The sequence below is a fragment of the Selenomonas sp. oral taxon 892 str. F0426 genome (assembly GCF_000468035.1).
Lineage (GTDB): Bacteria > Bacillota > Negativicutes > Selenomonadales > Selenomonadaceae > Centipeda.
This window is the reverse complement of record NZ_KI260535.1, coordinates 1-57,671: the sequence shown is the minus strand read 5'-3', so window position 1 is coordinate 57,671 and position 57,671 is coordinate 1. Positions and strand designations below refer to the sequence as shown.

Genomic DNA, 57,671 nt, shown 5'->3' with positions numbered 1-57,671 from the left:
TTGAATCATGTAGATGCAGGAAACGGTGATTTTTCAGACAAAAATTCATTGAGTTAAAACTTACTTGCCCTTTTTTTCACAAATCACAGAAAATGCCGTCAATGTAATCTTGACGACATTTTTTTTTCGTGATATCCTATGGGAAGATATAATTGACGTAGGCATATACGATAACTTGCGGTTATCAAGAACATTCCTGCCGTGAATAATCGGTGTATAAAAAAATGACGTTCGAACGAATCGCGATCGTTTATGCAGATGTCAGAAGAGTATCAGTGGACGACGGCGGCGTTTGCTGTCCGGCGTAGCAGAGGGAGGTTTTTCTATGATCGATATTTCCGATCGCGTACCCAAGTCCCTAGCGGACAAGATTGTGAGCGCGGAAGTGGCGGCAGAGTATTTCTCTGACGGCATGGTCATCGGTGCCAGCGGCTTCACGCCGTCCGGCTATCCGAAGGCAGTGCCTCAGGCCATTGCCGAGCGCATGAAGAAGAACCCGTTCAAAGTAAGCCTTTGGACTGGCGCTTCGACGGGGCCTGAGCTGGATGGCGCGTTGGTTGAAGCGGACGGCCTCAAGCAGCGTCTCCCCTATCAGACAAACACGCCGCTGCGCAATGCGATCAACTCCGGAAAGGTCAGCTACCTCGATATGCACCTTTCGCAGGTCGCACAGCAGTCGCGCGAGGGATTCCTCGGCAAGATTGATGTCGCACTCGTTGAGGCCGTCGCGATCACGGATGAGGGCATCATTCCCTCGACGTCGGTCGGCAACACACCGTCCTTCATCCAGAGTGCAGATGTGGTCATCGTCGAGGTAAACACGAGCCAGCCGATGGAACTCGTCGGTATGCACGACATCTACATCCCTCTCGATCCGCCGAATCGTTTGCCGATCCCCATCACGAAGGCTGGTGACCGTATCGGTACGCACTTCATCCCGTGCCCGCTGGAGAAGATCAAGTATGTCGTCCCCTGCGACATCACGGACAAGACGCGTCCGCTCGCACCGCTCGATGATGCATCGAAGAAGATGGGTGAGTTAACGGTTGAGTTCCTCAAGAAGGAGATCGCAGAAGGCCGTATGCCGAAGGGCCTTCTCCCACTGCAGTCTGGTGTTGGCAACGTCGCAAACGCGGTCATCGCTGGCTTCGTCAACTCCGACTTCACGGATCTCGAGGTCTACACCGAGGTCATCCAGGATGGCATGTTCGACCTTGCTGATGCAGGCAAGCTCAAGGCTGCGTCCGGTACGGCGTTCTCGCCCTCTCCGGAAGGACTCCAGCGCTTCTACAAGGACATCGATAAGTACAAGAAGATCATGATGCTCCGTCCGCAGGAGATCTCGAACAACCCTGAGGTTGTCCGCCGTCTTGGCGTCATCGCGATGAACACGGCAATCGAGGTTGACATCTACGGCAACGTCAACTCCACCCATGTCATGGGAACGAAGATGATGAACGGTATCGGCGGCAGCGGCGACTTCGCACGCAATGCCTACATCACCATCTTCTTCACGACTTCCGAGGCAAAGGGCGGCAAGATCTCCTCGGTCGTTCCGTTCTGCTCGCACATTGACCATGGCTGCCATGACGTCGATGTCATCATCACGGAGCAGGGCGTCGCGGATCTGCGCGGCAAGTGCCCGCGTGAGCGTGCGCTCGAGATCATCAACAACTGCGCACATCCGGACTATCGTCCGCTTCTGCTCGATTACTACAACCGTGCACTCGAGGCAACGAAGGGCGCACAGACACCGCACCTTTTGGACGAGGCGCTTTCCTTCCATCAGCGCTTTGTGGCGACGGGGTCGATGCAGAAATAACACAGATAAAAAGGGCATAAAAGCCCTTTAGGGTCAAAGAACCCAAGAAGAACTGTTAAGGTAAAGGAGAATACTTTCATGAGCAATGAAAAGATCCAGGCGGGGCTTGATAAGTACAACGCCACCGTAGAGAAGGCAGCAGCAAAGTTCCCTATGCGTAAGAGCATTCCTGAGCAGGGCCTCTACACCCCGCTCGACATCAAGGAAACGGACTACGCAGAGGACATCGGCTTCCCCGGTGTCTACCCCTACACCCGAGGCGTTCAGCCGACGATGTACCGCGGGCGTTTCTGGACGATGCGTATGTACGCAGGTTTCTCCACAGCGGAGGAGTCCAACAAGCGCTATCGCTACCTCATCGAGAGCGGCGCAACGGGCCTTTCGTGCGCATTTGACCTCCCGACGCAGATCGGCTACGATTCGACGGACGCCATCTCTGAGGGCGAAGTCGGTAAGGTTGGCGTTGCGATTGACTCCCTCGCCGATATGGAAATCCTCTTCGATCAGATCGACCTCGGCAAGGTTTCGACGTCCATGACGATCAACGCTCCGGCTTCTGTCCTGCTTGCGATGTACATCGCTGTAGCAGAGAAGCAGGGCGTTTCGGCAGACAAGCTGAAGGGCACGATCCAGAACGACATTCTGAAGGAGTATGCAGCACGCGGCACGTACATCTTCCCGCCGCGTCCGTCCATGCGCCTTATCACGAACATTTTTGAATATTGCTCCAAGAACGTCCCGAATTGGAACACGATTTCCATCTCGGGCTACCACATCCGCGAGGCTGGTTCCACGGCATCGCAGGAAATCGCATTCACCATTGCAGACGGTATCGCCTACGTCGAGGCTGCGATCAAGGCTGGCCTCAACGTCGACGATTTCGCAGGACGTCTCTCCTTCTTCTGGAACGCACACAACAACGTTCTCGAGGAGGTTGCGAAGTTCCGCGCATCCCGCCGCATCTGGGCAAAGGTCATGAAGGAACGCTTCAAGGCAGAGAAGTCCAAGTCCCAGATGCTCCGCGTTCACACGCAGACAGCCGGCTCTATGCTCACAGCACAGCAGCCGAACAACAACATCGTCCGCGTTGCGCTTCAGACTGCAGCAGCAGTCATGGGCGGCACGCAGTCGCTGCACACGAACTCCCGCGACGAGGCGCTTGCGCTTCCGACGGAGGATTCGGTTATGGTCGCACTCCGTACGCAGCAGATCGTTGCGCATGAGAGCGGTCTTGCCGATGTGATTGACCCGCTCGCAGGCTCCTACTATGTCGAGGCGATGACGAACCGCATCGAGGCAGAGGCTTGGGAGTACATCAAGAAGATTGATGATCTCGGCGGCGCTGTTGCGGCGATCGAGAAGGGCTACATCCAGAAGGAGATCCAGGACAGCGCTTACAAGTGGCAGATGGATGTTGAGTCCGGTGCACGCGTCATCGTCGGTGTCAACAAGTTCCAGGTGGAGGAAGAGGCTCCGAAGAACCTCCTCCGCGTGGATGCTTCCGTCGGCGAGAAGCAGAAGGCAAAGGTCGAGGCGATGAAGGCGAAGCGCGACAACGCAGCTGTTCAGGCGGCTCTGGCTGACCTCAAGAATGCTTGCTCGGATGAGAACGAAAACCTCATGCCGCACATTCTTGCAGCAGTCAAGACCTATGCGACGCTCGGCGAAATCTGCGGCGTTATGCGTGAAGTCTTCGGTGAGTACGAGGCACACGTCAACCTGTAAGAAGCGGTTGTTTGGTAGATAATGTGGGACAGCGCCGCAGGGCGGCGCTCCGTCCCCCTCAGGAGGAATATAAAAATGGCAGATAAAATCAGAGTGCTTGTTGCAAAACCGGGTCTGGATGGTCATGATCGCGGCGCCAAGGTCGTTGCGCGCGCACTGCGTGATGCAGGCTTTGAGGTAGTTTACACGGGACTTCGTCAGACCCCGGAGGAGATTGCTGAGGCGGCTCTCCAGGAGGACGTTAATGTTGTTGCAATGAGCATCCTCTCTGGTGCACATCCGCATCTCTTCCCGACGGTTGTGAATCTCGTCCGCGAGAAGGGCATGAACGACGTGCTCATCATCGGCGGCGGAGTTATTCCCGAGGGCGACATCCCCGCTCTCAAGCAGGCAGGCGTTGCCGAGGTCTTTACACCTGGCACACCGACCAGCGCGATTGTTGATTTCATCAAGGCAAACGCCAAGGCATAACAGCGTCTTGTAAACGGGCAGATGGATGGCAGGCGTATGTTCTGCCTCCATCTCTCACTGTTTTCCGTGAAATCACTGCGTGAAGGAGGTGGGCCTATGGATATTGCAGCCGAAGTGCTGAACGGAAACCGCCTCGCACTCTCGCGCGCCATCACGGCGATCGAGAACGAACGCGAAACGGCGACGGGCATTATGAAAGCGCTCTATCCGCATACGGGACATGCCTATGTTCTCGGTATTACCGGCCCTCCAGGTGCGGGCAAAAGCACCATGACGGATAAGATTGCCAAGGAATACCGCAAGCGCGGGAAAACTGTTGGTATCATCGCCGTCGACCCTACGAGCCCCTTTTCCGGCGGCGCCATTTTGGGTGACCGCATCCGAATGAACGACCTGACGCTCGATGAGGGCGTCTTTATCCGCAGCATGGGTACGCGCGGCAGCCTTGGCGGCCTCTCGCACAAGACGGCTGACGCGGTAAAGGTCATGGATGCATTCGGCAAGGATATCATCTTTGTCGAGACCGTCGGTGTCGGGCAGTCCGAGGTGGATATCGTGCGGGCGGCGGACACTACGATGGTTGTGCTCATACCAGGCATGGGCGACGATATCCAGGCCATCAAGGCAGGAATTCTTGAGATCGGCGATGTGTTCGCCATCAATAAGTCCGACCTTGAGGGCGCGGATAAACTCGTCCGTGAAATCAATATGATGCTGGATCTGGATGACCATAAGTCTGACTGGCGCGCACCAATCCGTAAGGTCGTTGCAAATCGCAGCGAAGGGATTGAGGAGCTGGTCGACACACTGGAAGAACACCGTGCACACATTGAAGGCAACGGCGTTCTTGCAGAGCGGCGTACGCGCCGCACCCGCGATGAGATGCTGGATATCCTGCATGCAGGAGTTCGGCGCCGCATCGAAAGCCGCATTGTCGATACGGGGCGACTCGATGACTATGTGGCGAAAATCAAGGCACATGAGAACGATCCATACACGATTGTGGGCGAGCTCATGGCCGAAATGTTGGCGTGAGGAAGTGCTGACGGCGGTGGACTCTTCAGTGGAGACTGCTCGCACCAGGCACACCTCGATTCACTAGGAGGATGTACCAATGTTCAAGGTTCTGGGAGTAGATCACATCGGCGTTGCCGTAAAGGATCTCGAAGACGGAAAGAATTTCTGGTCGGACGTTATCGGCATTGCCTGCACGAACCAGGAGACGGTTGCTGAGCAGAAGGTTACGACGACATTCCATCCGACGCCGAACGGCAGCGAGATCGAGCTGCTCATCGGCACGGCGCCGGACAGCCCCATCACGAAGTACATTGAGAAGAACGGCGAGGGCATCCAGCACGTCGCTCTGCGCGTTGACAACATTGAGAACGCGATTGCCGACCTCATGGCAAAGGGCGTTCGCATGATCGACGAGAAGCCGCGTATCGGTGCAGGCGGCGCGAAGATCGCGTTCCTTCATCCGAAAGCGACGAAGGGCGTTCTCCTCGAGATCTGCGAGCACGAGGATCGCTGAAAAGCGACCGCTGAAGAAGATACCTTTCCTGGGAGCACTGCGTGAAGCAGTGCTTTCGGGATTTGGCAGATATACAGGAGGGATACGATGTCCACAGTTCAGGAAAAAATTGAGCTGATGCTCAAGAAGAAAGAGCATCTCATGCTCGGCGGCGGCGAGAAGGCCATCGAGAAGCAGCACGCAAAGGGCAAGCTTACGTCTCGTGAGCGTCTGAATCTGCTTTTCGATGAGGACAGCTTTGTCGAGCTTGATATGTTCGTTCGCCATCGCTGCACCAACTTCGGCCAGGAGAAGAAAGAGCTCCCGGGCGAGGGTGTTGTAACGGGCTACGGCACGGTTAACGGTCGTCTTGTCTATGCGTTCGCACAGGACTTTACGGTTGAGGGCGGCTCGCTCGGTGAGAAGCATGCACACAAGATCTGGAAGGTCATGGATCTTGCGATGAAGATGGGCGCGCCCTGCATCGGCATCAACGATTCGGGCGGTGCGCGTATCCAGGAGGCGGTCGATGCTCTCTCGGGCTACGGCGGCATCTTCTACCGCAACACGAAGTCCTCGGGCGTTATCCCGCAGATCTCTGTTATCATGGGACCCTGCGCGGGCGGTGCTGTTTACAGCCCAGCTCTCACAGACTTCATCTACATGGTAAAGAACACAAGCCAGATGTTCATTACTGGCCCTGCAGTTATCAAGTCCGTTACGGCTGAGGAAGTCACGGCTGAGGAGCTCGGCGGCGCAATGACGCACAACAGCCGTTCCGGTGTTGCACATTTCGCAGCGGAGAACGATGAGGACTGCATTGAGCAGATTCGCTACCTCCTTTCCTTCCTCCCGAGCAACAACATGGAGGAAACCCCGCTCGTCGATACGGGTGATGATCCGGATCGTCAGGACGAGAGCCTCAACACGCTCATCCCCGACAACCCGAACGCACCATATGACATGAAGGATGTTATCCGCGCTCTCGTTGACAACGGTGAGTTCTATGAGGTGCACGAGCACTTTGCGACGAACATCATCTGCTGCTTCGCACGCTTTGATGGTCGTTCCGTTGGTATCATTGCAAATGAACCGAACGTCATGGCAGGCTGCCTCGATGTCGATGCGTCCAACAAGTCGGCACGTTTCATCCGCTTCTGCGATGCGTTCAACATTCCGCTCGTCAACCTTGTTGACGTCCCGGGCTTCCTGCCGGGTGTCGACCAGGAGTACAACGGCATTATCCGTCACGGCGCAAAGATGCTTTATGCATACAGCGAAGCGACTGTGCCGAAGGTTACTGTCATCACGCGTAAGGCATATGGCGGATCCTACATCGCAATGTGCAACCGCGAGCTCGGTGCAGATCAGGTCATGGCATGGCCGACGTCCGAAATCGCTGTTATGGGACCTGCGGGCGCAGCAAATATCATCTTCCGCAAGGATCCAGACAAGGATGCACGTACGGCAGAGTATATCGAGGAGTTCGCAACCCCCTACAAGGCGGCAGAGCGCGGCTACATCGATATGGTTATCACGCCGAGCGAGACGCGCCCCTACATCATCACGGCTCTCAATGCACTTGCGAGCAAGCGTGAGGAGAATCCCTCGAAGAAGCACGGGAACATTCCTCTCTAAGGAGCTGGGGGTACTACCATGGCTGCACACACTGTGGCGCCGGAGATCGTCGCTGCCATCACCGCTGCTGTTCAGTCGGCGATGGGTACGAAGGTCGTCGCTGTGCGCATAAAGCCGGCTGAGGTTTGGACGATTGCCAACCGCAGCAATATTTGAGGAAACCCTGCACACGCAGGAGTCCTGTCACCAGGAGTCTTGGACGCAGTGTAGTCTGGGATGTTCTCTGGGATTATAAATGTTGGAGGAATAACACATGAAGAAGTTCAACATCACTGTCAATGGTACCGCATACGACGTTGAGGTCGAGGAGGTACGCGCAGGCGGCGCTGCTGCTCCGGCTGCTCCGCGTGCTGCTGCTCCGGCTGCTGCACCGGCACCGGCTGCTGCTCCTAAGGCTGCACCGGCTGCTCCTGCGGCACCTGCTGTTACGGCAGCTGCAGGCGAGACAGCTGTGGATGCTCCGATGCCTGGCAAGATCATCGAGGTCAAGGTCTCGGTCGGTCAGGCTGTTAAGGCCGGCGACACGCTTCTCATCCTCGAGGCTATGAAGATGCAGAATGAGATCGCAGCTCCGGTCGATGGCACGGTCAAGGCGATCAACTGCTCGGCAGGCCAGTCCGTCAAGGTTCGTGAATCGCTCGTCGTTCTCGGCTAATCTCAGCAGAGCAATACAGGGGAGCCCCGTGTGGGGCTCCTTTTTTGTATCCTTGTCAACGTCGTATGAAAATGATAAAATAAAACGGATAATACCCATGACAGATATGATCAGAGGAGTGTTCTATGCGGCTGGAGATCCGAATCCTTGATAAATACATCTTCCGAGAGGTCTTTTTGTCCTTTCTCTTTGCAATTTGTGCGTTCTCAGCCGTATTCATCGGTTCGGGCACGCTCTTTCGTATTGCGCAGTACATTACGGACTACGGTGCATCACTGCCGTCCATCATCAAGATCTTTGTATTTAGTCTGCCCGGTGTCGTCATGTGGACATTTCCCATGTCCATGCTGCTCGCGAGTCTTTTGACGTTTGGTCGTCTCTCCTCCGCCAGTGAAATTACAGCGATGAAGTCGTGCGGTATCGGATTTAGTCGGATTGCGGCGCCTGCGATTCTCCTTGGCTTCGTCGTGAGCATCGGTGCGATCCTCTTCAATGAGTATGTTGTACCGCGTGCAAATACGGCCTACCGTAACGTCATCTACTATGAGATTGAGGGTAACTCCGGCATGAAGTCGCAGGAACATCTCATCATCAAGGAGATTACAGACGGGAAGATCCAGCGCCTCGTCTATGCGCGTTCCTACGATGCGGAGCAGCAGCGGCTGACGGGGGTCAGCCTGCAGGTGTTCGATGCCAACGGCAAGGTAACGCATGTCGAAAATGCGGAGTACGCCGAATGGACCGGATCTGAGTGGATCATGCATAAGGGGGATCTCTATGAGATTGCAGAGGAGCATCTCGAGCGCCGCATGCGTTTTGAGACTCAGGTGCTGCCTGTGCAGAAGGATCCACGCCAGATCATCCGTGAACAAAAGAAGCCTGAGGAAATGACGATGAGCGAGCTGCGTGAGCAAATTGCATTGATGCAGACGCAGTATGTCAATACGAGCAAACTAGAGACGGAACTCTATCAGCGTGTCTCCATCCCCATGGCGAGCTTGATCTTTACTCTGATCGGCGTTCCGCTTGGACTGCAGCCAACGCGTAATTCCTCGTCGGCAGGGTTTGCGATGAGTGTCATCATTATCTTCTTTTATTATGCCCTGATGACGATGGGGAATGCCTTTGCACGCGGCGAAGTGCTGCCCGCAATGTTTGCAGTTTGGCTGCCGAATATTGTCGGCATGATCGCGGGAGCCTACCTCCTGCGGCGCGCCTCACAGTAGCTGCCACATGATATACTTTGGACATAGAAAGGGGTGACGGCGCTTTATGTACGGCATTACACTTATTCTCGTCCTGGCCGTGGTCGGCGGCGTCATCGCCTTTATTGGAGATCGCCTCGGTACACGCATCGGCAAGAAGAAACTTTCCATCTTTGGCCTGCGGCCGCGTCATACAGCAGTGGTCGTTACAATCTTTACCGGCATTTGCATTACAACGGTGACATTTGGCATCATGGCAGCGGTTTCGGAGAATGTTCGTACGGCTCTTTTTGGGATGGAGCGCCTCAATGACATGATCGCAGATACACGTGCTGCGCTGGATTTTACGTCCAGTGAACTCAGCCGTGCACAGACGGCGCAGGAGAAGGCAAGTGCCGATCTCAAAAAGTCGGAGGAGGAAATTTCACGCCTCGAGGGAGAGCAGGAAGATCTGCGTGCCGAGTCTGACCGCCTCTCTGCCGGCAATCGTGCGCTCATGATGGAAAAGGAAGGACTAATTTCACTCAATGGGCGCCTCTCCAGCGAAAATGCGGTACTCCTGGCAGATATTGATGCCCTCGGTATTCGTGCGAATGAATTGCGCGATAACATTCTCAACCTGCGTGAGGGGAACATCATCTATCAGGCAGGAGAGATTATCTCGAGCGGCACCATTCCAAGCGGGCTCAGTCACGATGAGATTGAACGCGGCCTAGCTGGCATTGCACAGCTTGGTACGCGCAACATCTCTGCGCGCCTCGGTGAAAATCATACAGATCAGGATATCTGGATCTACGGCCCCGAGTACGATGCGGCCGTTTATGCGATCGAGAAAAGCTCTGTAGATATGATCGTGCGGATTGTTGCTGCGGGCAATCTCGTTCGTGGAGATGAGATCCGTGCCTCAATCGAACTCTATCCGAATCGCGTGATTTACTATGACGGGGAGCTTATCTTGGCGCGTGTCTACCGTGCTGATGGTGTTAACGATGCGGCAGAGCAGGCCGTGATGACCTTCCTGCGGGAGGTCAATGCAGCGGCATCGGCGAAGGGCATTCTCCCTGATCCGATCCGCGGTACGGTCGGTGTTATTGATGGTGCTGAGTTCTATGGTCTCGTGCAGGAGCTTAGAGCATACACAGGTGCCGTTATTATCTCTGCCTATGCTGATGGAGATACGGATGCAATGGGGCCTCTGCGTCTGAAGTTTAAGGTCGAGAGTGAACATGGGATGTAATGTGGAGAGTGTTCCTGTTCTCGCCGTCGATCCCGGACGCGAGAAATGCGGTGTGGCTCTGCTTGCGCCGGACGGAGCGGTGCTGATACAGCGCGTTGTGCCGACTGGGCAGCTTGCAGATATGATTGGAGCGCTTGCGGCAGAACATGAGCCGACCGTTATCATGGGCAATGGTACGACGAGTGCTGCGGCAAAGGAACGTGTAGAGATGTTGGGATGCTCTGTATTGCTCGTGGATGAGTACCGTACGACGGATGCGGCAAAGGAGGCCTATTGGACGGCCAATCCTCCGCGTGGGTGGCGGCGTCTCGTCCCGCGCGGCATGCTCGTGCCGCCCGTGCCTGTCGATGATTTTGTCGCCGTGATCTTGGCCCAACGTTTTTTAGCGAAGCAAAATGCCTGATTGACAGCGTTCCGCTCCTGCGGTAAGATGGTCAGAAGTGCATTTCGCAGATCAAGCCTCGAAGGAGAACAATATTTCATGCCTGATAATGTATTAGCATTTATGATCGCACTTGGCATGGCGCTCGTACTGACCCCCGGCGTTATTGCCTTTGCACGCCGTACGGGGGCCCTCGACAAGCCGGACGCACGCAAGGTGCACGCACGACCGATCCCGCGCATTGGCGGCATCGGTATATATGCTGCGTTCATGGTGTCAATTCTCGTGCAGCTTTCCTTTATCGAGCTGACGCCGGAATTCATGATGAGCCTCATCGGCCTGGCCATCGGCGGCAGTATCATTGTTGCGCTTGGTATCATCGACGACTACTGCGATTTGCCGGCAAAGATCAAGCTGCTCGGACAGATTTTTGCGGCGGTGGTGCTCGTTGTTGGTTTTGATGTGCGTATTGACTTCATCACCGATCCACTGGGTGACTTCATCTATCTCGAGCTTTTTGCGATTCCCGCCACGATTTTCTGGATCGTTGGGCTGACGAATACCGTCAACCTCATTGACGGGCTTGATGGCCTTGCGGCGGGCGTGTCCTCTATCGCGGCTGTTACGATTTTTTTGGTTGCTATGGAGGAGGGGATTCCCTTCGTCGCCATGGTGACCGCGGCGCTTGCGGGCTCTGCAATCGGTTTTCTCTACTACAACTTCAACCCCGCACGTATTTTTATGGGGGACACGGGGAGTATGTTCCTCGGCTTTATGCTTGCAGGTATATCTGTGGTCGGGGCGGTTAAGAGTGCTGCGACCATTGCACTCATTGTTCCGATCCTTGCGCTCGGCCTCCCGATTCTCGATACGACCTTTGCCATTGTGCGCCGTGCACGCAATCATCGTCCGATCTTCAAACCGGACAAGGGACATCTGCACCATCGCCTGCTTGCGCATGGGTTCACGCAGAAACAGGCGGTACTTCTTATGTACGTCGTCAGTGGCCTTTTTGGACTTTGTGCGCTTGCCCTTACGGCAGTCAGCATGCAGGCGGCACTCCTGATCATTGCGATTGTTGCTGCAGCAGTATTCATCGGTGCGCGCAAGCTGGGCATTCTTCAGATGGATGTGTCGCAGCAGAAATAAACCCCTACCCCAGAGAGGAGTACAGGCAGAATGACTGGCAAAATCAAAGTCATGTCGATCTTTGGCACACGTCCCGAGGCGATCAAGATGGCACCTGTTGTCATGGAACTCATGCGTCATACAGATGCAATCGAAACGAGGACACTCGTCACGGCACAGCACCGCGAAATGCTCGATCAGGTACTGCATCTCTTTCGGATTGTCCCCGACTATGATCTCAACATAATGGCTGAGGGACAGACTCTTTTCGACATTACCTCACGAGCCATGCATGGCATCAACGAGGTCTTTTTGCAGGAACGCCCGGATCTCGTGCTCGTTCACGGCGATACGACGACGACCTTCGCGGGAGCGTTGGCCGCGTACTATCATCAGATTCCTGTCGGACATGTCGAGGCTGGGCTTCGGACACACGATATCTACTCACCATTTCCAGAGGAGATGAATCGACGCCTGACGGGAGGGATAGCGACCCTGCACTTTGCCCCAACATCAAGTTCATATGAGAATCTGCGCGCGGAGGGTGTCCCGGATGGGCGTATCTTTGTCACGGGCAACACCGTTATCGATGCCCTGCACCATACCGTTCGGGAAGACTACGTGCTGCCGGAGGAACTGTCGCAGGTCGATTTTAGGAATCACCGTGTCCTTCTCGTCACGACCCATCGCCGGGAGAATCTCGGCGAACCGATGCGCCATGTCTACCGTGCGATCCGCGACGTGATAGAGCAGATGGAGGCTGTGGAGGTCATCTTCCCGGTGCACCGTAACCCGAAGGTGCGTGAAATTGTACGCGAGGAACTCGGGGGCCTGGAGCGCGTCCACCTCATCGACCCGCTCGACTATGAACCATTTGCGAATCTCATGGCACGTGTCGATATCGTCCTCACGGATTCGGGCGGCATCCAGGAGGAGGCACCCTCCCTCGGCAAACCCGTCCTCGTCCTGCGTGATACGACAGAGCGTCCCGAGGCTGTCGCGGCAGGTACGGTGCGCCTCATTGGAACGGATGAGCAGCGCGTCTATAGTGAGACCATGCGCCTTCTCACTGAGCCGACTGCCTATACACATATGGCAGAGGCGGTGAACCCCTATGGCGATGGCGAGGCGGCTCGCCGCATTATCGAGGCGATTCTGTATCATGCAGGACGCTTTCCTGAGCCTCCCGATGCCTTTCACAGCGCATGACGAAGTGATATGAGGAGTGGATGCGTGATGGAAGAAAAGAAATCTCCGCCGTCCTCCGGCGCCCTTGATGCGCTGAAAGCGGTCGGGCTTCTCTCCGGGGTGGGTGTTTACTTCGTCGTCTTTCTCGGCATCTTTATCTATCTCGGACAGTGGGCGGATGACTTCTTCGGATCGGGGCACGCCTGTACCATCACCGGTGCGGTGCTCGGTTTCCCCGCTGCGATCTATTCGCTCTATCGGCAGCTGAAATACTATAAAATTGTATAATTTTATCTTACAACGCCTCTCAGATTATTTTATCTTAGAGGCGTTTTTGCTTTTTGTGTTATACGGATCAAGTGATGTCATTCAATATGACAGTGGGAGTGTCGTTCGCTCTGACCTGCTCGGCAGTGTGAAAGCATCGCTCGACAGCATGGGCATTGGACATGTGGAACTTGGCGGCGCCGTGATGAATCCAGAACTCACGATGATACTGCTGGGGTATGAGACGCAGGCAGAATATGGCCTCGTTTGAGGAAGGTTTTTCTTTGCACCGAATCGATTCTTTGTTATAATGATAACATTGTATACAGAGGGATAGGGAAGAGAGGTGACGGGATGATACGGCTGATCTTTTCGGATATGGATGGAACACTCCTGGATGAGAATGGAAACTTGCCCGCAGAGTTCGGCGCGATGTACGCGCGGCTGAAGGAGCGCGGGATTCGCTTTGCGCCTGCATCGGGGCGGCAGTATGCATCACTCGTGCATACGTTTGCACCATGGCGTGACGAGATGATCTTCGTGGCAGAGAATGGAACGATGGTGATGGAGGGCGGCAGGGAACTCTTTTCGAGCCCCGTGGAGCGGAGTCTTGCGCTTGAGGTCATGCGGATGGGCGAGCGTCTTTCCGGTGTGCAGTCTGTATTCTGCGGTAAGCGGCAGGGGTATCTGCACAGTGCTGACGATGCGCCGGCATTTCGTGCTGAACTTTCGAAATACGTTTCACAGGCGGCTGTAGTGGGCGATTTTGCTGCCGTGGATGATGTACCGATCAAGATGTCGTTCTGTGACTTCAGCGGACATGCAGAGACAACGATCCTCCCTGCAATGCAGGCGTTCCGTGATCGTCTGCAGGTGTCGCTCTCGAGTACGGAGTGGGTCGATCTCTACAACCTTGGTGTGAACAAGGGCTCCGCCGCACAGCAGATCCAACAGCGGCTCGGGGTGACGCCGGATGAGTGCGCTGCATTCGGCGACTATGGAAATGACCTGGAGCTTATGGGGGCCGTCACACACAGCTTTGCGATGGACAATGCCATCCCGGAGATAAAAGAGCGTGCACGCTACCGCGCACCGGGCAACCGCGAAAATGGCGTGATGGCGGTCTGCGAGCGCATCCTTGCGGGCGAGTTTGACTGAGGTGTGCCATGCGATTTGACTATCATATGCACCTGGAGTATGGCTCCTATGATGAAGCCTATGCGGAGGGGTTTTTTCGCGCGGCTGCAGAGCGCGGCGTCTATGAGATCGGCTTCTCCGAGCACTCCCACACATTTCCTGAGTTCGAGCAGCTTTACTACGATGATCTCATCCTTGACGACACCTTTGTGGGGAGTTTTCAGCGAAAATGGCTGAAGTCAAACAAGTTTAAGTACACACTCGATGAGTATTTTGCGTTCATCGAAAAACTCAGGAGGAGGCACAAGGTACTCGCGGGCATCGAGGTCTGCAACTTTAAGGATCAGGCGGCTGTGGCGAAGATCCTCCGCGACTATCCCTTCGACTACGTGATTGGCTCGGTTCATTTCCTGCGCGGCTGGGCGTATGATACCGGAGCGATCAAGGCAGAGTGGGAGAATCATCCGCTCACGGATATCTATGAGTGGTACACGCAGGAGGTTGAAAAGCTCGCGGCGGCTGGGCTCTACGATGCCCTTGGTCATCCGTTCAACATTCGGCTCTATCGTCACATTCCTGACTTTGACGTGACACCGTATCTGGAACGCGCGGCGAAAGTGATGAAGGCTGCCAATATGATTGTTGACCTCAATACGGGGACATACTACCGCTATCCCATCGAGGAGTTTTCACCATATCCCGATTTTATGCACATGGCAAGGGCGTATGACCTGCCGATCATCACAACTTCGGACGCGCATAAGCCCGAGGACTGTGCGCGCTATAACGAGGAGGCGGTGCAGTACGCGTACTCCTTTGGCTATAGAGAACAGATAAGATTCCTGGGAGCGCGCGGACGAGAGACTGTCGCACTCGACTGAGAGAGGAGAGCCTGAGATGAGCACGAAGATACGATATGGAACGGGACTCTTGCTGTCGTTCCTCCTCCTGCTGATGATGTGCCCTGCAGCTCTTGCAGAGGATGGGCGCACATGGGTTTGGCTGAGCTCGAATGATCGCTATTCAAAATTCTATGCACCGGCAACGGTTCATGTGCTGAAGTCTGGAAAGACCGCCGCAGGCAAGACGGCTGCGACGGAGATCGAGGGGGAGATCAAGACATCGTTCAGCTATGAAGGAGCAGAGGAGACGATCCGCAACTACAAGATCGGACACGTCATTACCAGCCCCAGTCAGCTTTCCTATGCGATTGCGCAGGTACGAGTCTCGCCGCAGAATCGCCTGCTCCAATACATAGGGGAGACATTCTACGATGCTGCGGGCAATGTGCTCTGGTCAAAAGGCGAGGGCACGGAGAAGGAGATGAATTCACAGCAGTTTGATGAGGAGTTCTATGCGGCAATCATCGACACTGTATTTCATCGCGGAGAGCTGGAACGCATGCGTGCAGATGACCGCTGGATCCTGCTGTGGTCCGAGGAGGCTTTGTCCGGAATCAAGACGCAGGTGACAGCCGACACATCGACGATGCGCCGCATGGGGGACAATTTGATCTTTTGGGCGTGGACAGAGGTGCGCGATGCAGCAGGTAAGGCTGTTGAGATCAAATTCGATAAGCGTGCAGTGAACCTGCCACAGGGGACGGAGCGCATTGTTACAGGGCGCTATTGGTCGCCTGCCGATGGGTGGCAGCCCCTTGATGACGGCTATGAGGGCGCCTATCGTATGATTGCGCGCAATGCTCCTGAGGAGCGTGGTCTCATCCGTCTGCGTGCATTCGCAAATGGATACAGCACGTGGGTGACGCGCTATCAGCTGAAATAATTTTATGGAGCGGAGGTCTCCTCTGCGCAATTCCATACGAAAGGGAACGGGAAACGATGCCGATTAAGATACCGAACAGCCTGCCTGCGACGAATGTTCTGGAGGGGGAGAACATCTTCGTCATGAATGCGGCGCGTGCGTACAGTCAGGATATTCGTCCGCTGCGCATCCTCATTCTGAATCTCATGCCGATCAAGGACGTGACAGAGACACAGCTCCTGCGCCTCCTTGGCAATACGCCGCTGCAGGTTGAGGTGGATTTTATCTATACGGAGTCCTATATTCCATCCCACACGCCGCGTGACTATCTGACGGAGTTCTATGGCACATTTGCCGAGGTGCGGCACAAGAAGTACGATGGGTTCATCATCACAGGTGCGCCAATTGAACAGCTGCCATTCGAGCGTGTTGCCTACTGGGATGAGGTCTCTGAGATCATGCAGTGGAGCCGGAAACACGCCTACTCCACATTTCATATCTGTTGGGGCGCGCAGGCGGGGCTGTACTACCACTATGATATCCCGAAGCACTGGATGGACAAGAAGATCTTCGGTGTGTTCGAGCATCGCCTCTGTGTCCAGCATGAGCCGCTCCTGCGCGGCTTTGATGATGGCTTCTACGTCCCTCACTCACGTCATACAGAGACGCGTCGTGAGGATATTGCGCGCGTGCCGGAGCTGACCGTTCTCGCTGACGGTGCGGCGGGCCCCTACATCATTGCAAACCTCCATCGCCGCCAATTCTTCATTACCGGACATGCAGAGTACGATCCCCTGACGCTCAAGGCGGAGTATGATCGTGATCTCGTAGCGGGACTTGATCCTGACATCCCGTGCAATTACTACCCCGATGATGATCCGAACTGTGCACCGACTGTGCGCTGGCGCAGCGTAGCACATCTTCTTTTTGCGAACTGGCTGAACTACTACGTCTATCAGGGGACGCCGTATGAGCTTGACAGCCTCGACAACGCCGATGATTGGGAGCTGCACTCAGGGCTTTAAGCGGAGGAGCACCGCGACCTATCGTGTTCAGCAAAAATTCAGATTTTCGTCATAACATATCGGACATAAACTCAACATGCGATGGGAGCGATGATACGTGCAAAAAAAATGGGGAGCGGTACTCCTTCTCTGCGCCGCTCTGTTTATGGACGCTCGCCCTGCAGCCGCCGAGGAGATTCCAAAGCACATCTATCAGTGGGTGCAGTCAACGGCACGCCAAGGCTATTACTTTAACAAAGAACAGATTCAGTATGCGACGGACGCACACGGCTATATCGACCTCACAAAGATCGTCGTGCCTACGCTCCGTATCTACGATAACATACAGATCCAGGATGTCGTCTCCAAGCGGCGCTGGCGCATGCTGCCGCTCGATGGCTATAGTGACCTCTCGGGTGCAGCGGAGTATCTTCTGATCGACCTGCGCGCCGGTGTCGTCCACATCACGGCGCACGAGGATCTGGACAGTCTCTGGGGAACGCTCTCCCGCGAGGAGAATACAAAGGAGATCACGCTCTCTGCGCTGTCGGACAAGGACGTTGAAAAGAAGTTCTTCGATGCGATCATCCAATATGCAGCAGCAAATCAGGAGGCGCTTATCCGCCGCTCACGCGGCATCCTGACCGATGCGGATCGCGCGGCACTTGCCGCAGCGAAACAGCAAACGATCGAGGAACCTGCGAACACACATGAAAAACCCGCAAAAAAGGGAAAGAAAGCAAAAAACAAGAAGGAAAAATAGCAGATGAACTGCCGTCCCATACATGGTTGGGGCGGCAGTTCTTTTTTGTAGCTTTTTCTGTAAAAACAAGGTATAATAAGTATAGGAACTACCAGCAAAGGAAGGGAAATTGCATGACAGACAAGGAATGGATGCAGCTTGAACTGAACCGCATGGTAAAGGCCGAGGGTGGAAAGATCAGCGTTGAGCGCATGACCGAGATCGTATCAGATCTCAGCCGACGGCTGCGTGAGAATCCGAATCTGCCGCGTGAGGTAAATACCCTCACTGCAGACGAACTCATCGCACGTGCACGACAGAAGACGGGCGAGGAGCGCTATCGCATCATCAAGCGCATTCTGCGCATGGAGCCGGACAATCTTACGGCTGCCTGCATGCAGATCGAGTATCTTGCCCAAAATGCAGACGACCGCGTGCATCACTACGAGGATCTGACGCGCAAGGCAACGGCGCAGTTCGAGGAGCAGGGGATGTTCTCCGAGGAGAACATCGGCAAGTTTTGGGCGATGCCCGCGACGAAGCCATATATGTTCCTGCGCCTCTCCTATCTGGAGTCCCTTCTGGCAGCACGCAAGCTTCGTCTCGCGGCAAAGGAATGCGAGGAGATGCTCCGCCTCTCGGAACACGACGGGCTTGGGCGGCGCTATCAGCTCATGTTTATCTATGCCGCGATCGAGGAGGGGGACGCCGCGATACAGCTCTATCAGCGCTATGAAGAGGGGGTTGCACTGATGTATCTGCCTCTGGCGATGCTCTTTTATCGCCTCGGCAAGATGAAGATGGCGCGCAACTTCCTACAGGAACTCGCAGCGGTCAACACAGACACAGAGGCGTTTTTTGAGCGTGGCGTACGGGGGGATCTCCCCCGACGCGCTCCTGGTCGTCATGCAGGCTCCTTTGCCATCGGGACGATGGAGGAGTTCGGAGAGGCGGTGGCGGACAACGAGTTCGCCTTCATCGGTATGGATGCGTTCTTCGCGTGGGGACTGACTGAGCTGCGCGGGGAGCAGGAGAGTGCCTGAGGACTCCTGTGTCAGATCGTTTCTTCGCATTATCGCTGTTGCTGCTGCATTCCTCGTCATCGCGGAGCTGAGCGCAGGCGTGGTTCATGCGGAGCTGCCTGTGATGGGGAAGGCTGCGACTGCAGATGCATGGCTGCGCGTGAACGGAGACACACCGCTCCTCACAGCAGAGGCATGCGCGGAGCTCGCGCGCGTGAATGTGCAGCGTGGCCTGACATACGACCTTACAGCAGCGGCGGACGCGCGCGTGGGCATGCAGATACACGCTGCAGCACAGGGATACGACGAGACGCTGCCGGATCTCTACGATGGCGGGCAGCCGCTCACAGCAGAACGCTGGCAGTCTGTTTGTGCCAACCGTGCTATCGAGAGCCTCGGGGCGATCATCGATGTTCGTCCTGCCGTTGCTGTTCGGCGCGCCGATGTACGCCTCCTGCCGACAGCGGACGGTTGGTACGAGTCACCGGATGATATGTACTATGATGCCCTGCAGGGAACGGTGCTGGATCCGGGGGAGGCGGTGCTCGTCCTCCATACCTCGGGAGATCGGCGCTTCGCCTTTGTCGAGACGCGGGACTATCACGGCTGGGTCGATGTGGATGCGCTCGCATATGCGGATTGGGAGACATGGTGTGGATTCGCCGCGCCGGAGGAGTTCTTCACCGTGACGGCGGCGCAGCTCCGCCTGGCGGAGGCGGGGAGAGAACACCTCTATCAACTCGGAGCAAAGATTTCGGGCACACGGGCGACGGATGGGACGCTCCATCTGTACCTGCCTGTACGGGATGCCGGGGGACATCTCGCCGTTCAGGAGGTGCGGAGGACGGATGACGGCAGTCTTACGGAGGGACGGCTGCCGCTGACGCACAACAATCTCATCCGCCTCGCCTTTCGTCCGCTCCGTACCGAGTACGGATGGGGCGGGGGAAATGATGGGATGGACTGCTCATCCTACGTGCAGAACATCTATCGTGCTATGGGGGTAGAGCTGCCGCGCGATGCGGATATGCAGGAGCGCGCCTGTGCGCTCCTGCCTCTGACCGGTCGTACCACCGCGGAGCGCTATGAGCGCCTCGCGCACGCACCACCTGGGGCACTGCTCTTTCGCCCCGGGCATGTTATGCTCTATCTTGGACAGGATGCAGGGGGCATCCCGTACGTGATTCATGACATCAGCAGCTACTACGAAGATGGAGTGCAGCACTACATCCGACAGGTTGTCGTCTCGACACTCGATTTTCAAAATGAACGCGGCACTGCTGCGATCGATACGCTTACGGCGATCGGTTTAATTGCTCCAGCGCCATAATATAATGGGGACAATGCTCTCACAGAAGGGCGAATATGGAGGGGACAAATGGGACTCTTTGATGGATTTCACGGCGGTGATGAAACGGCCTCGCTGGGCATTTGCGATGCGCTCAAGGCAGAGCTTGATCGGCACGACTGGAACTATGAGCTGAGTGACGAGAGTGAGGAAGACCGTAAAGAGACATACTTTTATATGCGGAACGAACTCGAGAACGATGAGACCATCACAGCGGTCATTGTCGTGCGTGAGTACAACCATGCTGATGGCTTTATCAAGATCAAGCTCTATGATATTGCCTATCTCGAGGAAGACCATCTGCGCGGAGCATTGCTTGCAAAGATCAACGAGTGGAACGCCGATTTTCGCTACGTGAAGTTCTGCCTTGATCGCGACCAGGATGTTGTTCTCGACATCGACCTGCCGCTCGACCTGCATGAAGGGACGTTTCAGCCAAGCAGTGTCATGGCGATGATGGGAGTCGGCATGCGCATTGTAGAAAAGGTCTATGACGACCTGATGGAACTTTGCACACGTGGGCATCAACCGCGCCCGCAGGAATAAAGAAACAAAATACGAACGTTGAACGGAGGAACTCCATGGGACTTTTTGACGGTTTCAGCGGGAGCGAGGAAGGGCTCAAGAACAGCGCGTTTGAAGCGATCAAAGCAGAGCTGGACAAGCAGGATATGAAATACGGTGAGGATGTCACCGATGACGGCGAGGAGCGGATCATCCGCATGCGGCAGCAGCTCGATAATGGCAGCGTTGTGAGCATCGCCATCGTTGTCACAGAGAACGGAGACACGAACGACTTCATCAAGATCAAGTACTTCGGCCTTGTTCGTCTTGATGAGAATATGGATCCGCAGGTGTTTCACGAGAAACTCAACGAGTGGAACAGTGAGTATCGCTATGTAAAGTTCGTTGTGGATGATGAGCGGGATGTCGTTGTCGACATCGACTTGCCGCTTGACCTGCACGTTGGTGCCTTTCAGTCGGACAGCTTCATGGCGATGGTCGGTGTCGGCCTCCAGGTGCTCGAGGAGGTCTATCCCGAGCTGATGAAGCTACGTTGGGCGTGAGTTTAATACAAAAAATGGGCTGTTGCACGAAGTTTTCTAGCTTCGTGCAACAGCCTTTTTATGTATTCAGCCCCTCTTCGTATGATCGATCTGCGGCACCTTGAGTCCCTTGCGCAGGTAACTCTGTTGGAGCTGATAGACGCTCTGTACGAGGCGGTCACGCTCACGGCGCCCCAGTGCATCGCCGAACATCACGCCGATGTGGTACGTCATGCCGAGGTTTGTCTCAATCGGTGTTGCGCGCCGCACTGTTCCCTCAGCATCGAGCGTGCCAATGTGCGGCAGATCGGGTACACGCACCACGATTGGCGCCTCCATAATGAGCGGCTCGCTGTGAACGAAGCAGAGTCCGCCGCCGCTGATATCGATGAGTGCGACCTCGCGGTAATCTTTTAGACTCCCGTGATCGCCCGGCAGTTTCACCTCAATTGACATCGGGATGGGAACACGGACGAAGTCACGCAGCTGGATGCGCTCCGCACTCTCCGGCAGATCGAGATACCAGATCGTATCGGGCAGCGGAGAGGCAGAGCGGTAGGGGACATCAAAATGATAAACGCAGCCGGCACCCGTGAGGTGACACTGGAGCATCTGCCCGGCACTGGGCGTATCAACAAATTTTCCCACGGGGATATCGAGACGCGCGGCCAGCGCCCCGGCAGGCTTGCCCGCTGTCTGCTCCTCCTCACTGAGTTCGAGTACGCCGTAGTAGTCGATCGAGAGTTCTTGGCTAATGATGTGGATAGAGGCTCCGTGCTTGAGCAGCGCGTAGAGTTTGTCCCCCTCAACCATACTGTCAGATCCTTTCCGCAATTATATTAGTTTAATATAAATAAGGATAGCAAAGTATCACGTCAAAGTCAATTTCCCTCTTTGACTTTAGTATATGTTCGGGCTATAATAATAATCGGTGCATTATATCATTTCGTTTAGAAATACAGGAAAAGGGATTGGGTGAACGCGATGGCGATGAAGATAGACAGCAGCATTTCGCGCAGTACGTCGCTTACGATCCCGCGTCCAGAAAGTGACGCGGGCGTGCGCGGAACAGCGACGGATTTCAGCATGGAGCTGGCCGATCAAGAGTCATCCATGTCGCGCGAGGCGATGGATCGTCTGCTCGAGCAGATTGACGAACAGGGAGCGCGTCTCTCGAAATCACCGACCTTTGATGAACTGCGCTCATATCGTGCGCTCATTCAAAGCTTCATCGGTGAGGCCGTTGATACGATGTATGAGCTGCATACGCAGGCGGGCTGGGATCGCCTGGGGCGGCAGAAAGTCTATACCTCTGTGCGTAAGATTGACAAAAAACTTGAGGAAATGGCGGAGAAGATCCGTCTCGGTCAGGCCGAGCAGCTTGATATCATCGCGAGTCATGATGCCATCCGAGGCCTTCTCGTTGACCTCTATATGTGATGGCGCGTATGAAGAACGCGGCGCCCATGGCTGCACCAGAGGCGCCTGTACGGGTTCTGTTTCCGCGTGACTGGACGGACATCCGCGGGCATGCGGAGATTATCCGTCGGCTGCGTATACTGGCGGCCGAGGACCGATTCCCCCATGCATTGCTTTTCAGCGGAATGGAGGGCGTTGGCAAGCGCCGGACGGCGCGTGTGCTCGCGCGGACAATCCTCTGTGAGCGTCCGGGAGACAGCCCCTGTGGCATTTGTGACTCCTGTCGTACGATGGCGGCCGGGATTCATCCCGACTACTTCGAGACGGCCCCTGAGGCACGCGGCAAGAGTGCGGCCATGATCCGCACGGATGCCATCCGCGACATCCTCGTCGCGGCATCGGGAGCACCCACCCTGGCAGGGCGCCGGATCATCCTGATTGACGGCGCTGACAGCATGAATGAGACGGCAGCGAACCGCCTCCTCAAGACCATCGAGGAGCCGGCGGGCACAGCATTCTTCATCCTCGTGACGAATGCCTACGACGCCCTCCTGCCGACCATACGCTCACGTACGGTGCGGATCGCTTTTGGCTCCCTGCCGCGCGCAGAGATTGCGGCGGCACTGAGAGAGCATGATGCAAAGAATGCTGCGGCGATTGCTGCGCTTGCAGACGGCAGCCTTGGTAAGGCATATGCCCTTGCCGAAGAGGGGCTGGCGCTGCGCGATGATGCGTTAACACTGCTCATGGAGCTGGATACCCTTCGCGTGGAGGACATATGGGCACGCGCGGAAGCGCTTGGCGCACGAACACATGAGGAGCGCACAGCATGGATCTCCTATCTGCAGATGGCGCTGCGCGATCTCCTCATCCTGCATGAGGATGGCGGCAGTACGGCCCTCTATCACACTGACCGCCGCGATGATCTCATGGTGCTCTTGTCGCGAATGAGCCGCGCACACCTTTTTGATCTCCTGCGTGAGACGCAGGAACTCTCGCACCGCATTGGGGCAAATGTAAATCCTGCACTCCAGGCAGAAGCCTTTTTGCTGCGTGCAAAGGGATGACGTGAAGCGCAGCAGAAGGGTCGTTTTGAACGATAGAAATAATTTTCCTCTCTGAGAGGGGTATATATACATTTAGGAGGAAGTTTTGCAAACCATTGTAGGTGTCCGCTTTAAACCGGCGGGCAAGATATATTCCTTTGGGCAGGGACAGCTCACCATCGCAGAGGGCGATCATGTCATCGTCGAGACCGCGCGCGGCATGGAGTGCGGCAAGGTTGTCATCGCTCCGCGTGAGGTGCCGGACGAATCTGTCCCGCCGAATCTGCGCATCGTACACCGCATTGCCGATGACTCCGACCTCGCACGTATCGAGGAAAACCATGCGCGCGAGCGTGAGGCTCGCACGGTCTGTGAGGAGAAGATCAGAGACCTCGACCTCAAGATGAAGCTTGTCGATGTCGAGCTGACCTTTGACCTCTCGAAGATGCTCTTTTACTTTACCGCAGACGGCCGCATCGATTTCCGTCAGCTCGTGCGCGAACTTGCGGGGGTATTCCGCACCCGCATCGAACTGCGTCAGATCGGTGTGCGCGACGAGGCAAAGATGATGGGCGGCATGGGCTGCTGCGGGCGGCCGCTCTGCTGCGCGACCTTCCTCGGTGACTTCGTGCCCGTCTCCATCCGCATGGCAAAGGAGCAGAACCTCTCGCTCAATCCGACGAAGATCTCGGGGATCTGCGGGCGGCTCATGTGCTGCCTGAAATACGAGAGCGAGGGCTACGGCTGCGGCGGGTGCATGAAGGCGAAAAAGGTCGAGTATATCCCCGCTCAGAACGACCGTGTCATGGCCAGGGACGGAGAGGGACGCGTCGTAGCACTGAACGAACAGCGCCGTACGGTGACCATACTCATGGACGATGGGAAGACCGTCGTCACGGCATGGGAGGAGATCGCACACGTCGAGGACGAGGAGGGCAGTACGGGCAGCCCGTGCGCTGCGCAGGAACAGAAGAAACGACCGCCGCGTGAGGGACGGTCGCCGCGCGAAGGGCGTGAGGGGCACGAGCGTCGTGAACGTCACGCAGGAGCCAGACAGCGTCAGGAGCATGGTGAGCGGCATGCCAAGGGCACAGAACAGCGACGCCGCTCGAATAAACGGCAGTCGCGCCGACCGCACCCCAGGCAGAACGAGGAGATCCATGAGTGATATGGAGACACTGACTGCAAGCGAGAGAATCGATGATCTATGCTGCAGAGGACGGTATATTATCCAGCGTACGGATGAGTTCTGTTTCTCAATGGATGCCGTACTTCTCGCACATTTTCCGCACCTCACAGGGCGGGAACGTGTCCTCGACCTCGGGACGGGCACGGGTGTCATTCCTCTCCTCGTCGCGGATCATGCGGCACATATCACAGCCGTTGAGCTCAGCCCCGTGCAGGCATCTCTTGCCGTACGGAATGTTCGCATGAACAATCTCATAGACAAAATTACAGTGCGGGAGGGCGACTATCGTGCCCCTTCCGCACTTTTTGCGTGTGCGGAATACGATCTCGTATACAGCAACCCGCCCTATCGTCCTGTTACGAGCGGCGCCGTCAGTATGGGGGCACGTGCGGCGGCGCGGCACGAGATCACCGCGACCCTCGCCGACACAGTGCGTGCGGCGGCATACGCCCTTCGGCATGGTGGGCGGCTTGCTATGGTGCACCTGCCCGAGCGAGTCAGCGAGATTGTTCTCGCCCTCCATGTTGAGGGGCTTGCCGTCAAGCGTCTGCAGATGGTGCAGCCGCGTGCCGATCGTCCGCCGAACCTCATGCTCATCGAAGCGGCTAAGGGAGCATCGCCCGCAGGACTGCGCCACGAACCGGCTCTCATCGTGCGTGACGCGGATGGAAGCTATACCGAGGAGATTCGTGCGATCTACGGGCAGGAGATGTGAACTTACGATTGACGTTTTCGGACGTGCGTAATATAATAGATAAATGAGAAAACTTCATAGCCAATGAACGCAGTGCCCGGCGCTGCAAAGGATGGATACGTTCTACTGTACGATGAAGGAGAGAAAGCAATGCTCAAAGGAATGAAATCTCAGCGGCAGCTCGCCGCATTCGTGGCACTCGCGGTCGGCGGCGCCTTTGCGGGGCTGCCTGCGGCGTATGCGGCAGAGCACACGGTCCGTACGGGCGATGTCATCAACGGACAGGATGGTACTGCACTGAAGCCGTACGGTGACATTGTCGGTACGAATCTGATGAACGGCTCCGTAGCAGACAACCATCTTACGATTGGTGTGCTGACACAGCCGAGCATCAACCTCCCCCGTGTGAACGGCACGATTACAGCGGGCGGAACGAGTGACACAACGAATCTGGTGACAGGCAATACGCTCACCATCAATAACATCGGTCTCGTTGGCAATGGCTACGGCGGCATCGGCAAGGGAAATGTTGTCAACAATACCGTTGTGATGAACGGCGGTATGGTAAGGGGTCAGCTTCATGGCGGTCATGCACAGAGCATGGTTCAGCAGACAGATGCAAAGGCTCCGAAGAACACGGTTCGGATGAGCGGCGGAACGGTCATTGGATCGTTGTACGGCGCATACTCTGTTGCAGGCGGTGCAACAAGCGGCAAGGTGGAGATGACGAATGCGGGCGGCTCGATTGAGGGATCCGTCAGAGCCGGAGCGGACGGCATTGCCATTGCGGGCGGCAGGGGAAAGACCTCGGCAAACAACAACGATGTTGTCATCGAACGCGGCAGAGTCGAGGGGCGGATCTACGGCGGATATGCTGAGAACATCTCCACCAACGGAGCAACGGCGGGAAACCGTGTCACACTTGGGGATGAGAACGGCATTTATACGCCAAACCTCTCACAGGCTGAGATTTATGGCGGCAATGATACGGTTCACTACGGCAATAACATACTGACCGTCCGTACAAAGAATGTTGATGCAATCTCTGCGAAGAATTTTAATAAATATACCTTTGCACTGAATACGGGCATCGATGCGGAGAATACAACGCTTTCCCGTACAGGGCATACGATGTTGACGCTCACAGAGGACGGCAATGCCCTTGGACGCGGTGTGAGCCTCGAAGACTTCAGCGTTGATGCAGCTGGCTGGAGCGGAACGACAGCAGAGGGGAAGCCCGATGGCGTAAAGAAATACTATGGCAATGTTGGCACAATCACCCTGATGAAAGACGGCAAAACGCCAAACAATCCTACGCTCAGCGACCGTGTCTCAAACCTCTATATCACGAACCCCTCCGCGCAGCCGACGGGAGTCAGCGGTGACTATGAGTATCAACTTTCGGTGAACTCTTATACGACACGGGACTATCCTCTTACTCCTGCGCATTCAACGGCCTGGAATGAGGTTAAGGCGGAACTCCACCGTTTCCAGAATGCGGATGCCACTTACAGCAGTTCCTCCATTGTGAATGGAAAAATTTATGGCGGGTACTCCATCTGGGAGAACCAGATTGTCCAAAACAACAAGCTGAAAATTACAAATGCGGGCGGCACTCTCCTGCCAAACAGTCGCTATCAGGCAACGTTGGAAGCATATGGTGGCTATAGCTCCACCGGTGCACACGTCATGAAAAATACCCTCACGATGACGGGCGGCGTGATGCAGAACCTCTATGGCGGACATGCTGAAATGGCAGGCAATGTAGAGGAGAATGAGGTCGCGCTGACCGGTGGGACGGTAACGGGAAATATCACCGGTGGTTTCTCGTCCAATGGGACAGGCACGGTTCGAAAGAATAAAGTTACCGTGGAGAACGCCACGGTTTATGGCAGCGTGACAGGCGGCTCCGGCAAGACCCTCGTCGAGGAGAATGAGATCAATGTCGGAGGCAATCACATCACAAATACCGTTCACTCGGTCATTGGCGGGAATGTTGTCGGCGGTTATATCGACGGGGATGACCGTGTCAGCCGCAAGGCTACGGGGAATACAGTAACGATCACAGAGGGCGATATTCGGGCGATCGTCTATGGTGTCTACGGTGATTTCTTGGCCAGCGGTGCACAGGATACCTATACGCCGACTGTCGAGAAGAACACGGTCACGATGAGTGGAGGCTCTGCCAAGGAGATCTACGGCGCTCATCTGACGGATATCGGTACGGCGAAGGAAAATAAGGTCATAGTTACAGGTACGGCGAAGGTCGGAGAGACGATCTACGGTGCTCATACAGACGGCAGCGGCCGTATAGAGGCAAACGAGGTCACAGTCTCCTCCGATGCTGCCCGTGTGAACGATATCTATGGAGCAATGTCTGCCGGTGCAGGAGATACGGCAGCGGTGACGAAGAACATCGTCACAATCTCGAGCGGGGATGTTCGCAATCATATCACAGGCGGTGAGAGCACCTCAGCCGCTGTGAATGCAGCCGCTGTCACGGAGAATGAGGTCAATGTCGATGGCGGCACGGTTCACGGCAATATCTACGGCGGCGTGACCCATGCCAACCTGCCTCCCTTGAACTCGAGCATAAAGGCATCTTCCTCCGGCAAGAACATCGTTACCATCACGGGCGGTCGTGTCGGCGGCTTGCGCGAGGATAACTCGACGGTGGATTCCACCATCTATGGCGGCTATGCCCGCGGGACGAATAAGACCGTTGAGACAGGGAATACAATCAACCTTGGTTCAAAGGACGGCGCGTATGCCGCAGACCTCACCCATGTGACTCTGTACGGCGGTGCAACAACGGCAGACGGAAATACGCTGAATGTCAAGGCGAAGAACATCACAGTCAAGGGGGTCCACAACTTCCAGAGCTATAAGTTCTTCCTCACGGATCAGGTGAATGCCGGCGATACCATGCTTACGCTGACTGATCCGAATGGGTTCGACTATCAGACGGTGGACTTTAACGCTGCCAACTTCGGACTTGATACGGAGCGGATGTCGAATCGGCAGGTTGCAGGTACTGTCACGCTGATCGACGCCAGCCGAACCAATGGACTTGTATTTAGAAGCTACGATCCGATTGCTGCCTCGGCTGTGACACTGACAAACGGCGACTATGAGTACTCAATGCGTACGAACACGAACACAGCGTCTGCGCAGAAGCTCCTGCTCGACTACAACCGTTTCCAAAACGGAAATCTGACATACGATGCAACGGATGCAAGCAAGGAGGAGTGGTTTGGCGGTCGCTCTTACGGCGGGCAGACGACCAGGCACAACCGTCTGACCATCGATGGCACGCTGACCCGCAGTATCAGAGCATACGGCGCCAAGACACTCGGCAAGACAGGCGGATCGGGCGGCACAACCCCCAATGACGGGAATACCCTCGAGATTCGATCCACGGGCACAAATCCCTTCTCTGTGACGGAGGGCTATGGCGGCTACATCGGGCGCAGCAACAATGACGGCACAGTGCAGAACAACCGCGTCCTTATGGCAGGCGGTACGGCGGGGACGCTCTATGGCGGCTACTCTGCAGGTACGGGTGCAGTTACGGACAATACCGTTCAGATTACGGGCGGCAAGGTGACGGGCAACGTCTTTGCAGGCTGGTCTGCGTCTGCAGGTCAGGCGACGAAGAATACACTCATCCTCGGTGCGGACAACGGCAGCTACGACGCGACCATCGAGGGCGATATCTACGGTGCGAACGATACCGGCGCGGGCGCGGACAACACGCTCATTGTGCAGGCGGGCGACAGCTCGGACAACAAGAAACAGGTTGTGGTCAACAAGGTTCGCAATTTCGACACCTTCAAATTCGTTCTCCACAACAACACGCTCATCGGGAAGACCATGCTCCATATCAAGGGCGCGGGCGGTCTTGGCACAATCGTTGATTTTAAGAAGATCACGGTGGATGCTCAGAAGTTCAACATTGATCCGACGTGGATGGGTTCACATTCGCTCAGACTCATTCAGAGTGCGGACGGGATGAACTTCTCGAACTACTCTGCGACGGATATCACAAAGACCTACTATCCGAACGATCCCTACGAAGCTTATCTGCATATCAACGGCAACCAGAGCACGACAACGGCTGCGGGGACGGTCACAGGGCAGGATGTTCTGCTGACGGTCAACCGTCTGCGCGACGGTGATCGCCGCTATGACGGCACAGATGCCAAACTCGTGAGCGATGAGGTGTTCACAGGAATCTCTGCGATGGGCTATGATGTGGAGCGGAACAAGCTCCTCATCACGGGAACGCAGGCGGACGGCATCAAGACCTTTGCTGCGGCCGGTGTCACGACGGGCGAAAAGAAGGCGAACCTCACGAGCAACGCGCTCACCATCGACCGCGATGTTGCTCTGAGCATCCGTGACGTTTACGGCGCGTATGCGAAGAACATTGCGAGCGACGGAGAGATGACGGACAACAGTGTCACCCTCCTGCACGGCAATCTCACAGGCAATATCTACGGCGCAAAGTCCGAGAGTAAGCTGAAGCTCTCATCCAACCGCGTTCAGGTGCTGAATGGTTCGGTCGTCGGCAATATCTACGGCGGCTATTCGGTCAGCGGTGACGTGGAAAAGAGCATTGTCGATCTCGGGCGCGTTACCATCGGCAGGATTGCAGACAACGGCAGCATGATCGGCGGCAATGTCTACGGCGGCTGGGGCAAGACGGCAAAAGACAACACCGTCACGCTGCGCGGTACGACCGTGAAGGGGCATGTCTACGGCGGCTGGCTTTCGACGGGATCGCCCGCGAACGACGGCCCCGCACCCCTTACGGACGGAAATACGCTGAATATCTATGATACGGGCACAACGGTGGGCTATTTCGAGGGTTTCCAGAACCTCAACTTCTACCTCAGCCCGAAATCGGATATGCGTTTCTCGATGCTGACGCTGACCGATTCGTCACATAAGGACATTCGGGGGATGAGTCTTGGCATCGATATTGATGGAGACGGTGCACCGATTCATAACGGCGATATTGTCAGCCTCATCAAACTGCCCTCGGACAAGAACCTCACGACGGATGACTTTACCGGCAAGGAGTACAAGACGACTCAGGGAGTCACGCTGAACTATACCTTTGCGCTTGAGACACGCAATAGCGTCAACGCCTCGTCGAGCTATAAGAATGAACTGATCGGGCGGGTGAAGTCGGTTACTGTGAAGGAGGGAGCGAAATCTCTCGTCGAGACGCAGTCGGCGGCGATTGCCTTCCTCACAAGCGGCTCAGACCTCCTCACGGATGTCGGTATCCCTGCGGCAGAGGTTGCCGCAACGCAGATCGCGGACATCGTGGATGCACCGCTTGCGAGCGGCGAGAAAAATTCCGGCGCAACGGCGGTGCCCCTGTCAACCCTTGGCAGCTATCAGCTGTTCGCAGCACAGAGCTATGGCAGTATGCGCCTCAAGACTGGCTCGCACGTCGATGCGAAGGGATGGAACCTCAATGTCGGCTTTGCACGCCGCAACGAGCTTCTGAGCAGCTCGCTCACCTTCGGGCCTTTCATTGAGTACGGACGCGGCTCGTATGACTCCTACCTGGATGATGGCGCGCATGGGGACGGCAAGACGAGCTACCTCGGCTTCGGTGTCATGGCGAAGTCGGAGAATACGAGTGGCACCTACATTGAGGGAAGCCTCCGCGTCGGTAAGGCAAAGAGTGACTACAGCGGTGCAGTCGGTGATCGTGCGACAAGCTATGACGGATCGAGCACCTACTTTGCCGGACATCTTGGCGTCGGACAGAAGAGAGAGTTCCTGAGCGGCAACCGGTTTGAGACCTATGCAAAGTACTTCTATGCACATCAGGCGGGGATGAGCACGAAACTCTCGAGCGGTGAGACGTATGACTTCGGTGCGTCGAACTCGAGCCGCCTGCGCTTCGGTACGCGCTATACGATCAAGAACGGCCTTGACTCGGAACTCTACGCAGGACTTGCGTGGGAGTATGAATTTGACGGCAAGAGCTCGGCGTCCTATCAGGGCTTTGGCCTGCCGGGTACGAGCCTCAAGGGAGGCACGACACTCTTCGAGCTTGGCTACCGCTTCGCTCCGGCGGACAGCACCGTCACCTATGGTCTGAACCTCACGGGATATGCGGGCAAGCGTAAGGGCATCACGGGCGGTTTCAACATTGCCTGGGGATTCTAAACACCAACCCCTAGCCTTCCCCGTTTGACGGGGAAGGGGGACCGCGTAAGCGGTGGAAGGGGCACAATAAAACGGACGGCGGTACGAAGTTCACACTTCGTACCGCCGTCTATTTTATTGCGTTATATCAGCGCTTCCCCTCTGCCTTTTCCATAAATTTCTCAACGGCAACAGCAAAGCGCATGTGTGTGCCCGTACCGATCTCCTCGCGCTCGTCGTACGCCGTCACCTTGAGTGAGATTGCACGCCCGTCCACTGCCGTTACCTCGGCGATGGCGCGGACAGTGAGTCCCGTCGGCGTTGCCGCACGATGCTTGATATGCAGCTCCGTACCGACTGTTGTCCAGCCCTCGGGACACTCCTGCTGGCAGAGTTCCGCTGCCGCACGCTCCATAAGGGCTGCCATCGCGGGCGTTGCGTACACCGCGAGCGAGCCGCTGCCGACGGTTACCGCCGTATTCACGTCCGTTACCGTGTCCACTGCCTCATGGGTCATGCCGACGGCGATCTTGCTTGTGTAGTCCATTTGTCTGCTCCTTTGCTTATCATACAGACTGAGCATTTGAAAACCTACGCATATTATAAGCACAATATAAAGCCCTGTCCAGTAGGTGAAGGGCCTCCAAACGGCGGATATGCCTGTCTCCTGTATACAGAATTATTTTCATTGGGCAGTTGCGTGTGTGGGAGAATCGTTCTATAATAAGGACGCCCGCAGGGGCAGTATATAAAAGAGGTGATACGAGTGAGTGATACGTACAGTGTCGCCATCAGCTATGGCGACGTTCTCGGCTGGATTGATTATGATGCGGCTTCGCATTCGGCGACGGTGAATCTTGCGGATGAGAAGGGCCGTACGGCGGTGGAGGAGTTTCTTGCCGCTGAGCATGAGGTTGAGGTGCCGCATAAGACTCTGATGGACTTCACGAAGGAGACCGTTACTCCGCTCGCGGATCAGGAGAGCTTTGAACTGGCTCTCACACGCTTGTGGAATGAGACGAATGTCCAGGTGGACTGGTCGCGTCCCGTCGACTATGTAAAGGTGCACCCGCATTACTGAGTTTGACGTCATCCGGGGGGATGGCGGGAGGAGTTTTTATGATTCGTATTGGTATTCTTGGCTATGGCAATCTCGGCCGCGGCGTGGAGTATGCCGTGGAGGCAAATGAGGATATGGAGCTGGTCGCCGTCTTTACGCGGCGCGACCCTGCATCGGTGAAGCCGCGCACGAATGTGCCGGTCGTCCATGCTGACAAGGCGGCGGAGTGGCAGGACAAGGTCGACGTTCTGATCCTCTGCGGCGGTTCCGCAACCGATCTTCCCGAGCAGACACCCGCATTTGCCAAGCTGTTCAATGTGGTGGACAGCTTCGATACGCATGCAAAGATCCCCGCGCATTTTGCGGCGGTGGATGCGGCGGCAAAGGCGGCGGGGCACGTCGGTGTGATCTCGGTCGGCTGGGATCCGGGGATGTTCTCGCTCGCGCGTGTCTATGGCAATGCGGTGCTTACGAACGGCGCAGACTATACGTTCTGGGGGCGCGGCGTCAGTCAGGGACACTCGGATGCGATTCGCCGCATTCCGGGCGTCAAGAATGCCAAGCAGTATACCGTACCCGTTCCGGCGGCACTCGATGCCGTGCGCAGCGGTGCGAATCCGACGCTCTCGACGCGTGAGAAGCATACGCGTGAGTGCTACGTCGTGCTTGAGGAGGGCGCAGACGCCGCTGCCGTGGAGAAGGCGATCGTGACGATGCCGAACTATTTCGCGGACTATGATACGACGGTGCACTTCATCAGTGAGGAGGAGCTGCAGCGTGACCATGCGGGGCTTCCCCATGCGGGCTTTGTCGTTCGCTCGGGCGCGACGGGCAAGGATGGCGAGCACAAGCACGTCATTGAGTTCAACCTGAAGCTCGACTCGAACCCCGAGTTTACGGCGTGTGTTCTCGCGGCATATGCACGTGCGGCGCATCGCCTTGCGTCCGAGGGCGCAAAAGGCTGCAAGACCGTGCTCGACATCGCTCCCGCCTATCTCTCGGCGAAGAGCGGTGAGGAGCTGCGTGCGGCTCTGTTGTAAAATCCAGTGTCTCGTGCATTTTTGCACGGGGCACTTTTGTATTGGTGCTGCGGCATTCGCAGAAAGGAGGAGCAGCATGGGCTTGCTTCGTAAATTTTTCAGCAATATGGGAAACCCTCAAGGGAAGATGGGGAAATTTGTCATCGCCATGATGAATCGCGGTCATGCGGGCATTGCGGCGTGGGGCTTTTCGCATCTCGACCTGCAAGGGAATGAGCAGGTGCTTGACTGCGGCTGCGGCGGTGGTGCGAACGTCGCCGTGTTCCTGCGGATGGTGGACGAGGGGCATGTGACGGGGCTGGACTATTCAACGGTCTCCGTAGCGAAGGCGCGTGAGGTGAATCGTGCGGCGATTGATGCGGGACGCTGTGAAATCGTGCAGGGGAATGTACTGGAGCTGCCCTTTGAGAATGAACAGTTTGACGTTGTGACGGCGTTCGAAACGGTGTATTTCTGGCCGGAGATTGCACGCTGCTTTACTGAAATTCATCGTGTGCTGAAAGCGGGCGGCGTGTTTATGATAACGAACGAAACAAGCGGAAAGACGGGCGCACATGAAAAGTGGCAGAAACTCGTTGATGGACTGTCTGTCTATACGGGTGAGGAACTTGAGGCACTGCTCACGGGCGCGGGATTTGCACGCGTGGAGATTGATGAGGATTTGAAGGCAGACCGCCTGAACGTTCGGGCGTATAAGGCGTAGCAGTCTTTTTGATGTGATAAAAGCGTCCCACAGCTGGCGGGACGCTTTTGCTATTTCGCCGAACGATATTTTCTGCTATAGTAAGGGCATAGACCGGATGAGAAAGGAGTGCCGTCATGCCGATTACACCGCCGACACCGCCCACGCCTCCGACGCCGCCGAAGATTACGATTGGGGATGCGGCACGCGATGCACAGGCGAACACGACGCATACGACGGGCGACGCGCAGGCGGAGCAGCAGGCACGCGACTCCGTGGCGCAGGGAAATGGCGCGCTTTCCAAGACGACGACGGGTGCGTCGAAAGGGAGTTCCACAGAGCGTCCGAATGCTGCCGCACGCACGGATGCCGCAAAGGGAGATCCCGTCAGCACCTCTGCTTCGAAGGTGGATCGCGGGACAAAGGTCGAGGGACAAACGGGAGCGGATGTCGCAAACGGGCTCGACATGGCGCAGGAGAATGCGGTACTCAAACAGCAGCTTGCAAATACGGAGCAGAAGCAGCCGCCGCAAGCACCGCAGTCCTACACAGCGACAAGCGGGCTGTATTGGGCAGGGATGATCGTTGTCGCCCTTGCACTGGGGCTGGTATTCGTTCGACGCTTCTTTCAGCAGAAGGCGGAGACTGCCGCACCGGAAGAACCATCGCTCGGGGAGCGCATTCTGGTACGTGAGCGTGAGGCTGATTCGCACGAAATGGCGCGGCCGACACAGCAGTACGGCGCACACGATGATCTCCTTGCGGCGGCAGAGCGGACGCGGCGTGCACGCGACACGCGCGGTGAGATTCTGCCCGAGTTCACGGGGCTGACGGCGGGCGAGGCGCTTGCACGTCTGATGGAGGAGGAGACGGCTGGACCGCAGACACCTCGAACCGCGGATGCACCGCCGCATATCGCTCTACCGAAGCCCGCTGCCGCGCGGCGCGCAGCAGCGGTGAACGTATCACCTGCACCACCCAAAGCCACACCAACGATACCCCCCCCTGCGCCAAAAAGTCCCGCAAAACCCGCTGCACAGGCGGAGGATGTCGAGGAGAAGCCGCGCTTTGAGGTGCGTGTTTAGCGCGTATACACGCATGCAGCAGCCAAAACATATTGACAAATGCTCATGCGTCGGCGATAATGAAGAAGTTTTCACGAAAACCCTTATGACGCGGCGGAGAGGAGATTGCTTCGATGAAACATGTGCTGTCCGTCTTTGTCGAGAACCAGACGGGGGTTCTGGTGCGCGTCGTGAGTATGTTTTCACGGCGTGAGTTCAATATCGACAGCCTGTCTGTCGGTGTGACGGAGTCGCCGGATTTCTCACGCATCACGGTTGTGATGCAGGGGGATGGAAATCTCGTCGAGCAGATGATCAAACAGCTGGAGAAGATGCCCGTCGTGCGGGCGGTTCAGCGACTGGACGAAAAAAGTGCGGTGTGTCGCGGCATGACGCTCATCAAGGTGCGGGCGGACGACGACAATCGCCTCGACGTGCTGAAGATGGGGGAACTGTTCCGCGCGCATGTCGTCGATGTGGAGTCCTCCTCAATCATCTTTGAGATTACAGGCAGTGACGACAAGGTCACGGCGTTCCTGAAGGTCATCAAACCCTACGGCATCGTCGAGGTCATTCGCACGGGGCTCATCGCACTCGAGCGAGGGGAACACACCATTTATGAACATTGTGAGGAGCGGGAGTACTATGGCAAAAACTTACTATGATCAGGATGTCAACTGGAGCGTTCTGGAGGGCAAGACGGTTGCGGTCATCGGCTACGGCAGCCAGGGGCATGCACATGCGCTGAATCTCAAGGACAGTGGAGTGAGTGTCGTCGTCGGTCTCTATGCGGGATCGAAGTCGGCGAAGCTCGCCGAGGAAGACGGGCTCAAGGTTCTCCCTGTGGCTGAGGCGGTAAAGGCGGCCGATGTTACGATGGTCCTCATTCCGGATGAGAAGCAGGCGGCGCTCTACAAGAGCGAGATTGCTCCGAACCTCAAGCCCGGCAGCGCGCTCGCGTTTGCGCACGGCTTCAATATCCATTTTAACCAGATTGTCCCGGCGGACGACATCGACGTGTTCATGGTTGCACCGAAGGGACCCGGCCATCTCGTGCGCCGCACGTTCCGTGAGGGCGGCGGTGTGCCGGATGTGTTTGCGGTCGGTCAGGACGCGACGGGCAAGTGCTTTGATCTCGCGCTTGCGTATGCACGCGGCATCGGCGGCACGCGCTCGGGCGTCATCCAGACGACGTTCCAGGAGGAGACGGAGACGGATCTCTTCGGTGAGCAGGTCGTCCTCTGCGGCGGCGTGACGCACCTCATCCAGAACGGCTTTGAGACGCTGATCGAGGCGGGCTATCAGCCGGAGATCGCATACTTCGAGTGCTTCCACGAGATGAAGCTCATCGTCGACCTCATGTACGAGGGCGGCATGGCGAAGATGCGCAAGTCCATCTCCGACACGGCGGAGTACGGCGACTACATGACCGGCCCGCGCATCATCACCGAGGAAACAAAGGCGGAGATGAAGCGTGTTCTCGCTGAGATTCAGGACGGCACATTCGCGCGCCGCTGGCTCACGGAGAACAACGCCGCAGGGCGTGCGAACTTCCTCGCCGAGCGCCGTCTCCACGCCGAGCATCCAATCGAGGAGGTCGGCAAGGAGCTGCGCGGCATGATGTCGTGGCTCAAGGACGGCGCGGATCTCCGCAAGGACTAACCCGCTCCCCTGCCTGCCCCGCTGCAGCGGGGAAGGGGGACTACGCACAGCGTGGTGGAAGGGGCGCTTCATCAGGGGCACAACAAAGGGGCTGCACAGCCCCTTTTTCTGTATTTTATGGAGGAGAGCGAATGGGCATGAATATGAGCGAGAAGATTCTCGCACGCCATGCGGGACTGGATCACGTCGAGCCGGGGCAGCTCGTGACGTGCCGCCTCGACATGGTACTTGCAAACGACGTGACGGGACCGCCGTCGATCAAGGAGTTTGAAAAGACGGGACGACCCGTCTTTGACCGTACGAAGATTGCGCTGATTCCCGATCATTTCCAGCCGGCGAAGGACATCAAGTCCTCGGAGCTGGCGAAGATCATGCGCGATTTTGCGCGCAAGCACGACATCCTGCACTACTACGAGCAGGGGCGCGTCGGCATCGAGCACGTCATCCTGCCGGAGAAGGGCATTGTCGGCCCCGGCATGCTGACGATCGGCGCGGACTCACACACGTGCACCTACGGTGCCGTGAACGGCTTCTCGACGGGCGTCGGCACGACCGATCTCGCGGTCGGCATGGCGACGGGCGAGGCGTGGTTCAAGGTGCCCGAGGCGATCAACGTGCATCTGACGGGCAGAAAGCCCGCCGATATCAGCGGCAAGGACGTCATTCTGACGCTCATCGGCATGATCGGCGTGGATGGTGCGCTCTATCAGAGCCTTGAGTTCACGGGTGAGGGCGTTGCGGAGCTGACCATGACCGATCGTCTGACGATTGCCAATATGGCGATCGAGGCGGGCGGCAAGAACGGCATTTTCCCGTATGACGATGTGTGCAAAGAATATGTCGAGGGACGCATGACTGCACCGTTCGAGCCTGTATATGCCGATCTCGACGCGCAGTACGCGCGTACGGTGGAGATCAATCTCAGCGAATTGCGTCCCGTCGTCTCGTTCCCACATCTGCCGGAGAACACGAAGCGCGTGATGGACATTGCAGAGCCGATTGAGATCGATCAGGTTGTCATCGGCTCGTGCACGAACGGGCGGCTTGAGGATATGGAGATTGCGGCAGAGATTTTGAAGGGTCATACGGTGCACGAGCGTGTGCGCTGCATCATCATCCCCGGTTCGCCATGGGTCTATCAGGAGTCGATGCGGCGTGGCTACCTCGATATCTTCATGGATGCGGGCGCGGCGGTCTCCACGCCGACCTGCGGGCCGTGTCTCGGCGGCTATATGGGCATCCTTGCGGCGGGCGAGCGGTGCGTCTCGACAACGAACCGCAATTTCCGCGGGCGCATGGGACACGTCGACAGCGAGGTCTATCTCGCAGGGCCGCATGTTGCGGCGGCAAGTGCGATACTGGGGCGGATTGCGGCCCCCGAGGAGGTGGCTTGATGTTCGAGGGAAAGGTCTGGCGCTACGGCGACAACATTGATACGGACGTAATTATCCCTGCGCGCTATCTCAACACGTTCGATCCGAAGGCACTCGCAGCGCACTGCATGGAGGACATCGATACGACGTTTGCCAAGGAGGTCGTGGCGGGCGATATCATGGTCGGCGGGAAAAACTTCGGCTGTGGCTCCTCACGTGAGCACGCGCCGATTGCGATTGCGGCATCGGGCGTACCCGTCGTGATTGCGGCAAGCTTCGCACGCATCTTCTACCGCAACGGCATCAACATCGGGCTGCCGCTCCTTGAGATCGGCGACAATGTGGAGAAGATCAGCGCGGGAGACCGTCTGCGCGTGGATACGGCGACAGGGGCGATTGAGAACCTCACAACAGGCGATACGTTCCACGCACACCCTCTGCCGGGCTTTGTGCAGGACATCGCGCGCGCGGGCGGACTGCTGAACTACATCCGTGAGAATGGGGGCTTCCGTCATGGCGTATAAGATTGCAGTTGTCCCGGGCGACGGCATCGGACAGGAGATCACGACGGAAGCCGTGCGCGTTCTGCGTGCCGTCGATGCGAAATTCGCGCTCGGTCTGACGTATGAGACGCGCGATGCGGGCGGCACGGCATACGATAAATACGGCACGCCGCTGCCCGAGGACACGCTCGCGGTTTGCAGGGCTTCGGACGGCGTACTCTTCGGCGCGGTCGGCGGAACGAAGTGGGACAGCGTGGAGCCTGCTCTGCGCCCCGAGCGTGCGATTTTGGGCCTCCGCAAAGGACTTGGACTGTATGCGAATTTGCGCCCCGTAAAGGTCGCGGACGCACTGATCGAGCATTCTCCCTTAAAGCCTGAACTCGTGCGCGGCGTCGACCTCGTCATTGTGCGCGAGCTGATCGGCGGCATCTACTTCGGTGAGAAATGCGAGTCCGAGCAGGTGGACGGCACAGAACGCGCGTGGGATATGGAGAACTACTCCGTCCCCGAGGTGGAGCGCATCGCGCGTCTCGCGTTCGAGACGGCGCGTCTGCGGCGCGGCAAGGTCACGTCCGTGGACAAGGCGAACGTACTCGCAACCTCACGCCTCTGGCGGCGTACGGTGACGGCGCTCGCACCGGAGTACAGTGATGTGGCGCTCGAGCATCTCTATGTGGACAACTGCGCGATGCAGCTTGCCGTGCGACCGACACAGTTCGATGTGATCGTGACGGGCAATCTCTTCGGTGACATCCTCTCCGATGAGGCGGCGGTGATCGGCGGCTCGATTGGGCTGATGCCGTCCGCGTCCATCGGCACGGGCACGAGCCTGTTTGAGCCGATTCACGGCAGTGCGCCCGACATCGCGGGGAAGGGCATCGCGAACCCGCTCGGGACAATCCTCTCGGCGGCGATGCTCCTGCGCTATGCCCTGCATGAGGAGGAGGCTGCTGCTGCGGTCGAGGCGGCAGTGGATGCGGCGCTCGCGGATGGCAAGCGCACGGCAGACATCTACATCGATGGAAGCGGCTGCACGAAGGTCGGCACGACGGAGATGACCGACGCTGTGCTCGCCCATCTCTAAGGGGCGTCTTGAGCGCGCCAACGAAAAATGCGGTACGAAGTCAAAACAGCTTCGTACCGCATTTTACGTTTCTGCATCTCTTTGTATATATTTCCACTGTACAAATAGTGCAAGCACAAGTAAAATCGAACCCGCCGTCGGGAAGAGGTAGTGCATGCCGAGATACGTCGCAACAATGCCGCCGAGGAGTGGCCCTGTGAATCCTCCGACCTGCTGTGCGGCGAAGAGCATGCCAAATACACTCCCTTTGAGCTGCGCAGGTGTATGCTGTGCGATGACCGCATTCAGCGAGGGTTGGATGCCTGCAAGGAAGAGTCCGACACCGAACTGCATCGCGGCGAAGGGGATGAGTGTGTCCGGAATCCCCTGCAGTGCGAGCATTGTGCCTGCACAGAACATCGCAAGACACATGGCGGTGAAGTAGTTCCGCCGTGATCCAAAGATACCCCAAAGCGGTGCGGCAATCGCGCCTGCAATCCCACCGAGCGAGAACACAATGCCCGCGACGAGGACGATATTGCCCATTTCGCCGGCGAGATATTTGATGTAGGTCGTCAACACAGGCATCAGGATGAATGTGACCATCTGTGCGAGTGTGCTCACAATCATCATCGTGCGCAGAATGGAGATGCGCCACAGATGCCACGGACTTTTCTCCTCTGCCGTAAGCGGTGCGCTGTCCTCGGGCATCGGCGGCTCCTTGATGATGAAGGTGAACGCGAGGAAGTTGATGAAGAGTGCCAGTCCTCCGATGTAGAAGCTCGCGCGCATCCCAAACGCCTCTGCGAGCACGCCGCCGAGCAGCGGCCCTACGACACCGCCCGCCGTTAGTGTGCCCTGCATGATGCCGAGAGAGAAGCCGAGCTGTTCACGCGGGGCGTAGAGTGTCATGATCGCAAGATCCATCGGCCAGAGTCCCGCTGCAAATCCTTGGAAGAGCCGCACGAGGACAAGCTGCTCAGGACTTGTAACAATGCCGCCGAGGAAGTAGCTGATCGAGATGAGCAGACTCGCGCGCATTGCCATGAGCCGCTTCCCTTTGCGGTCAGCAATGCGGCCCCAGATCGGCGCCATCACCGCCGAGACCAGGAATGTTACCGAGAATGCCACACCTGACCAGAGATTTACCATGCTGTCGTCGACACCCAACTCACTCGTCAGATACATCGGAAGGAACGGAATGATCATTGTATAGCTGGCGGACATAAAGAGCACGTTGCATGTGAGCAGAACGAGCACGACTTTCCAATTCATGCGCAGACTTCCTTTTCCAATAAGATATACGCTTGTATTCTATCACGTTTTTTGGAAAAAGATAAGCGTAGGACAAATTGCCTAGACGTTGATTTTCTGAAAACTTTGTGATATGATATTTGAGAAATCACGAAATAATATGCAGAAAAGCATGTCAAATCGACAGCGCCACAAAATACCGCAACACCGTCTGCCGCGCGTCACTTACGGCAGATTTTTTTCGAAAGTAAGGATTGCTCATGAAACACATCGTTGTAGATTTGGAGATGAACCCTGTCTCAAAGGAGCACAGAGAGATCCGCAGAAAACTCAATGGAGAGATCATCGAGATCGGCGCCGTCCGCCTGAATGAGAATTTTGAGCAGGAGGATGACTTCCAGTGCTACGTTTGCCCTGAGTATGGTATGGTGAAGAAGCACATCACCGAACTGACGGGCATCACGCAGGAGAAGGTCGCGGGCCATCCTGTATTCTCTGAGAGCTTTCACTCCTTTGTTACGTGGATTGGTGAATCCGAGACGAAGATCTACTCGTGGAGCATGTCGGACATCAAGCAGCTGCGCAAGGAATGCCGCCTGAAACTGCCCGACTTTGATGTCAATTGGTTGGATATGCGCTGGGTTGACCTGCAGCAGGCATTCGACGATCGCCTTGGTCTTCACAACAGTCTCGCGCTGAAGCATGCGCTCGGTGCGATGGGGCGCAGATTCGAGGGCAGTCAGCACTCTGCGCTCGCCGATGCGATCAATACGAGTGCCGTGCTCACGCTTATGCAGGATGACGCAAAATTCCGTGAGACCATGCGTCCCGTCCTCGAAATCCTCGAACCCAGTGAAGGACTCTCGAACTCTATCGGCGACCTCTTCCCTGATCTGGAAAAACTGAAGAATAATCTGTGATATGGAATGAACTGCCGTGCGCGAGAGCGTGCGGCTTTTTATTTGCGCAACAAAAAACCGCCCTCATGGGCGGTTTTGCAGATCAAATTGGTGGAGATGAGGAGAATCGAACTCCTGTCCGAAGATAATACTACATGGATTTCTCCGAGCGCAGTCTGTGTATTGCTTTAGGTGCGGCGCCGCCCGCAGACAGGCTGTGACGCACCGATCACGATAGAGTTCCCGTGAGAGTTATCGTGCAGTGGCTCTCAGGTATCCCGCGTTTGACCCCTGACTCCATCCGTGCGGGAGGCAGACGGAAAGGGGCTGGCTTAAGCCGCCAGAGCGTAGTCTTCGTTTGCTTTTATGTTTAATAAAAGTGTTCACCTTACTAACGGGTTGATGACCCCCCGGCTCGCTGTCCACATACTACCCATCCCCGTCGAGACCATTACATCCCCGATAATGGAAGCATTGGTGCTTGTTTACATCATAGCAGAAGGCTCTGCTGCTGTCAAATCGTGTTTTTTCTTGCAAGTTCGAAAAATTTTTAGTATCATGTATGCGGGTAATAATGTGTCAGTGTCCGAGGAGGATAACGTTTGCAAAGAGAGAGAACGCTGGCTTCACGTGTGGTCTATGATGGAATCGGGCTTCACTCGGGGAAGCCGGTACATATGGAACTTGCTCCGGCCGCACCGGGGACGGGAATATTGTTTGCACGTTCAGATCTGCCTGAGGCACTGCCTGTGGCTGCAACAGCGGCGAATGTGACGGCAACGCTGCGTGCAACGACGATCGGTACGGATGCGCTGAAGTTCTTTACGATCGAGCATCTGATGAGTGCTCTGCATGTACACGGCGTGGATAACTGCCTTGTGCTTCTCGATGCGGAGGAGCCGCCCGTCGTAGACGGCAGTGCACGCACGTTTTTCCGGCTCATTGCGGAGGCGGGAACGGTGGAGCAGGATCGTAAGCGTCAAGTGACGGTGATCGATCGTATCTACCGCGTGGACGACGGCAGTCACTTTATCATGGCACTGCCCTATGATGGACTGCGCGTCTCGTTCACCTCATTGAACGATCATCCGCTGATTGGCGTACAATATTACGATATCGAGGTCACGCCGGAGGCGTATGAAAAAGAGATTGCACCTGCGCGGACGATTGCCTATGAGAAGGAGGTCGCGGCGCTGCGTGAGCATGGCCTCGGCCTTGGCGGCTCGCTCGAGACGGTGATTGTCTACAACGATGAGGGGTGGATGAATCCGCTCAACTTCCCGAATGAGCTGGTGCGTCATAAGATCCTTGATGTACTTGGGGATATTCGCCTGGCGGGTATGATTCGCGGCCACATCATTGCGGTTGCTTCTGGGCATGCGCTCAATACAGCGCTGGCGAAACAGATTGCAGAGGAGAGGGAATAGCATGACTTTGGATATCAATGAGATTCAGCAGATTCTGCCGCATCGCCCGCCGATGCTGCTCGTGGATAGGATCACGGAGCTCGTTCCGTTCAAATCGGCGACGGGTATCAAGTGTGTGACGATGAACGAGCCGTTCTTCCTCGGGCATTTCCCGGGACATCCAATCATGCCCGGTGTTCTTCTTCTCGAGGGGATGGCGCAGGTCGGCGGTGTCACGATGCTCTATCCAGAGGAGCACCGCGGCAAGATTGCCCTTTTCGGCGGCATGGAGAATGTAAAATTCAAGCGCCCCGTTGTGCCCGGCGATGTTGTCGTGACGAAGGCGGAGCTTGTACGTGTGCGCGGCGTATTCGGAGTGCTGCACGCAGATGCCTACGTTGAGGATGAACTTGTAGCATCGGCGGACTTCAAGTTTGCACTGAAGAACGGTGATGAACTCTAAAAAACTGATACATGCAGGAAAAACGGACATAATCCACCGAGAAAGAGGATTATTCGGCGATAACGGCTGATTTTCCGAGGTGAAAGCACAGCGTTCCTACCGGATGTTAATAGAGAGTGGAAAATGTCTGCCCTGGCAAGAGACAGGGCTGAAGGAGTTGAAATAGATGACAGGCAGCAGCAAGGTTATTGCCTACATCCATGAGACGGCGGTGATTGCACCGACAGCACGCATCGCAAAGAACGTGGAGATTGGCCCCTATGCGGTCATCTCGGACCATGTCCAGATCGGTGAGGGGACGAAGATCGGCCCGCACGTCGTGATCAAGGAGTGGACGCAGATCGGTCGTGACTGCCATATATTCCAGGGGGCGTCCATTGGTGAGGTGCCGCAGGATCTGAAGTTCAAGGGCGAGAAGAGCTATACGTTCATTGGCGACCGCACGACGATCCGCGAGTGTGCGACGGTACATCGTGCGACAGGTGAGGGGGAAGAGACGCGCATCGGCGACGACTGTCTCCTCATGGCGTACACGCATATTGCGCACAACTGCATCCTGGGCAATCGCATCATCATGAGCAATGCAGCGATGCTTGCGGGACACGCGATTGTCGAGGATGGCGTCGTGATCGGCGGCATGGCAGGCGTGCACCAGTTCGTGAAGATCGGACGCAATGCGATGATCGGCGGCACGTCGAAGCTCGTGCAGGATGTCGTTCCGTTCACAATGGTGGACGGGCATCCCGCACGTGCGGTCGGGCTGAATAGTGTCGGCATCTCGCGTGCGGGCATTCCGCTTGACGTGCGCCGCCGTATCAAGCAGGCATACAAGATTCTCTATCGTTCGGGACTGAACCTTACGCAGGCAATAGCGCTCATTGAGCAGGAGGTGGACTCCTGTGAGGAGATCGATCATCTCCTGCGCTTCCTCCGCAATGCGGAGCGTGGGATCTGCCGCGAACGTCACGAGGATGAGTGAGGGATCATAATGGAAAAACTGGGACTGCTCGCGGGTGTCGGACATCTGCCCGCCGCGTGTGCGCGTGCGGCGCGTGCGCAGAGTTTTGAGGTACACGTAATCGCGCTCCTGCCGGACTGCGATCCTGATCTGAAGGAGGCCGCGTCGGTCTATCGTGAGATCAGCATCGGCTCGATTGCTTCTATTCTGGCGTATCTCCAACAGGAGGGCATCACGAAGGTTACGATGATCGGCAAGGTGACGAAGGAACTGCTCTTCACGGGGCAGATTCAGCCCGATGAAATGCTGCGTGGAATGCTCATGCAGCTGCCGAATCAGAATGACGATACGATCATGATGATGTTTGTCGGAGCGCTGATGAAGGTCGGCGTGACGCCGCTCGATCAGACGGCACTCATCCGTCCGCTGATGCCCGAGTCAGGTGTTCTGACGAGCCGTCAGCCCACGGATGCGGAGCGCGCGGATATGGAGTATGGACTCCAGATGGCGCGCGAGATCGGGCGCCTCGATGTGGGACAGACCGCTGTGGTGAAGAACCGTGCGGTGATGGCGCTCGAGGCGATCGAGGGGACGGATGCGTGCATTCGGCGCGGCGGTCAGCTTGCGGGCGGCGGCGCAGTTGTCGCAAAGGCGGCAAAACCGCAGCAGGATCTTCGCTTCGATGTCCCTGCGGTCGGACTTGATACGATCGAGTCGTTGGTCGCTGCAAAGGCATCGGCACTTGTCCTTGAGGCGGGCAGGACGCTCTTCATCGACAAAGAGCGTGCGATCGCGCTCGCCGAGGCGAACGGCATTACGATTGCTGCCATGTGAGGGAGTTCCCTTTTGAAAATTATGCTTTCGGCGGGGGAGACCTCGGGCGACCTCCACGGGGCGGCGCTCGCGCGTGAGCTGTGCGCACTTGACCCCACCGTTTCGCTGATCGGATTTGGCGGAGCGGAGATGGAGGCGGCGGGAGTGAAGCTCCGCCAAAACTATGTGGACTACAACGTCATGGGCATCTCGGCGGTACTGCTGAATCTCAGGCGTATCTTTGCCCTTCTCGATGACCTTACGCGGCTCATGGAGGAGGAGCGGCCGGATGTGCTTGTCATCATCGACTATCCGGACTTTAATTGGCAGCTCGCGGCGCGGGCGAAAGAGCGGGGAATCCCCGTTTTTTCTTATATTCCGCCCTCTGCGTGGGCGTGGCGCAAGGGACGCGCGAAGTCCTGCGCCGCACTTGCGGATGAGATTGTCGCGATCTTTCCGCACGAACTGCCGCCCTATGAGGAGGCGGGGGCGAACATCTCCTTCGTCGGGAATCCGCTCATCGATACGGTGCATGCGGAGATGGACGCAGAGGAGGCACGGCATCACTTTGGCATCGGCGCGGATGATGTTCCAATCCTCCTCATGCCCGGCAGCCGGCGCGAGGAGATCGAACGGCTACTGCCGTCCATGCTCGGAGCGGCAGAAATCCTCGCCGCGCGTGACCCCGCACGGCGGTTCTTCCTGCCTGTCGCGGGCGGCGTGGATGTCACGCAGCTCGAGAAGCATCTTGCTGCCTCCTCCGTTACGGTTACGCTCACTCATGACGCACGCTATGCGCTAATGAGCATTGCGCGTGCAGCGATTGCGGCGTCTGGAACAGTCATCATGGAGGCGGCCATTATGGGGCTGCCCGCTGTCGTTCTCTACCGTATGTCTGCGCTCTCCTATCTCGTCGGGCGCCTGCTCGTCGATGTGCCGCGCTTCTCGCTGCCGAACATCCTGCTCGGAGAGACTTTTGAGACGGAGTTGCTGCAGGACGCGGTGCAGCCTGACCGCATCGCGGAGGCGATGGAGCGGATCATCGTGGACGGCACAGAGCGTGACTATGTGACGGATTGCCTTGCGCGAGCCGTTGCCGAACTCGGCGAACCAAATGCAGCGCGCCGCGTAGCAGAGAAGATTTTCGCGCGCGCAAAGCGTACATAATACATTTCCCACTAGGAGAGCTATGAAGAATTACAAGAGACTGCTTGCCTATATGCGGCCGTACGTGAATAAACTCGCGCTCGCGATCGTGTGCATCATCCTCGCTTCTGGAGCGAATCTCTACGTCCCGTGGATCATCAAGGATATGATCGACGACGTGCTTGCCGACAAGAACATGGCGCTGCTGAACGCCATCTGCATCGGCATCGTTGTCATCTTCTTCCTGCGCGGGATTTTTTACTTTGGGCAGTCGTATCTCGTCTCCTACATCGGACAGAAGGTTATCATTGATGTGCGCGAGGTCATGTTCCGCAAATTCCAGCGGATGCCGCTCGCGTACTATGACCGTCACCAGACGGGCGAGATCATGAGCTATGTTACGAATGATGTCGCTGCGATTCAGGCGGCCCTCGTGGACAACCTCATTGACCTCGTGACGGAGGGCTGCATTCTCATTGGCTCCCTTGTCCTCATGTTCTACCTCGACTGGAAGCTCTCTCTCTTGACACTTGTCGTTATTCCAATGGTTGGACAGGCAATGAAGATCTTCGGACGCAAGATCAAGAAGTCGAGCACGGTCATTCAGGAGCGCCTTGCTGAGATCACGGCACTGCTGCAGGAAAGCTTCTCGGCAACGCGCGTTGTGAAGTCCTTCGTGCGTGAGGACTATGAGATCGACCGTTTCGTGCACTCGAATCAGCGTAATTTCGATGCAGTGATGAAGAATGTTCAGCAGACGAGTATGCTCACGCCGACGGTTGAATTCCTCGCCGCGATTGCCGTCACCTTTATTGTCTGGTTTGGCGGCTACGAGGTCGTCAACGGCGATATCACAGCAGGTGCGTTTGTCGCGTTCCTCACGTATGCCGTCAACCTTGCAAATCCAGTCAAGCGTCTCTCGCGCATCTACGGCAACCTCCAAAAGGCAATGGCGGCGGTTGATCGTGTATTTTCCATTGTCGATCTTGAGGAAAGCATTACAGATCGTCCGAACGCCAAGCCGCTCCCCCCAGTCGAGGGGCATGTGCGCTTTGACAACGTGACGTTCTCCTACAAGGAGGGGCGTCCTGCGCTCGCGGGCATTACGCTTGAGGCGGCTCCTGGCGAGATGATCGCCTTTGTCGGACCTTCGGGTGCGGGCAAGTCGACGATTGCAAACCTCATACCGCGCTTCTACGAGGTGAGCAGCGGCGCGATCACGGTGGACGGACATGACATCCGCGATGTGACGCTCGCTTCTCTGCGCGGTCAGATTGGACTTGTGCCGCAGGAGACGATGCTGTTCTCGACAACGGTTCGTGAGAACATTCGCTATGGTCGCCTCGATGCGACGGATGCAGAGATCGAGGAAGCGGCACGCGCAGCGAATGCACATAACTTCATTATGGAACTCGAGCATGGGTACGATACGAAGATCGGAGAGCGCGGCATCAGCATTTCTGGCGGCCAGCGGCAGCGTGTCGCCATTGCACGCGCGATTCTCAAGGATCCGCGCATCCTCATCCTCGATGAGGCGACCTCTGCGCTCGATACGGAGAGCGAGAAGATCGTACAAGCGGCGCTCGATAATCTTATGGTTGGACGTACGAGCTTTGTCATCGCACATCGCCTTTCGACGGTCTTTAACGCTGACCGCATCTATGTGATTGACGGCGGACATATCGTGGAGCAGGGGACACACGAGGCACTGCTTGCGAAGGACGGACTCTATCAGCATCTTTATGATATTCAGTTTCGGGGAGAGTGATTATGAGATTCCTGTATAACTTAGCGGCAATCCTCATCGTCACCATCATCATACCGATCTTCTTGCTGCGCGCGACACGTGAGCGCGGCTTTGTTGAGCGCATCAAGCAGAGCTTCGGCTTCTATCCGCCTGAGACCATCGACAAGGTGGCGGGGAAAAATGCGATTTGGGTGCATGCGGCGTCCGTCGGTGAGATCGTGGCGACCAGTCCGCTTGTCCGCGAGTTCCGTAAAAAGTTCCCCGACAGCCCCATCCTCGTCTCGGTCGTGACGACGGGCGGCTACGAGATGGCACATCGCATCATCAAGGATGCGGATGCGATCATCTACTTCCCGCTCGATTTGCCATTTCTCGCCTCACGCGTTGTCGGACGCATTCGGCCGCGTGTGTTTCTGCCCGTGGAGACGGAGCTGTGGCCGAACTTTCTCAAGAAGGCAAAGCAGCTCGATGTCCCCGTCATGATGGTCAACGGCCGCATCAGCGACCGCAGCGTGAAGCAGTATAAATATTTGCTCGGCATGCTGCGCGAGATGATCGGAACGGTGAAATGTTTTGCGATGCAGTCGAGCATCGATGCGGACTATATCATGCGTCTCGGTGCGCCGCGCGAACTTGTCACGGTCACAGGCAACACGAAGTTCGATCAGGCGTATACGAGTGTCAGCCCTGAGGAACGGGCCGCGCTCATCAAGGAGCTCGGCCTGGAGGGGGCGAGCCACATCATGATCGCGGGATCGACGCATCGCGGTGAGGAGGAACTCGTGCTTGCGGCATTTGCCGCCGTGCGCGAGCATGACCCGAAGGTGCGCCTCATCATTGCCCCGCGCGAGGTGCTGCGTACCATCGAGGTGGAGCATCTCTGCCGCAAGGCAGGCTTTACAGTCAACACGCGCAAGAACCTGCAGAAGGGGGCAGAGGGCGGCGAGGACATCGTCATCCTCGATACGGTTGGCGAGCTGGGGCGCGTCTATGGACTCGGCGATGTGATCTACATCGGCGGCAGCCTTATCCCGCACGGCGGGCACAACATCCTCGAACCGGCGGCACACGGAAAGGCGATCATCGTCGGCAATCAGATGTTCAACTTTAAGGACATCCATGCGCTCTTCCGCAACCGCAATGCTGTTGTGACAGTCACGAATGGAGAAGAGCTGGTGCGCGAGACCCTGCGTCTCTTTGGTAATGCGGAGGAACGTGCGCGACTCGAACACGAGACGCTTGCCATCATCAATGAGAACAAGGGCGCGTCTGCAAAGTCGGCACAGATCCTCGTCGATATGCTCGCAGCGTACGAGGCCCGGCGTGCCCTTCGTGCGCAGGAGCGTATCAGCGCACATCGTGTGCGTGCAACGCAGAAGGTCGCAAATTTCCAGACGTACTTTATCGATCTCGTCCATGACAAGGACGTGCGCGGTGTTTCACGCAGACTTATCGTGGGCATATTCTACGCATTCTCGCTCATCTATGAGCAGCTCGTCAATCTGAAACTCACGATGTACCGCCTTGGCTGGGTGAAGAAGGAGCAGCTGCCCTGCTTCGTCATCAGTCTGGGCAACGTAACGGTTGGGGGTACGGGCAAGACTCCGACGGCGCAGCATCTCGCGCGTGCGATTCACGCGATGGGCTACCGCGTGGCGATTCTCAACCGCGGCTACCGAGCGAAGTGGCGCGGAGAAGTCGGCATCGTGTCCGATGGGCGTACGCTCAAAATGGACGCGGAGACGGCGGGAGACGAGGCGTTCATGCTGGCAAAGCATTTGCCGGATGTTCCCGTTCTGATCGGCCCGAAACGTGCTGTTACGGGGCGCTATGCGATCGAGCATTTCGGCGCGGAGGTGGCGATCCTCGATGATGGCTATCAGCACTGGCAGCTTGCGCGTGACATGGACATCCTGCTCGTGGATGCAGTGAACGTATTCGGCAACGGCTATCTCCTGCCGCGCGGCACGCTGCGTGAACCGCTGTCGCACATCGATCGTGCGGATGTCTGCCTCATGACGAAGGTCGACCAGGCGGCACCAGGCGCGATTCAGCATATTTGGGAGACGTTCCGCAGCTACAATCAGGACGGGCTCATCATCGAGAGCATCCATCAGCCGCGCCAGTTCGTGCGCCTCTCCGACTGGTACGAGGACATCGCAGCAGGCGGCGTCCCCGTTACGGAGATGGAGGGAAAGAAGGTGCTTGCCGTCTCAGCGATCGGCAACCCCGCTTCCTTTGAGCAGACACTTGCCGATCTCGGCGTCGAGATGGTGGAGAGCATGCGCTACCCCGATCATCACGACTACGGTGAACGCGATATGGCAGAGGTGCTGTACCGTGCAGAGACACTGGGCGTCGAGGCGATCATCATCACGGAGAAGGATGCGGTCAAGGTACCGGCAGATGTTGTGCGTGCGAAGTGGCGCATTCCCATGTATGTCATCTCTGTCGAGGTGACGTTCCAGAAGGGGCAGGAGGAGTTCTTCCGTACGCTCGAGGAACAGCTTGCGGCAAAACTGAGACCAGTATCCTAAATATGATTGAGGTGATCGCATGAAAGTTCTCTGCATTATCCCCGCGCGTTACGCATCCACGCGTCTGCCGGGCAAGCCCCTGTGCGACATCGCGGGCAAGCCCATGATCGTGCGTGTCTACGAACGTGCCGTACGGGCAGAACTCGTGCAGGATGTCGTCGTAGCGACGGACGATGAGCGTATTTGTGCCGCTGTCGGGGAGTATGGCGGACGCGCTGTTATGACGCGTACGGATCATGCGACGGGAACAGATCGCCTCGCCGAGGTGGCTGAGAAAATGCAGGACTACGATCTCATCATCAACGTGCAGGGCGATGAGCCGCTTATTGACCCTGCGGTGATTGATGCGCTCGTTGAGCCTTTCCTTACAGATGAACAGCTGCCGATGGCAACGGCAAAGACCCTGCTCACGGACGAGGAGGAGATAGCGAACCCGAACAACGTCAAGGTCATCACCGACCACTCGGGCAATGCGCTCTACTTCTCACGCGCACGCATTCCATATGCGCGCAATCCGGGGGCAAAGGTCTACAAGCATATTGGAATTTATGCGTATCGTCGAGATTTTTTGCTCGATTATGCACGCATGTCACAGACACCGCTCGAGCTCTCTGAGTCCCTCGAGCAGCTGCGCGCGATCGAGAACGGGCACACGATCCGCGTCATTGAGACGGATGCCGTCTTTATCGGAGTGGATACCGAGGAGGACCTTGCAGCGGTTAACGAAGTCTATCAAAGAGAAGGCATTTATTGACCGATGTCAGCGAAAACTCTATAATAATGATTGTAAATCCCGTATGCACTCCTGCATACGGATAGAACATAACATGATTATTGAAAGGAGTCCTAAAGATGAACAAAGTGAAGCTGGCGAATTTTGAGATCGGCGGCGGTGAGCCGCTCGTACTCCTCGCGGGACCCTGTGTTCTCGAGGGATTGGAACGCTCGCTCATGATTGGGCGTGGGATCAAGGAGATCACGGATCGCCTTGGCATCCCCTATGTATTCAAGGCCTCCTTTGACAAGGCAAATCGCTCCGCTTACCATAGCTTTCGTGGGCCGGGGATGAAGGAAGGCCTAAAGATCCTGGGGAAGATTCGCAAGGAACTCGGCGTTCCGATTGTTACGGACATTCATGAAAACGCCCAGGCCGAGCCGGTTGCAAAGGTTGCGGACATTCTTCAGATCCCCGCATTTCTCTCGCGTCAGACGGACCTTCTGCACGCTGCGGCACAGACAGGCGCGATCATCAACGTGAAGAAGGGACAGTTCCTCGCGCCGAACGACATGCGCAACGTTGTAGACAAGATCCATGAGAGCGGCAGTGAACGCATCCTTCTCACGGAGCGCGGAGCGAGCTTTGGCTACAACAATCTCGTCGTGGATATGCGTGCGCTTCCGATCATGCGCAGTTTCGGCTATCCCGTCATCTTCGACGGGACACACAGTGTTCAGCTCCCAGGAGGCGCAGGGACGAGCTCAAGCGGGCAGCGCGAGTATGTTGAGCACCTCGTTCGTGCTGCTGTTGGTGCAGGTGTCGATGGGCTCTTTCTCGAGGTGCATGACAATCCGCCGGAGGCACTCTCGGACGGCGCAAACATGGTCTATCTCGACAAGCTCGAGGAGCTTCTGAGGGAAGCCCTGGCCATTTACGAAGTTGTGCGGAAAAAGTTGAACTAGGAGAGATACATGGCACAGAGCACGATTCGGGAAAAAGCAATCGAGACATTGGAACTCGAGGCAAAATCAGTCGCGCAGCTTGCGGAGCGTATCGATGATGATTTTGAGGCGGCGGTACGGGCTATTCTGGACTGCAAGGCTCGCATTGTTGTCACGGGGATGGGCAAATCCGGTCACGTCGGGCGCAAGATTGCGGCGACGCTCGCGAGTACGGGGACGCCGGCCTTCTTTATGCACCCCGCAGAAGCGTTTCACGGCGACCTCGGCATGGTGACGGCAGACGACATTGTCATCGCTATCTCCAACAGCGGCGAGTCGAACGAGGTCGTAAATATCCTCTCGATCATTCATCGCATCGGCGCGCGCATCATCGCTATGTGCGGCCGGCGTAAATCACAGCTTGGGCGCAGTGCGGACTTCTACATTGACATCGGCGTCGAGCGTGAAGCATGCCCCCTGGGGCTGGCGCCGACTGCCTCGACCACGGCGACGCTCGCGATGGGTGATGCGATTGCGATGGCGCTTATGTCCGCGCGTGATTTCAAGAAGGAGGACTACGCTCTCTTCCATCCGGGCGGTGCGCTCGGACGCAAGCTGCTTCTGACGGTTGCAAACGTCATGCATACGGGAGACGAAAATCCTGTCGTGTCCTACCATACGACGGCAAAGGACGCGCTTTTCGTCATGACGGACAAGGGGCTGGGTGCTGTCTCCGTCGTCGATGCGGACGGCAAATTCATCGGACTTGTCACAGACGGCATCATTCGCCGCGCACTCGCAAAGGATTACACCTTTCTTGATAAGGATGTGGAGAGCATCATGTTTTCCACGCCGCTCACGATCGCACCGGACAAGATGGCAGCGGCAGCGCTCTCCGTCATGGAGAAGCATCAGCCGCGCCCTGTTACTGTGCTGCCCGTTGTCGATGATGCAGGCGTTCCTGTCGGCATTGTCCATCTGACCGATCTTCTGCGGCAGGGAGTCGTCTAATGCCGATTCGTGAGGGCGCAATTGAGCGTGCCAAAAAAATCAAATGCATCATTCTCGATGTGGATGGGGTACTCACGGACGGTGGAGTCTATATTACGTCCGATGGCAGTGAACTCTACAAACCCTTCTTTGTGCGGGATGGGCTTGCGATCACGCTTGCACGTAAAGTGGGACTCTCGACTGCCATCATCACAGGGCGTGCCTCATCCATTGTTGAGAACCGTGCGAGAGAGCTGCATATCGATCTTGTTTATCAGGGGAACCTCGACAAGCGTGCCGCCTATGCGGACATCAAGGCAAAGACGGGGCTCTCCGATGAGGAGATTGCCTATATCGGTGATGACATTGTCGATCTGCCCATCATGCGCATGGTCGGACTGCCTTGCGCAGTCGGCGATGCCGTGACTGAGGTGCGTGAGATCGCACAAATCATTGCAGGTGAGCGTGGAGGCCGCGGTGCTGTGCGCGAGATCTACGAAATCATCCTAAAGACACAAGGAGTATGGGACAGAGTCCTTACATCATTTCAGACAGATGTTGACAGTGTTGCCCAGTAGCAAGGCAACAAAAAGGAGGTGCGGCAGTGCTCTACCATACACTCATGTTTCTCAGTTGGCTTGCGTGCCGTACGCCGCGTCCCCTCCTGCTCGGTGCAGGATGGCTGCTCGGCAACTTCTACTATCTGCTGATTCCGAAGATGCGAAACCGCGCCGTCGAGCATATGATGCCTGCCCTCGGTATCGGTGAGACAGAGGCAAAGAAACTCGTGCGTGCCTCCTTCATCAATATGGCACGGAATGTGCTCGACATCCTTGCGATGCCGATGCTGAACGAGAAGAACCTCAGTGACTACATCGAGATCGACCATCTCGAACGTATGCAGGAGGCGCTCGCCGAGGGACACGGTGTCGTCGTGCTCACGGGGCATATCGGCTGTTGGGAGTGGCTCTCAGCTGCGTTTACGCTGAATGGAATCCCTGTCAGTGCAATCGCAAAGCCGCAGCCGAACATTCAGTACACGCGTGTTCTCGATGATCTGCGCGCGACGATCCACGTTGAGATATTCTCGCGCGGGACGAGTGAGCTGATCGCGGCGGCGCGGGCGCTCAAGCGCGGACGTCTCCTTGGTTTTTTGGCGGATCAGGACGGCGGCCCCGGCGGTGCATTTATCGAGTTCTTTGGGCGCACAGCATCCACGCCGCTTGGTCCTGCCGTCTTTTCACGTAAATTCAAATCGCCTGTGGTGCCTGCGTTTATCCTGCGTCAGCCGAATGGCAAGCACAAGGTCGTCGTCGGTGAGATCATGCGCTGTCCGGATACGGGGGACAGCGACCGGGATCTTCACGAATTTACAGTGCAGATGACAGCGATCGTCGAGCAGATCATTCGCGAGAATCCAACGCAGTGGATCTGGTTCCAGAAGCGCTGGAATACCGCGCCTGAAGAACAGAAGACGGGGAAACACCATATGTCGGCAGCACAGAAGGAGGGGGCTTGATGGCGCAGCGCAAATGGCTTTATGGCGGTGCAGCCCTCCTCGTTGCTGTAATCATTTGGGCGATTGCAACCGTTCCTAAGGATCCGGAGCAAACGGACGAAGCGTCCGGCAAACGCATCATGTCCTATGCGGACAATACCCTCAGTGAGGAGCGCGACGGGCGCACGGTCTGGAAGATGACAGCGGAAAAGGTGAATGTCGATATCGATACGAATGACACGGGTATGGTGAAGATCGACGGTACATTCTACAGTGACGATGGACGCATCCTTACGCTGAAAGCAGACGAGGGGTGTATGGACAGCAAGACGCGCGACATTGTGCTCACAGGGACGATCGAGGCGACAACGAGCGATGGTGCGCGCCTGCGGGCAAAAGAGGTCAAATGGACGGCAGCAGACGGCAGCTTGAGTGCCGAGGGGGACGCCGAACTCATTCGCGATGGCATCCGAGCAACGGGTGACCGCATTGTGAGCACAGATCAATTTCAGAAGTTTAGCGTCATAGGAAATGCACATATAGAAAAAGGTGGGGAAAAATGACGAAAAAGACCTTGTATCGCGGCGTTCTCGCACTGCTCGCAGCAGGAGCAGTCTGTACGGCTGCAGCCGCGGCGCAGCGAAGCGCAGAGCCGACCAGCGTCACGGCGGACAGCCTCACCTATGACACGCGCACGGGACTCATCACAGCAGAGCAAAACGTCCGCATGGAACAGGGCACAGGATGGATCGAAGGGGCGCGTGCGACCTATAATACGAAAACGGAAGAAGGAACCGTCGAGGGCGGTGTCCGTGCGGTGCGCGACGATATGCAGCTCTCCTGCGACCACCTTTCTGGTGTTGGACAGGATCATTGGCAGGCCATGGGCAGCGTCCATATGACGAAGGCAGGGCGCACATTCACAGGAGCACAGGTGGACTACTATGCCGCGCAGAATGAATATGTACTTGCGCCGAGCGGCGGGACGATGACGAGTGCCGATGGGACACTCAGTGCCGATCGTCTCGAGGGATGGCTGCAGGAAAACCGTTTTGTCGGTACAGGCAATGCCCATATCGTCAGTCCTCCGCGTGATCTCGAGGGCGGCGGCGACCGCATGGAGTATTTCGGCAATGCAGAGAGACCCTATGTCGTTTTAGATGGCAGCGCATGGGTATTCCAGGGAAACAACATGGCGCGCAGCAATCACATGACCGTCTATCTCTCGGATGACGGTACAGCCGTAAGCGAGTGAGGGGGCTTTATCTTGCATCTCGAATCCCGCAGCCTCATTAAGAAATTTGGCAGCCGCACCGTTGTTGACCGTATCTCTGTCCGTATCGACAAGGGCGAGATCGTTGGCCTCTTGGGTCCCAATGGCGCGGGCAAGACGACCACATTTTACATGATCGTCGGTCTTGAGAAACCCACGCACGGTGATGTCTATCTCTCCGATATCTGTATCACGGACTATCCTATGTATCGGCGTGCGGAGCTGGGGATCAGCTATCTTACGCAGGAACCGTCCATCTTTCGCAAGCTGACCGTCACGGAGAACATCGAGGCAATCCTTGAGACGACGAAGCTTTCGAAGGCGGAGCAAAAGCACAAGCTCGACGGACTCCTCGAGGAGTTTCACATCGGACATGTTCGCGACCGACGTGGTACGGAGCTGTCGGGTGGTGAGCGCCGCCGCGTCGAGATTGCACGCTGCCTCGCGCTTGAGCCGCAATTCATCCTGCTCGATGAGCCGTTCGCGGGCGTTGATCCGCTCGCCGTTGCAGATATTCAGGAGATCATCGAGTATCTGCGTCAGCGCGGCATGGGCATCCTCATCACCGATCACAATGTCCGCGAGACCCTCCACATCGTTGATCGCGTCTACCTCCTCAGCGAGGGCAAACTCCTCCTTGAGGGCGACAGCAAGACCATTGCCGAGAGTCCGATCGCGCGGAAGTTTTATCTTGGAGAGAATTTCAGTTTGTAATCGGGGGAAGAACACGAAGAGGGGCTGCTGCACGAAGCTAAAAAGCTTCGTGCAGCA

At 56.7% G+C, this 57,671-nt stretch carries 58 protein-coding genes and 1 other RNA gene (1 of these 59 running past the window's edge); 55 read left to right on the top strand and 4 right to left on the bottom strand.

Annotated elements, in window-relative coordinates:
• The 25 genes from HMPREF1992_RS04070 to HMPREF1992_RS03950 form a co-directional block, all read left to right on the top strand.
• Positions 1 to 57, top strand: the final stretch of a protein-coding gene (locus HMPREF1992_RS04070; protein WP_021684575.1) for a redox-sensing transcriptional repressor Rex. 615 nt of this gene lie to the left of the window's left edge; the window shows 57 of its 672 coding nt (coding positions 616–672); its start codon lies beyond the left edge, outside the window; the stop codon is at positions 55 to 57.
• 268 nt (positions 58 to 325) lie between these two features.
• A complete protein-coding gene (locus HMPREF1992_RS04065; RefSeq protein ID WP_021684574.1) occupies positions 326 to 1,822 on the top strand; it encodes an acetyl-CoA hydrolase/transferase family protein in 1,497 nt (498 codons plus the stop codon).
• Positions 1,823 to 1,900: 78 nt separating this feature from the next.
• Positions 1,901 to 3,547 carry a methylmalonyl-CoA mutase gene (locus tag HMPREF1992_RS04060; protein WP_021684573.1) on the top strand — a complete coding sequence of 549 codons (1,647 nt, stop codon included), beginning with the start codon at positions 1,901 to 1,903 and terminating at the stop codon, positions 3,545 to 3,547.
• Between the two features lie 75 nt (positions 3,548 to 3,622).
• Positions 3,623 to 4,018: a cobalamin B12-binding domain-containing protein gene (locus HMPREF1992_RS04055; protein WP_037358524.1), complete on the top strand. Its 396-nt coding sequence runs from the start codon at positions 3,623 to 3,625 to the stop codon at positions 4,016 to 4,018.
• A gap of 96 nt (positions 4,019 to 4,114) precedes the next feature.
• A complete protein-coding gene (gene meaB / locus HMPREF1992_RS04050; protein ID WP_037358523.1) occupies positions 4,115 to 5,053 on the top strand; it encodes a methylmalonyl Co-A mutase-associated GTPase MeaB in 939 nt (312 codons plus the stop codon).
• A 79-nt stretch (positions 5,054 to 5,132) separates the two neighbouring features.
• Positions 5,133 to 5,549: a methylmalonyl-CoA epimerase gene (gene mce, locus HMPREF1992_RS04045; protein WP_021684570.1), complete on the top strand. Its 417-nt coding sequence runs from the start codon at positions 5,133 to 5,135 to the stop codon at positions 5,547 to 5,549.
• An 87-nt stretch (positions 5,550 to 5,636) separates the two neighbouring features.
• Complete coding sequence (locus HMPREF1992_RS04040; RefSeq protein ID WP_021684569.1) at positions 5,637 to 7,166, top strand: acyl-CoA carboxylase subunit beta; 1,530 nt, start codon at positions 5,637 to 5,639, stop codon at positions 7,164 to 7,166.
• 18 nt (positions 7,167 to 7,184) lie between these two features.
• On the top strand, positions 7,185 to 7,322 hold the full coding sequence (locus HMPREF1992_RS11615; RefSeq protein WP_021684568.1) for a hypothetical protein: 138 nt from the start codon (positions 7,185 to 7,187) through the stop codon (positions 7,320 to 7,322).
• Positions 7,323 to 7,419: 97 nt separating this feature from the next.
• Entirely contained in the window at positions 7,420 to 7,821 is a 402-nt protein-coding gene (locus HMPREF1992_RS04030; RefSeq protein WP_021684567.1) for a biotin/lipoyl-containing protein, read from the top strand.
• Positions 7,822 to 7,946: 125 nt separating this feature from the next.
• Positions 7,947 to 9,047 carry an LptF/LptG family permease gene (locus HMPREF1992_RS04025; RefSeq protein WP_021684565.1) on the top strand — a complete coding sequence of 367 codons (1,101 nt, stop codon included), beginning with the start codon at positions 7,947 to 7,949 and terminating at the stop codon, positions 9,045 to 9,047.
• A 46-nt stretch (positions 9,048 to 9,093) separates the two neighbouring features.
• The gene (locus HMPREF1992_RS04020) at positions 9,094 to 10,263 is read left to right on the top strand and encodes a DUF3084 domain-containing protein (RefSeq protein WP_021684564.1); all 1,170 of its coding nucleotides are present in this window, start codon (positions 9,094 to 9,096) and stop codon (positions 10,261 to 10,263) included.
• The gene (locus HMPREF1992_RS04015; protein ID WP_021684563.1) at positions 10,253 to 10,666 is read left to right on the top strand and encodes a hypothetical protein; all 414 of its coding nucleotides are present in this window, start codon (positions 10,253 to 10,255) and stop codon (positions 10,664 to 10,666) included. Before HMPREF1992_RS04020 ends, HMPREF1992_RS04015 begins: the two co-directional genes overlap by 11 nt.
• A gap of 78 nt (positions 10,667 to 10,744) precedes the next feature.
• The gene (locus tag HMPREF1992_RS04010) at positions 10,745 to 11,794 is read left to right on the top strand and encodes a glycosyltransferase family 4 protein (protein WP_021684562.1); all 1,050 of its coding nucleotides are present in this window, start codon (positions 10,745 to 10,747) and stop codon (positions 11,792 to 11,794) included.
• Between the two features lie 30 nt (positions 11,795 to 11,824).
• Positions 11,825 to 12,982, top strand: a complete 1,158-nt coding sequence (wecB, locus tag HMPREF1992_RS04005) for a non-hydrolyzing UDP-N-acetylglucosamine 2-epimerase (RefSeq protein ID WP_021684561.1) — start codon at positions 11,825 to 11,827, stop codon at positions 12,980 to 12,982.
• A gap of 27 nt (positions 12,983 to 13,009) precedes the next feature.
• Complete coding sequence (locus tag HMPREF1992_RS04000; RefSeq protein WP_021684560.1) at positions 13,010 to 13,249, top strand: AtpZ/AtpI family protein; 240 nt, start codon at positions 13,010 to 13,012, stop codon at positions 13,247 to 13,249.
• Between the two features lie 46 nt (positions 13,250 to 13,295).
• A complete protein-coding gene (locus tag HMPREF1992_RS03995; protein ID WP_037358522.1) occupies positions 13,296 to 13,499 on the top strand; it encodes a hypothetical protein in 204 nt (67 codons plus the stop codon).
• A gap of 83 nt (positions 13,500 to 13,582) precedes the next feature.
• A complete protein-coding gene (locus HMPREF1992_RS03990; protein WP_037358521.1) occupies positions 13,583 to 14,386 on the top strand; it encodes an HAD family hydrolase in 804 nt (267 codons plus the stop codon).
• An 8-nt stretch (positions 14,387 to 14,394) separates the two neighbouring features.
• On the top strand, positions 14,395 to 15,246 hold the full coding sequence (locus tag HMPREF1992_RS03985; RefSeq protein ID WP_021684557.1) for a histidinol-phosphatase: 852 nt from the start codon (positions 14,395 to 14,397) through the stop codon (positions 15,244 to 15,246).
• 16 nt (positions 15,247 to 15,262) lie between these two features.
• Complete coding sequence (locus HMPREF1992_RS03980; RefSeq protein ID WP_021684556.1) at positions 15,263 to 16,150, top strand: hypothetical protein; 888 nt, start codon at positions 15,263 to 15,265, stop codon at positions 16,148 to 16,150.
• A gap of 56 nt (positions 16,151 to 16,206) precedes the next feature.
• Positions 16,207 to 17,154, top strand: a complete 948-nt coding sequence (gene metA / locus HMPREF1992_RS03975) for a homoserine O-succinyltransferase (RefSeq protein ID WP_021684555.1) — start codon at positions 16,207 to 16,209, stop codon at positions 17,152 to 17,154.
• Positions 17,155 to 17,251: 97 nt separating this feature from the next.
• Positions 17,252 to 17,896 carry a hypothetical protein gene (locus HMPREF1992_RS03970; protein WP_021684554.1) on the top strand — a complete coding sequence of 215 codons (645 nt, stop codon included), beginning with the start codon at positions 17,252 to 17,254 and terminating at the stop codon, positions 17,894 to 17,896.
• Positions 17,897 to 18,009: 113 nt separating this feature from the next.
• A complete protein-coding gene (locus tag HMPREF1992_RS03965; RefSeq protein WP_021684553.1) occupies positions 18,010 to 18,918 on the top strand; it encodes a hypothetical protein in 909 nt (302 codons plus the stop codon).
• Complete coding sequence (locus HMPREF1992_RS03960) at positions 18,911 to 20,227, top strand: SH3 domain-containing protein (protein WP_021684552.1); 1,317 nt, start codon at positions 18,911 to 18,913, stop codon at positions 20,225 to 20,227. Before HMPREF1992_RS03965 ends, HMPREF1992_RS03960 begins: the two co-directional genes overlap by 8 nt.
• A gap of 48 nt (positions 20,228 to 20,275) precedes the next feature.
• Positions 20,276 to 20,791, top strand: coding sequence for a YbjN domain-containing protein (locus HMPREF1992_RS03955; RefSeq protein ID WP_021684551.1), 516 nt, complete (start codon positions 20,276 to 20,278; stop codon positions 20,789 to 20,791).
• A gap of 35 nt (positions 20,792 to 20,826) precedes the next feature.
• A complete protein-coding gene (locus tag HMPREF1992_RS03950) occupies positions 20,827 to 21,312 on the top strand; it encodes a YbjN domain-containing protein (protein WP_021684550.1) in 486 nt (161 codons plus the stop codon).
• 66 nt (positions 21,313 to 21,378) lie between these two features.
• Here HMPREF1992_RS03950 and HMPREF1992_RS03945 read toward each other — a convergent pair whose 3' ends face one another.
• The gene (locus HMPREF1992_RS03945; protein WP_021684549.1) at positions 21,379 to 22,104 is read right to left on the bottom strand and encodes a flagellar brake protein; all 726 of its coding nucleotides are present in this window, start codon (positions 22,102 to 22,104) and stop codon (positions 21,379 to 21,381) included.
• Positions 22,105 to 22,275: 171 nt separating this feature from the next.
• On the opposite strand from HMPREF1992_RS03945, the gene HMPREF1992_RS03940 reads away from it, so the two are divergent.
• From HMPREF1992_RS03940 to HMPREF1992_RS03920, 5 genes are all read left to right on the top strand, one after another.
• Entirely contained in the window at positions 22,276 to 22,731 is a 456-nt protein-coding gene (locus HMPREF1992_RS03940) for a YaaR family protein (protein ID WP_021684548.1), read from the top strand.
• On the top strand, positions 22,731 to 23,777 hold the full coding sequence (holB, locus tag HMPREF1992_RS03935) for a DNA polymerase III subunit delta' (RefSeq protein ID WP_021684547.1): 1,047 nt from the start codon (positions 22,731 to 22,733) through the stop codon (positions 23,775 to 23,777). The genes HMPREF1992_RS03940 and holB overlap by 1 nt, the downstream gene beginning before the upstream one ends.
• 85 nt (positions 23,778 to 23,862) lie before the next feature.
• On the top strand, positions 23,863 to 24,924 hold the full coding sequence (ricT, locus tag HMPREF1992_RS03930) for a stage 0 sporulation family protein (protein ID WP_021684546.1): 1,062 nt from the start codon (positions 23,863 to 23,865) through the stop codon (positions 24,922 to 24,924).
• A complete protein-coding gene (locus HMPREF1992_RS03925; RefSeq protein ID WP_021684545.1) occupies positions 24,917 to 25,660 on the top strand; it encodes a tRNA1(Val) (adenine(37)-N6)-methyltransferase in 744 nt (247 codons plus the stop codon). The genes ricT and HMPREF1992_RS03925 overlap by 8 nt, the downstream gene beginning before the upstream one ends.
• 129 nt (positions 25,661 to 25,789) lie before the next feature.
• On the top strand, positions 25,790 to 31,831 hold the full coding sequence (locus tag HMPREF1992_RS03920) for an autotransporter outer membrane beta-barrel domain-containing protein (protein WP_037358519.1): 6,042 nt from the start codon (positions 25,790 to 25,792) through the stop codon (positions 31,829 to 31,831).
• A 127-nt stretch (positions 31,832 to 31,958) separates the two neighbouring features.
• Here the strand turns inward: HMPREF1992_RS03920 and HMPREF1992_RS03915 are convergent, their stop codons facing one another.
• A complete protein-coding gene (locus HMPREF1992_RS03915) occupies positions 31,959 to 32,357 on the bottom strand; it encodes a thioesterase family protein (protein WP_037358505.1) in 399 nt (132 codons plus the stop codon).
• A 219-nt stretch (positions 32,358 to 32,576) separates the two neighbouring features.
• Between HMPREF1992_RS03915 and HMPREF1992_RS03910 the strand changes: the two genes are divergently transcribed.
• From HMPREF1992_RS03910 to leuB, 9 genes are all read left to right on the top strand, one after another.
• Positions 32,577 to 32,891 (top strand): hypothetical protein, encoded by a 315-nt coding sequence (locus tag HMPREF1992_RS03910; protein ID WP_021684542.1) that lies wholly within the window; start codon positions 32,577 to 32,579, stop codon positions 32,889 to 32,891.
• A 38-nt stretch (positions 32,892 to 32,929) separates the two neighbouring features.
• Positions 32,930 to 33,910 carry a diaminopimelate dehydrogenase gene (locus HMPREF1992_RS03905; RefSeq protein ID WP_037358502.1) on the top strand — a complete coding sequence of 327 codons (981 nt, stop codon included), beginning with the start codon at positions 32,930 to 32,932 and terminating at the stop codon, positions 33,908 to 33,910.
• A gap of 76 nt (positions 33,911 to 33,986) precedes the next feature.
• Complete coding sequence (locus HMPREF1992_RS03900; protein ID WP_021684540.1) at positions 33,987 to 34,613, top strand: class I SAM-dependent methyltransferase; 627 nt, start codon at positions 33,987 to 33,989, stop codon at positions 34,611 to 34,613.
• Positions 34,614 to 34,729: 116 nt separating this feature from the next.
• Positions 34,730 to 35,677 (top strand): hypothetical protein, encoded by a 948-nt coding sequence (locus HMPREF1992_RS03895; protein WP_021684539.1) that lies wholly within the window; start codon positions 34,730 to 34,732, stop codon positions 35,675 to 35,677.
• A 113-nt stretch (positions 35,678 to 35,790) separates the two neighbouring features.
• Entirely contained in the window at positions 35,791 to 36,321 is a 531-nt protein-coding gene (gene ilvN, locus HMPREF1992_RS03890; RefSeq protein WP_021684538.1) for an acetolactate synthase small subunit, read from the top strand.
• Positions 36,302 to 37,318 carry a ketol-acid reductoisomerase gene (gene ilvC, locus HMPREF1992_RS03885; protein ID WP_021684537.1) on the top strand — a complete coding sequence of 339 codons (1,017 nt, stop codon included), beginning with the start codon at positions 36,302 to 36,304 and terminating at the stop codon, positions 37,316 to 37,318. The genes ilvN and ilvC overlap by 20 nt, the downstream gene beginning before the upstream one ends.
• Positions 37,319 to 37,449: 131 nt before the next feature.
• Complete coding sequence (gene leuC, locus HMPREF1992_RS03880) at positions 37,450 to 38,712, top strand: 3-isopropylmalate dehydratase large subunit (RefSeq protein ID WP_021684536.1); 1,263 nt, start codon at positions 37,450 to 37,452, stop codon at positions 38,710 to 38,712.
• On the top strand, positions 38,712 to 39,215 hold the full coding sequence (locus tag HMPREF1992_RS03875; RefSeq protein WP_021684535.1) for a 3-isopropylmalate dehydratase small subunit: 504 nt from the start codon (positions 38,712 to 38,714) through the stop codon (positions 39,213 to 39,215). The genes leuC and HMPREF1992_RS03875 overlap by 1 nt, the downstream gene beginning before the upstream one ends.
• Entirely contained in the window at positions 39,205 to 40,278 is a 1,074-nt protein-coding gene (gene leuB, locus HMPREF1992_RS03870; RefSeq protein WP_021684534.1) for a 3-isopropylmalate dehydrogenase, read from the top strand. The genes HMPREF1992_RS03875 and leuB overlap by 11 nt, the downstream gene beginning before the upstream one ends.
• A gap of 63 nt (positions 40,279 to 40,341) precedes the next feature.
• Here leuB and HMPREF1992_RS03865 read toward each other — a convergent pair whose 3' ends face one another.
• Complete coding sequence (locus tag HMPREF1992_RS03865) at positions 40,342 to 41,532, bottom strand: MFS transporter (protein WP_021684533.1); 1,191 nt, start codon at positions 41,530 to 41,532, stop codon at positions 40,342 to 40,344.
• Between the two features lie 239 nt (positions 41,533 to 41,771).
• Here HMPREF1992_RS03865 and HMPREF1992_RS03860 point away from each other — a divergent pair, with 239 nt between their 5' ends.
• Positions 41,772 to 42,431, top strand: a complete 660-nt coding sequence (locus tag HMPREF1992_RS03860; protein ID WP_021684531.1) for a 3'-5' exonuclease — start codon at positions 41,772 to 41,774, stop codon at positions 42,429 to 42,431.
• 88 nt (positions 42,432 to 42,519) lie between these two features.
• On the opposite strand, the gene ssrA is transcribed toward HMPREF1992_RS03860, so the two are convergent.
• Positions 42,520 to 42,871, bottom strand: a transfer-messenger RNA (tmRNA) gene (ssrA, locus tag HMPREF1992_RS11140).
• A 141-nt stretch (positions 42,872 to 43,012) separates the two neighbouring features.
• On the opposite strand from ssrA, the gene lpxC reads away from it, so the two are divergent.
• From lpxC to lptB, 15 genes are all read left to right on the top strand, one after another.
• Positions 43,013 to 43,837: a UDP-3-O-acyl-N-acetylglucosamine deacetylase gene (lpxC, locus tag HMPREF1992_RS03855; RefSeq protein WP_037358493.1), complete on the top strand. Its 825-nt coding sequence runs from the start codon at positions 43,013 to 43,015 to the stop codon at positions 43,835 to 43,837.
• A 1-nt stretch (position 43,838) separates the two neighbouring features.
• The gene (fabZ, locus tag HMPREF1992_RS03850; RefSeq protein ID WP_009441304.1) at positions 43,839 to 44,279 is read left to right on the top strand and encodes a 3-hydroxyacyl-ACP dehydratase FabZ; all 441 of its coding nucleotides are present in this window, start codon (positions 43,839 to 43,841) and stop codon (positions 44,277 to 44,279) included.
• 166 nt (positions 44,280 to 44,445) lie between these two features.
• Positions 44,446 to 45,258 carry an acyl-ACP--UDP-N-acetylglucosamine O-acyltransferase gene (gene lpxA / locus HMPREF1992_RS03845; protein WP_021684529.1) on the top strand — a complete coding sequence of 271 codons (813 nt, stop codon included), beginning with the start codon at positions 44,446 to 44,448 and terminating at the stop codon, positions 45,256 to 45,258.
• Between the two features lie 9 nt (positions 45,259 to 45,267).
• Complete coding sequence (locus HMPREF1992_RS03840; RefSeq protein ID WP_021684528.1) at positions 45,268 to 46,071, top strand: LpxI family protein; 804 nt, start codon at positions 45,268 to 45,270, stop codon at positions 46,069 to 46,071.
• A 12-nt stretch (positions 46,072 to 46,083) separates the two neighbouring features.
• A complete protein-coding gene (gene lpxB / locus HMPREF1992_RS03835; RefSeq protein ID WP_037358490.1) occupies positions 46,084 to 47,217 on the top strand; it encodes a lipid-A-disaccharide synthase in 1,134 nt (377 codons plus the stop codon).
• Positions 47,218 to 47,239: 22 nt separating this feature from the next.
• Positions 47,240 to 48,964: a lipid A export permease/ATP-binding protein MsbA gene (msbA, locus tag HMPREF1992_RS03830; protein WP_021684526.1), complete on the top strand. Its 1,725-nt coding sequence runs from the start codon at positions 47,240 to 47,242 to the stop codon at positions 48,962 to 48,964.
• A gap of 2 nt (positions 48,965 to 48,966) precedes the next feature.
• A complete protein-coding gene (lpxK, locus tag HMPREF1992_RS03825; RefSeq protein WP_037358488.1) occupies positions 48,967 to 51,480 on the top strand; it encodes a tetraacyldisaccharide 4'-kinase in 2,514 nt (837 codons plus the stop codon).
• A 19-nt stretch (positions 51,481 to 51,499) separates the two neighbouring features.
• On the top strand, positions 51,500 to 52,234 hold the full coding sequence (gene kdsB, locus HMPREF1992_RS03820) for a 3-deoxy-manno-octulosonate cytidylyltransferase (RefSeq protein WP_021684524.1): 735 nt from the start codon (positions 51,500 to 51,502) through the stop codon (positions 52,232 to 52,234).
• A 98-nt stretch (positions 52,235 to 52,332) separates the two neighbouring features.
• Positions 52,333 to 53,160, top strand: a complete 828-nt coding sequence (gene kdsA / locus HMPREF1992_RS03815; RefSeq protein WP_021684523.1) for a 3-deoxy-8-phosphooctulonate synthase — start codon at positions 52,333 to 52,335, stop codon at positions 53,158 to 53,160.
• A 9-nt stretch (positions 53,161 to 53,169) separates the two neighbouring features.
• Positions 53,170 to 54,150: an SIS domain-containing protein gene (locus tag HMPREF1992_RS03810; RefSeq protein WP_021684522.1), complete on the top strand. Its 981-nt coding sequence runs from the start codon at positions 53,170 to 53,172 to the stop codon at positions 54,148 to 54,150.
• Complete coding sequence (locus HMPREF1992_RS03805) at positions 54,150 to 54,707, top strand: HAD family hydrolase (protein ID WP_021684521.1); 558 nt, start codon at positions 54,150 to 54,152, stop codon at positions 54,705 to 54,707. Before HMPREF1992_RS03810 ends, HMPREF1992_RS03805 begins: the two co-directional genes overlap by 1 nt.
• 26 nt (positions 54,708 to 54,733) lie before the next feature.
• Positions 54,734 to 55,648 carry a lysophospholipid acyltransferase family protein gene (locus HMPREF1992_RS03800; RefSeq protein WP_037358484.1) on the top strand — a complete coding sequence of 305 codons (915 nt, stop codon included), beginning with the start codon at positions 54,734 to 54,736 and terminating at the stop codon, positions 55,646 to 55,648.
• On the top strand, positions 55,648 to 56,190 hold the full coding sequence (gene lptC / locus HMPREF1992_RS03795) for an LPS export ABC transporter periplasmic protein LptC (protein ID WP_021684519.1): 543 nt from the start codon (positions 55,648 to 55,650) through the stop codon (positions 56,188 to 56,190). Before HMPREF1992_RS03800 ends, lptC begins: the two co-directional genes overlap by 1 nt.
• Entirely contained in the window at positions 56,187 to 56,882 is a 696-nt protein-coding gene (locus HMPREF1992_RS03790; protein WP_021684518.1) for an LptA/OstA family protein, read from the top strand. Before lptC ends, HMPREF1992_RS03790 begins: the two co-directional genes overlap by 4 nt.
• Before the next feature lie 12 nt (positions 56,883 to 56,894).
• Entirely contained in the window at positions 56,895 to 57,614 is a 720-nt protein-coding gene (gene lptB / locus HMPREF1992_RS03785; protein WP_021684517.1) for an LPS export ABC transporter ATP-binding protein, read from the top strand.
• Positions 57,615 to 57,671: the final 57 nt, after the last annotated feature.

Coding starts and splice junctions, on each gene's coding strand:
- HMPREF1992_RS04065 (WP_021684574.1), top strand. CDS start 326: ATGATCGATATTTCCGATCGCGTACCCAAGTCCCTAGCGGACAAGATT.
- HMPREF1992_RS04060 (WP_021684573.1), top strand. CDS start 1,901: ATGAGCAATGAAAAGATCCAGGCGGGGCTTGATAAGTACAACGCCACC.
- HMPREF1992_RS04055 (WP_037358524.1), top strand. CDS start 3,623: ATGGCAGATAAAATCAGAGTGCTTGTTGCAAAACCGGGTCTGGATGGT.
- meaB (WP_037358523.1), top strand. CDS start 4,115: ATGGATATTGCAGCCGAAGTGCTGAACGGAAACCGCCTCGCACTCTCG.
- mce (WP_021684570.1), top strand. CDS start 5,133: ATGTTCAAGGTTCTGGGAGTAGATCACATCGGCGTTGCCGTAAAGGAT.
- HMPREF1992_RS04040 (WP_021684569.1), top strand. CDS start 5,637: ATGTCCACAGTTCAGGAAAAAATTGAGCTGATGCTCAAGAAGAAAGAG.
- HMPREF1992_RS11615 (WP_021684568.1), top strand. CDS start 7,185: ATGGCTGCACACACTGTGGCGCCGGAGATCGTCGCTGCCATCACCGCT.
- HMPREF1992_RS04030 (WP_021684567.1), top strand. CDS start 7,420: ATGAAGAAGTTCAACATCACTGTCAATGGTACCGCATACGACGTTGAG.
- HMPREF1992_RS04025 (WP_021684565.1), top strand. CDS start 7,947: ATGCGGCTGGAGATCCGAATCCTTGATAAATACATCTTCCGAGAGGTC.
- HMPREF1992_RS04020 (WP_021684564.1), top strand. CDS start 9,094: ATGTACGGCATTACACTTATTCTCGTCCTGGCCGTGGTCGGCGGCGTC.
- HMPREF1992_RS04015 (WP_021684563.1), top strand. CDS start 10,253: ATGGGATGTAATGTGGAGAGTGTTCCTGTTCTCGCCGTCGATCCCGGA.
- HMPREF1992_RS04010 (WP_021684562.1), top strand. CDS start 10,745: ATGCCTGATAATGTATTAGCATTTATGATCGCACTTGGCATGGCGCTC.
- wecB (WP_021684561.1), top strand. CDS start 11,825: ATGACTGGCAAAATCAAAGTCATGTCGATCTTTGGCACACGTCCCGAG.
- HMPREF1992_RS04000 (WP_021684560.1), top strand. CDS start 13,010: ATGGAAGAAAAGAAATCTCCGCCGTCCTCCGGCGCCCTTGATGCGCTG.
- HMPREF1992_RS03990 (WP_037358521.1), top strand. CDS start 13,583: ATGATACGGCTGATCTTTTCGGATATGGATGGAACACTCCTGGATGAG.
- HMPREF1992_RS03985 (WP_021684557.1), top strand. CDS start 14,395: ATGCGATTTGACTATCATATGCACCTGGAGTATGGCTCCTATGATGAA.
- HMPREF1992_RS03980 (WP_021684556.1), top strand. CDS start 15,263: ATGAGCACGAAGATACGATATGGAACGGGACTCTTGCTGTCGTTCCTC.
- metA (WP_021684555.1), top strand. CDS start 16,207: ATGCCGATTAAGATACCGAACAGCCTGCCTGCGACGAATGTTCTGGAG.
- HMPREF1992_RS03965 (WP_021684553.1), top strand. CDS start 18,010: ATGACAGACAAGGAATGGATGCAGCTTGAACTGAACCGCATGGTAAAG.
- HMPREF1992_RS03955 (WP_021684551.1), top strand. CDS start 20,276: ATGGGACTCTTTGATGGATTTCACGGCGGTGATGAAACGGCCTCGCTG.
- HMPREF1992_RS03950 (WP_021684550.1), top strand. CDS start 20,827: ATGGGACTTTTTGACGGTTTCAGCGGGAGCGAGGAAGGGCTCAAGAAC.
- HMPREF1992_RS03945 (WP_021684549.1), bottom strand. CDS start 22,104: ATGGTTGAGGGGGACAAACTCTACGCGCTGCTCAAGCACGGAGCCTCT.
- HMPREF1992_RS03940 (WP_021684548.1), top strand. CDS start 22,276: ATGGCGATGAAGATAGACAGCAGCATTTCGCGCAGTACGTCGCTTACG.
- holB (WP_021684547.1), top strand. CDS start 22,731: ATGGCGCGTATGAAGAACGCGGCGCCCATGGCTGCACCAGAGGCGCCT.
- HMPREF1992_RS03925 (WP_021684545.1), top strand. CDS start 24,917: ATGAGTGATATGGAGACACTGACTGCAAGCGAGAGAATCGATGATCTA.
- HMPREF1992_RS03920 (WP_037358519.1), top strand. CDS start 25,790: ATGCTCAAAGGAATGAAATCTCAGCGGCAGCTCGCCGCATTCGTGGCA.
- HMPREF1992_RS03915 (WP_037358505.1), bottom strand. CDS start 32,357: ATGGACTACACAAGCAAGATCGCCGTCGGCATGACCCATGAGGCAGTG.
- HMPREF1992_RS03905 (WP_037358502.1), top strand. CDS start 32,930: ATGATTCGTATTGGTATTCTTGGCTATGGCAATCTCGGCCGCGGCGTG.
- HMPREF1992_RS03900 (WP_021684540.1), top strand. CDS start 33,987: ATGGGCTTGCTTCGTAAATTTTTCAGCAATATGGGAAACCCTCAAGGG.
- HMPREF1992_RS03895 (WP_021684539.1), top strand. CDS start 34,730: ATGCCGATTACACCGCCGACACCGCCCACGCCTCCGACGCCGCCGAAG.
- ilvN (WP_021684538.1), top strand. CDS start 35,791: ATGAAACATGTGCTGTCCGTCTTTGTCGAGAACCAGACGGGGGTTCTG.
- ilvC (WP_021684537.1), top strand. CDS start 36,302: ATGGCAAAAACTTACTATGATCAGGATGTCAACTGGAGCGTTCTGGAG.
- leuC (WP_021684536.1), top strand. CDS start 37,450: ATGGGCATGAATATGAGCGAGAAGATTCTCGCACGCCATGCGGGACTG.
- HMPREF1992_RS03875 (WP_021684535.1), top strand. CDS start 38,712: ATGTTCGAGGGAAAGGTCTGGCGCTACGGCGACAACATTGATACGGAC.
- leuB (WP_021684534.1), top strand. CDS start 39,205: ATGGCGTATAAGATTGCAGTTGTCCCGGGCGACGGCATCGGACAGGAG.
- HMPREF1992_RS03865 (WP_021684533.1), bottom strand. CDS start 41,532: ATGAATTGGAAAGTCGTGCTCGTTCTGCTCACATGCAACGTGCTCTTT.
- HMPREF1992_RS03860 (WP_021684531.1), top strand. CDS start 41,772: ATGAAACACATCGTTGTAGATTTGGAGATGAACCCTGTCTCAAAGGAG.
- fabZ (WP_009441304.1), top strand. CDS start 43,839: ATGACTTTGGATATCAATGAGATTCAGCAGATTCTGCCGCATCGCCCG.
- lpxA (WP_021684529.1), top strand. CDS start 44,446: ATGACAGGCAGCAGCAAGGTTATTGCCTACATCCATGAGACGGCGGTG.
- HMPREF1992_RS03840 (WP_021684528.1), top strand. CDS start 45,268: ATGGAAAAACTGGGACTGCTCGCGGGTGTCGGACATCTGCCCGCCGCG.
- msbA (WP_021684526.1), top strand. CDS start 47,240: ATGAAGAATTACAAGAGACTGCTTGCCTATATGCGGCCGTACGTGAAT.
- lpxK (WP_037358488.1), top strand. CDS start 48,967: ATGAGATTCCTGTATAACTTAGCGGCAATCCTCATCGTCACCATCATC.
- kdsB (WP_021684524.1), top strand. CDS start 51,500: ATGAAAGTTCTCTGCATTATCCCCGCGCGTTACGCATCCACGCGTCTG.
- kdsA (WP_021684523.1), top strand. CDS start 52,333: ATGAACAAAGTGAAGCTGGCGAATTTTGAGATCGGCGGCGGTGAGCCG.
- HMPREF1992_RS03810 (WP_021684522.1), top strand. CDS start 53,170: ATGGCACAGAGCACGATTCGGGAAAAAGCAATCGAGACATTGGAACTC.
- HMPREF1992_RS03805 (WP_021684521.1), top strand. CDS start 54,150: ATGCCGATTCGTGAGGGCGCAATTGAGCGTGCCAAAAAAATCAAATGC.
- lptC (WP_021684519.1), top strand. CDS start 55,648: ATGGCGCAGCGCAAATGGCTTTATGGCGGTGCAGCCCTCCTCGTTGCT.
- HMPREF1992_RS03790 (WP_021684518.1), top strand. CDS start 56,187: ATGACGAAAAAGACCTTGTATCGCGGCGTTCTCGCACTGCTCGCAGCA.